The sequence below is a fragment of the Pseudomonas campi genome (genome assembly GCF_013200955.2).
GTDB classification, from domain to species: Bacteria; Pseudomonadota; Gammaproteobacteria; order Pseudomonadales; family Pseudomonadaceae; genus Aquipseudomonas; species Aquipseudomonas campi.
In genome coordinates this window covers 3,009,762-3,064,180 of record NZ_CP053697.2, presented here as the reverse complement: position 1 = coordinate 3,064,180, position 54,419 = coordinate 3,009,762, and the positions used below count along the sequence as shown (strand labels likewise).

General features: G+C 62.9%; 54 protein-coding genes, 2 tRNA genes and 1 pseudogene (1 of these 57 only partly in view). 33 read left to right on the top strand and 24 right to left on the bottom strand.

The window, feature by feature from the left end; all coding sequences use genetic code 11:
* From queE to nadA, 4 genes are all read left to right on the top strand, one after another.
* Window positions 1–77, top strand: the 3' end of a protein-coding gene (queE, locus tag HNE05_RS14200; RefSeq protein WP_173211682.1) for a 7-carboxy-7-deazaguanine synthase QueE. It extends 571 nt beyond the left edge of the window; the window shows 77 of its 648 coding nt (coding positions 572–648); its start codon lies off the left edge, out of view; it ends in the stop codon at window positions 75–77.
* A 15-nt stretch (window positions 78–92) separates the two neighbouring features.
* Window positions 93–767 (top strand): 7-cyano-7-deazaguanine synthase QueC, encoded by a 675-nt coding sequence (gene queC, locus HNE05_RS14195; RefSeq protein ID WP_173208541.1) that lies wholly within the window; start codon window positions 93–95, stop codon window positions 765–767.
* A 58-nt stretch (window positions 768–825) separates the two neighbouring features.
* Window positions 826–901, top strand: a tRNA-Lys gene (locus tag HNE05_RS14190).
* Between the two features lie 158 nt (window positions 902–1,059).
* Entirely contained in the window at window positions 1,060–2,118 is a 1,059-nt protein-coding gene (gene nadA / locus HNE05_RS14185; protein ID WP_173208539.1) for a quinolinate synthase NadA, read from the top strand.
* 56 nt (window positions 2,119–2,174) lie between these two features.
* On the opposite strand, the gene HNE05_RS14180 is transcribed toward nadA, so the two are convergent.
* The gene (locus HNE05_RS14180; RefSeq protein WP_173208537.1) at window positions 2,175–3,608 is read right to left on the bottom strand and encodes a M48 family metalloprotease; all 1,434 of its coding nucleotides are present in this window, start codon (window positions 3,606–3,608) and stop codon (window positions 2,175–2,177) included.
* Between the two features lie 106 nt (window positions 3,609–3,714).
* Here HNE05_RS14180 and HNE05_RS14175 point away from each other — a divergent pair, with 106 nt between their 5' ends.
* On the top strand, window positions 3,715–3,954 hold the full coding sequence (locus tag HNE05_RS14175) for a sulfurtransferase TusA family protein (RefSeq protein ID WP_173208535.1): 240 nt from the start codon (window positions 3,715–3,717) through the stop codon (window positions 3,952–3,954).
* 72 nt (window positions 3,955–4,026) lie between these two features.
* Here HNE05_RS14175 and HNE05_RS14170 read toward each other — a convergent pair whose 3' ends face one another.
* Together HNE05_RS14170 and HNE05_RS14165 are read right to left on the bottom strand one after the other, a co-directional pair.
* The gene (locus HNE05_RS14170; protein WP_173208533.1) at window positions 4,027–4,500 is read right to left on the bottom strand and encodes a peroxiredoxin; all 474 of its coding nucleotides are present in this window, start codon (window positions 4,498–4,500) and stop codon (window positions 4,027–4,029) included.
* 278 nt (window positions 4,501–4,778) lie between these two features.
* Window positions 4,779–5,336, bottom strand: coding sequence for a glycine cleavage system transcriptional repressor (locus tag HNE05_RS14165; protein WP_173208531.1), 558 nt, complete (start codon window positions 5,334–5,336; stop codon window positions 4,779–4,781).
* A 213-nt stretch (window positions 5,337–5,549) separates the two neighbouring features.
* Between HNE05_RS14165 and dapA the strand changes: the two genes are divergently transcribed.
* The 5 genes from dapA to HNE05_RS14140 all read left to right on the top strand — a co-directional run bounded on the left by dapA (window position 5,550) and on the right by HNE05_RS14140 (window position 10,407).
* Window positions 5,550–6,428, top strand: a complete 879-nt coding sequence (dapA, locus tag HNE05_RS14160; RefSeq protein ID WP_173208529.1) for a 4-hydroxy-tetrahydrodipicolinate synthase — start codon at window positions 5,550–5,552, stop codon at window positions 6,426–6,428.
* A gap of 17 nt (window positions 6,429–6,445) precedes the next feature.
* Window positions 6,446–7,558, top strand: a complete 1,113-nt coding sequence (bamC, locus tag HNE05_RS14155; RefSeq protein ID WP_173208527.1) for an outer membrane protein assembly factor BamC — start codon at window positions 6,446–6,448, stop codon at window positions 7,556–7,558.
* A gap of 102 nt (window positions 7,559–7,660) precedes the next feature.
* Window positions 7,661–8,530, top strand: a complete 870-nt coding sequence (locus tag HNE05_RS14150; protein ID WP_173208525.1) for a phosphoribosylaminoimidazolesuccinocarboxamide synthase — start codon at window positions 7,661–7,663, stop codon at window positions 8,528–8,530.
* A 166-nt stretch (window positions 8,531–8,696) separates the two neighbouring features.
* Window positions 8,697–8,786 (top strand) — tRNA-Ser (locus tag HNE05_RS14145).
* An 820-nt stretch (window positions 8,787–9,606) separates the two neighbouring features.
* Window positions 9,607–10,407, top strand: coding sequence for a substrate-binding periplasmic protein (locus tag HNE05_RS14140; protein ID WP_240008761.1), 801 nt, complete (start codon window positions 9,607–9,609; stop codon window positions 10,405–10,407).
* Window positions 10,408–10,427: 20 nt separating this feature from the next.
* Here the strand turns inward: HNE05_RS14140 and HNE05_RS14135 are convergent, their stop codons facing one another.
* Window positions 10,428–10,826, bottom strand: coding sequence for a hypothetical protein (locus HNE05_RS14135; RefSeq protein ID WP_173208523.1), 399 nt, complete (start codon window positions 10,824–10,826; stop codon window positions 10,428–10,430).
* Between the two features lie 289 nt (window positions 10,827–11,115).
* Here HNE05_RS14135 and HNE05_RS14130 point away from each other — a divergent pair, with 289 nt between their 5' ends.
* Window positions 11,116–11,967 (top strand): CAP domain-containing protein, encoded by an 852-nt coding sequence (locus HNE05_RS14130; RefSeq protein ID WP_173208522.1) that lies wholly within the window; start codon window positions 11,116–11,118, stop codon window positions 11,965–11,967.
* A 78-nt stretch (window positions 11,968–12,045) separates the two neighbouring features.
* On the opposite strand, the gene HNE05_RS14125 is transcribed toward HNE05_RS14130, so the two are convergent.
* Together HNE05_RS14125 and HNE05_RS14120 are read right to left on the bottom strand one after the other, a co-directional pair.
* The gene (locus HNE05_RS14125) at window positions 12,046–12,309 is read right to left on the bottom strand and encodes a hypothetical protein (RefSeq protein WP_173208520.1); all 264 of its coding nucleotides are present in this window, start codon (window positions 12,307–12,309) and stop codon (window positions 12,046–12,048) included.
* Between the two features lie 325 nt (window positions 12,310–12,634).
* Complete coding sequence (locus HNE05_RS14120) at window positions 12,635–13,315, bottom strand: GNAT family N-acetyltransferase (RefSeq protein WP_173208518.1); 681 nt, start codon at window positions 13,313–13,315, stop codon at window positions 12,635–12,637.
* Between the two features lie 248 nt (window positions 13,316–13,563).
* Here HNE05_RS14120 and HNE05_RS14115 point away from each other — a divergent pair, with 248 nt between their 5' ends.
* From HNE05_RS14115 to HNE05_RS14105, 3 genes are all read left to right on the top strand, one after another.
* Window positions 13,564–13,743, top strand: coding sequence for a lmo0937 family membrane protein (locus HNE05_RS14115; protein WP_338053192.1), 180 nt, complete (start codon window positions 13,564–13,566; stop codon window positions 13,741–13,743).
* 101 nt (window positions 13,744–13,844) lie between these two features.
* The gene (locus HNE05_RS14110; protein WP_173208514.1) at window positions 13,845–14,141 is read left to right on the top strand and encodes a hypothetical protein; all 297 of its coding nucleotides are present in this window, start codon (window positions 13,845–13,847) and stop codon (window positions 14,139–14,141) included.
* 210 nt (window positions 14,142–14,351) lie between these two features.
* Window positions 14,352–14,852 (top strand): MgtC/SapB family protein, encoded by a 501-nt coding sequence (locus tag HNE05_RS14105; RefSeq protein ID WP_173208512.1) that lies wholly within the window; start codon window positions 14,352–14,354, stop codon window positions 14,850–14,852.
* Between the two features lie 142 nt (window positions 14,853–14,994).
* On the opposite strand, the gene HNE05_RS14100 is transcribed toward HNE05_RS14105, so the two are convergent.
* Window positions 14,995–15,450, bottom strand: coding sequence for a hypothetical protein (locus HNE05_RS14100; protein ID WP_173208510.1), 456 nt, complete (start codon window positions 15,448–15,450; stop codon window positions 14,995–14,997).
* Window positions 15,451–15,775: 325 nt separating this feature from the next.
* Between HNE05_RS14100 and HNE05_RS14095 the strand changes: the two genes are divergently transcribed.
* On the top strand, window positions 15,776–15,967 hold the full coding sequence (locus HNE05_RS14095) for a CsbD family protein (RefSeq protein WP_173208508.1): 192 nt from the start codon (window positions 15,776–15,778) through the stop codon (window positions 15,965–15,967).
* A gap of 126 nt (window positions 15,968–16,093) precedes the next feature.
* Here the strand turns inward: HNE05_RS14095 and HNE05_RS20500 are convergent.
* The 8 genes and pseudogenes from HNE05_RS20500 to HNE05_RS14060 form a co-directional block, all read right to left on the bottom strand.
* Window positions 16,094–16,447, bottom strand: a pseudogene (locus HNE05_RS20500) (transposase); the annotation flags it as partial.
* A 40-nt stretch (window positions 16,448–16,487) separates the two neighbouring features.
* Complete coding sequence (locus HNE05_RS14090; RefSeq protein ID WP_173208506.1) at window positions 16,488–17,018, bottom strand: REP-associated tyrosine transposase; 531 nt, start codon at window positions 17,016–17,018, stop codon at window positions 16,488–16,490.
* Between the two features lie 220 nt (window positions 17,019–17,238).
* Window positions 17,239–17,400: a hypothetical protein gene (locus tag HNE05_RS14085; RefSeq protein ID WP_173208503.1), complete on the bottom strand. Its 162-nt coding sequence runs from the start codon at window positions 17,398–17,400 to the stop codon at window positions 17,239–17,241.
* A 579-nt stretch (window positions 17,401–17,979) separates the two neighbouring features.
* On the bottom strand, window positions 17,980–18,567 hold the full coding sequence (locus tag HNE05_RS14080) for a hypothetical protein (protein ID WP_173208501.1): 588 nt from the start codon (window positions 18,565–18,567) through the stop codon (window positions 17,980–17,982).
* Window positions 18,564–19,190, bottom strand: a complete 627-nt coding sequence (locus HNE05_RS14075) for a hypothetical protein (RefSeq protein ID WP_173208499.1) — start codon at window positions 19,188–19,190, stop codon at window positions 18,564–18,566. The genes HNE05_RS14080 and HNE05_RS14075 overlap by 4 nt, the downstream gene beginning before the upstream one ends.
* 1,018 nt (window positions 19,191–20,208) lie before the next feature.
* Window positions 20,209–20,985 carry a DUF2971 domain-containing protein gene (locus HNE05_RS14070; protein WP_173208497.1) on the bottom strand — a complete coding sequence of 259 codons (777 nt, stop codon included), beginning with the start codon at window positions 20,983–20,985 and terminating at the stop codon, window positions 20,209–20,211.
* A 123-nt stretch (window positions 20,986–21,108) separates the two neighbouring features.
* The gene (locus tag HNE05_RS14065; protein WP_173211680.1) at window positions 21,109–22,353 is read right to left on the bottom strand and encodes a ribonucleotide-diphosphate reductase subunit beta; all 1,245 of its coding nucleotides are present in this window, start codon (window positions 22,351–22,353) and stop codon (window positions 21,109–21,111) included.
* Between the two features lie 372 nt (window positions 22,354–22,725).
* Complete coding sequence (locus HNE05_RS14060; protein ID WP_173208495.1) at window positions 22,726–25,608, bottom strand: ribonucleoside-diphosphate reductase subunit alpha; 2,883 nt, start codon at window positions 25,606–25,608, stop codon at window positions 22,726–22,728.
* A gap of 789 nt (window positions 25,609–26,397) precedes the next feature.
* Here HNE05_RS14060 and HNE05_RS14055 point away from each other — a divergent pair.
* The 3 genes from HNE05_RS14055 (at window position 26,398) to HNE05_RS14045 (ending at window position 30,226) form a co-directional block, all read left to right on the top strand.
* The gene (locus HNE05_RS14055; RefSeq protein WP_173208493.1) at window positions 26,398–27,120 is read left to right on the top strand and encodes a response regulator; all 723 of its coding nucleotides are present in this window, start codon (window positions 26,398–26,400) and stop codon (window positions 27,118–27,120) included.
* A 145-nt stretch (window positions 27,121–27,265) separates the two neighbouring features.
* Window positions 27,266–28,885: an ATP-binding protein gene (locus HNE05_RS14050; protein ID WP_173208491.1), complete on the top strand. Its 1,620-nt coding sequence runs from the start codon at window positions 27,266–27,268 to the stop codon at window positions 28,883–28,885.
* A 324-nt stretch (window positions 28,886–29,209) separates the two neighbouring features.
* Window positions 29,210–30,226, top strand: coding sequence for an alpha/beta fold hydrolase (locus tag HNE05_RS14045; RefSeq protein WP_173208489.1), 1,017 nt, complete (start codon window positions 29,210–29,212; stop codon window positions 30,224–30,226).
* A gap of 378 nt (window positions 30,227–30,604) precedes the next feature.
* Here the strand turns inward: HNE05_RS14045 and glpD are convergent, their stop codons facing one another.
* Together glpD and HNE05_RS14035 are read right to left on the bottom strand one after the other, a co-directional pair.
* Window positions 30,605–32,140 carry a glycerol-3-phosphate dehydrogenase gene (gene glpD / locus HNE05_RS14040; RefSeq protein WP_173208487.1) on the bottom strand — a complete coding sequence of 512 codons (1,536 nt, stop codon included), beginning with the start codon at window positions 32,138–32,140 and terminating at the stop codon, window positions 30,605–30,607.
* 268 nt (window positions 32,141–32,408) lie between these two features.
* Window positions 32,409–33,167: a DeoR/GlpR family DNA-binding transcription regulator gene (locus HNE05_RS14035; protein ID WP_173208485.1), complete on the bottom strand. Its 759-nt coding sequence runs from the start codon at window positions 33,165–33,167 to the stop codon at window positions 32,409–32,411.
* Window positions 33,168–33,272: 105 nt separating this feature from the next.
* Here HNE05_RS14035 and ybaK point away from each other — a divergent pair, with 105 nt between their 5' ends.
* The 3 genes from ybaK (at window position 33,273) to HNE05_RS14020 (ending at window position 36,169) form a co-directional block, all read left to right on the top strand.
* On the top strand, window positions 33,273–33,743 hold the full coding sequence (gene ybaK, locus HNE05_RS14030; RefSeq protein WP_173208483.1) for a Cys-tRNA(Pro) deacylase: 471 nt from the start codon (window positions 33,273–33,275) through the stop codon (window positions 33,741–33,743).
* A gap of 117 nt (window positions 33,744–33,860) precedes the next feature.
* Window positions 33,861–35,348, top strand: a complete 1,488-nt coding sequence (glpK, locus tag HNE05_RS14025) for a glycerol kinase GlpK (RefSeq protein ID WP_173208481.1) — start codon at window positions 33,861–33,863, stop codon at window positions 35,346–35,348.
* A gap of 41 nt (window positions 35,349–35,389) precedes the next feature.
* Complete coding sequence (locus tag HNE05_RS14020) at window positions 35,390–36,169, top strand: substrate-binding periplasmic protein (protein ID WP_173208479.1); 780 nt, start codon at window positions 35,390–35,392, stop codon at window positions 36,167–36,169.
* A gap of 124 nt (window positions 36,170–36,293) precedes the next feature.
* Here HNE05_RS14020 and HNE05_RS14015 read toward each other — a convergent pair whose 3' ends face one another.
* A complete protein-coding gene (locus HNE05_RS14015; protein WP_173208477.1) occupies window positions 36,294–37,076 on the bottom strand; it encodes a type IV pili methyl-accepting chemotaxis transducer N-terminal domain-containing protein in 783 nt (260 codons plus the stop codon).
* Between the two features lie 75 nt (window positions 37,077–37,151).
* Window positions 37,152–38,381 carry a hypothetical protein gene (locus HNE05_RS14010; protein ID WP_173208475.1) on the bottom strand — a complete coding sequence of 410 codons (1,230 nt, stop codon included), beginning with the start codon at window positions 38,379–38,381 and terminating at the stop codon, window positions 37,152–37,154.
* A 348-nt stretch (window positions 38,382–38,729) separates the two neighbouring features.
* On the opposite strand from HNE05_RS14010, the gene HNE05_RS14005 reads away from it, so the two are divergent.
* The gene (locus HNE05_RS14005; protein ID WP_173208473.1) at window positions 38,730–39,509 is read left to right on the top strand and encodes a PhzF family phenazine biosynthesis protein; all 780 of its coding nucleotides are present in this window, start codon (window positions 38,730–38,732) and stop codon (window positions 39,507–39,509) included.
* A gap of 192 nt (window positions 39,510–39,701) precedes the next feature.
* On the opposite strand, the gene HNE05_RS14000 is transcribed toward HNE05_RS14005, so the two are convergent.
* Together HNE05_RS14000 and argF are read right to left on the bottom strand one after the other, a co-directional pair.
* Window positions 39,702–40,808 carry an ABC transporter ATP-binding protein gene (locus HNE05_RS14000; protein ID WP_173208471.1) on the bottom strand — a complete coding sequence of 369 codons (1,107 nt, stop codon included), beginning with the start codon at window positions 40,806–40,808 and terminating at the stop codon, window positions 39,702–39,704.
* Window positions 40,805–41,716, bottom strand: a complete 912-nt coding sequence (gene argF, locus HNE05_RS13995) for an ornithine carbamoyltransferase (protein WP_173208469.1) — start codon at window positions 41,714–41,716, stop codon at window positions 40,805–40,807. Before argF ends, HNE05_RS14000 begins: the two co-directional genes overlap by 4 nt.
* A 323-nt stretch (window positions 41,717–42,039) precedes the next feature.
* Here argF and HNE05_RS13990 point away from each other — a divergent pair, with 323 nt between their 5' ends.
* The 3 genes from HNE05_RS13990 (at window position 42,040) to grxD (ending at window position 45,273) form a co-directional block, all read left to right on the top strand.
* A complete protein-coding gene (locus tag HNE05_RS13990) occupies window positions 42,040–42,471 on the top strand; it encodes a hypothetical protein (protein WP_173208467.1) in 432 nt (143 codons plus the stop codon).
* Window positions 42,472–42,655: 184 nt separating this feature from the next.
* Window positions 42,656–44,764 carry a molybdopterin oxidoreductase family protein gene (locus HNE05_RS13985; RefSeq protein ID WP_173208465.1) on the top strand — a complete coding sequence of 703 codons (2,109 nt, stop codon included), beginning with the start codon at window positions 42,656–42,658 and terminating at the stop codon, window positions 44,762–44,764.
* Between the two features lie 179 nt (window positions 44,765–44,943).
* Window positions 44,944–45,273 (top strand): Grx4 family monothiol glutaredoxin, encoded by a 330-nt coding sequence (gene grxD / locus HNE05_RS13980; RefSeq protein WP_173208462.1) that lies wholly within the window; start codon window positions 44,944–44,946, stop codon window positions 45,271–45,273.
* 58 nt (window positions 45,274–45,331) lie between these two features.
* Here the strand turns inward: grxD and bfr are convergent, their stop codons facing one another.
* Window positions 45,332–45,802, bottom strand: coding sequence for a bacterioferritin (gene bfr, locus HNE05_RS13975; RefSeq protein ID WP_173208460.1), 471 nt, complete (start codon window positions 45,800–45,802; stop codon window positions 45,332–45,334).
* Between the two features lie 299 nt (window positions 45,803–46,101).
* On the opposite strand from bfr, the gene HNE05_RS13970 reads away from it, so the two are divergent.
* The 3 genes from HNE05_RS13970 to HNE05_RS13960 all read left to right on the top strand — a co-directional run bounded on the left by HNE05_RS13970 (window position 46,102) and on the right by HNE05_RS13960 (window position 48,347).
* On the top strand, window positions 46,102–46,467 hold the full coding sequence (locus HNE05_RS13970; RefSeq protein ID WP_173208458.1) for a DUF2784 domain-containing protein: 366 nt from the start codon (window positions 46,102–46,104) through the stop codon (window positions 46,465–46,467).
* A 173-nt stretch (window positions 46,468–46,640) separates the two neighbouring features.
* Window positions 46,641–47,438 carry a CBS domain-containing protein gene (locus HNE05_RS13965; protein ID WP_173208456.1) on the top strand — a complete coding sequence of 266 codons (798 nt, stop codon included), beginning with the start codon at window positions 46,641–46,643 and terminating at the stop codon, window positions 47,436–47,438.
* A 99-nt stretch (window positions 47,439–47,537) separates the two neighbouring features.
* Entirely contained in the window at window positions 47,538–48,347 is an 810-nt protein-coding gene (locus tag HNE05_RS13960) for an SDR family oxidoreductase (protein ID WP_173208454.1), read from the top strand.
* A gap of 128 nt (window positions 48,348–48,475) precedes the next feature.
* Here HNE05_RS13960 and rapA read toward each other — a convergent pair whose 3' ends face one another.
* Window positions 48,476–51,337 carry an RNA polymerase-associated protein RapA gene (gene rapA, locus HNE05_RS13955; RefSeq protein ID WP_173208452.1) on the bottom strand — a complete coding sequence of 954 codons (2,862 nt, stop codon included), beginning with the start codon at window positions 51,335–51,337 and terminating at the stop codon, window positions 48,476–48,478.
* Window positions 51,338–51,513: 176 nt separating this feature from the next.
* On the opposite strand from rapA, the gene HNE05_RS13950 reads away from it, so the two are divergent.
* From HNE05_RS13950 to HNE05_RS20590, 5 genes are all read left to right on the top strand, one after another.
* Entirely contained in the window at window positions 51,514–51,810 is a 297-nt protein-coding gene (locus HNE05_RS13950) for an aspartate-semialdehyde dehydrogenase (RefSeq protein WP_173208450.1), read from the top strand.
* A gap of 39 nt (window positions 51,811–51,849) precedes the next feature.
* The gene (locus HNE05_RS13945; protein ID WP_173208447.1) at window positions 51,850–52,446 is read left to right on the top strand and encodes an alpha-ketoglutarate-dependent dioxygenase AlkB family protein; all 597 of its coding nucleotides are present in this window, start codon (window positions 51,850–51,852) and stop codon (window positions 52,444–52,446) included.
* Window positions 52,447–52,766: 320 nt separating this feature from the next.
* Window positions 52,767–52,928 carry a hypothetical protein gene (locus tag HNE05_RS13940; protein WP_173208445.1) on the top strand — a complete coding sequence of 54 codons (162 nt, stop codon included), beginning with the start codon at window positions 52,767–52,769 and terminating at the stop codon, window positions 52,926–52,928.
* A gap of 242 nt (window positions 52,929–53,170) precedes the next feature.
* Window positions 53,171–53,287, top strand: a complete 117-nt coding sequence (gene ccoM, locus HNE05_RS20625; RefSeq protein WP_312026969.1) for a cytochrome c oxidase subunit CcoM — start codon at window positions 53,171–53,173, stop codon at window positions 53,285–53,287.
* 240 nt (window positions 53,288–53,527) lie between these two features.
* Entirely contained in the window at window positions 53,528–53,662 is a 135-nt protein-coding gene (locus HNE05_RS20590; protein ID WP_275679068.1) for a hypothetical protein, read from the top strand.
* On the opposite strand, the gene HNE05_RS13935 is transcribed toward HNE05_RS20590, so the two are convergent.
* Window positions 53,656–54,411: a substrate-binding periplasmic protein gene (locus HNE05_RS13935; RefSeq protein WP_173208442.1), complete on the bottom strand. Its 756-nt coding sequence runs from the start codon at window positions 54,409–54,411 to the stop codon at window positions 53,656–53,658. The genes HNE05_RS20590 and HNE05_RS13935 overlap by 7 nt on opposite strands.
* Window positions 54,412–54,419: the final 8 nt, after the last annotated feature.

Sequence of the window (54,419 nt, the reverse complement as noted above, 5' to 3'; positions counted from 1 at the left end):
TCATCGCCGACAATCTGCCCGTGCGCTTCCAGATGCAGCTGCACAAGCTGCTGTGGAACGATGAGCCCGGCCACTGATTCGAGAGTATTGAGATGACAGACAAGAAAGCCGTGGTGCTGCTTTCCGGTGGCCTCGATTCCGCCACCATCCTGGCCCAGGCCAAGGCGGCGGGCTTCGCTTGCTACAGCATGAGTTTCGATTACGGCCAGCGCCATCGCGTCGAGTTGCAGGCGGCTGAACGAGTGGCGGCGCAGCTGGGTGTGATCGAGCACAAGGTGGTCGGCCTCAATCTCAACGGTATCGGTGGCTCGGCCCTGACCGACAGTTCGATTGCCGTGCCGGAGAGTCCGACCGAAGGCATTCCGGTGACCTATGTACCGGCACGCAACACGGTATTCCTTGCGCTGGCACTGGGCTGGGCGGAAGTGCTCGGTGCCCACGACATCTTTATCGGGGTCAATGCCGTGGACTATTCCGGTTATCCGGATTGCCGTCCCGATTTCATCGCCGCGTTCGAGCGGGTGGCCAATCTGGCGACCCGCGAAGGCGTGGAAGGCGAGGGCTTCCGCATCCAGGCGCCGCTGCAGAACCTGAGCAAGGCGCAGATCGTCGAGATCGGCATGCAGCATGGCGTGGACTACGGCCTGACGGTGTCCTGTTACCAGGCCGATGATCAAGGGCGTGCCTGCGGTAAGTGTGACAGCTGTCGCCTGCGTGCGGCGGGCTTCAGGGCTGCCGGCGTGCAGGATCCGACTCGCTATCGCTAAAACTTTCTCGAGAGGGTGTTGATTTTCTGAATTAAATCAGTATTATACGCCTCGCTTTGGGTCGTTAGCTCAGTTGGTAGAGCAGTTGGCTTTTAACCAATTGGTCGTAGGTTCGAATCCCACACGACCCACCAAATCGCAAAAGCCAGTCGCAAGACTGGCTTTTTTTATGCCTCGAATAAAGTCGGGCGCTGCGCGTCTGGCCTTGCCGCCTTACCTCTGCCGCCCTGAGGCGGCAGGGCCCGATGGTATACTCGCCACTTGCCAACCCGCGCCTGCAGGTCTGATCAACATGACGCATATTTCCGAACGCCTCCTGGTCCAAGCCCATCTCGATGCCAAGCAGCCCGTACCGCTGACGCCCGAGCAGGAGGCCTTCTACCGCAGTGAAATCGCCGCCGAGCTGAAGAAGCAGAATGCCGTGCTGGTCGCTCACTACTACTGCGATCCGGTGATCCAGGCATTGGCCGAGGAAACCGGCGGCTGCGTGTCCGACTCCCTGGAAATGGCCCGCTTCGGCAATCAGCACGCAGCGCAGACCGTGGTGGTGGCCGGGGTCAAGTTCATGGGCGAGACGGCGAAGATCCTCAACCCGGAAAAGCGCGTGCTGATGCCGACCCTGGAAGCCACCTGCTCGCTCGACCTGGGTTGCCCGGTTGACGAGTTTTCGGCCTTCTGCGACCAGCATCCGGAGCGTACCGTGGTGGTGTATGCCAACACTTCGGCGGCGGTGAAGGCGCGGGCCGACTGGGTGGTGACCTCCAGTTGCGCGCTGGAAATCGTCGAGAGCCTGATGGACAACGGCGAAACCATTCTCTGGGCACCGGACCAGCACCTGGGCCGTTATATCCAGCGTCAGACCGGCGCCGACATGCTGCTGTGGGATGGCGCCTGCATCGTCCACGAAGAATTCAAGGCCAAGCAGCTGCAGGACATGAAAGCGCTGTATCCGGACGCGGCCGTGCTGGTCCACCCGGAGTCGCCGGAAGCGGTGATCGAGCTGGCCGATGCGGTGGGTTCCACCAGCCAGCTGATCAAGGCGGCGCAGACCCTGCCGAACCAGACCTTCATCGTCGCTACCGACCGCGGCATCTTCTACAAGATGCAGCAGCTATGCCCGGACAAGGTCTTCATCGAGGCACCGACCGCCGGCAATGGCGCCGCCTGCCGCAGTTGCGCGCATTGCCCGTGGATGGCCATGAACACCCTGCAGCGCACCCTGCAGTGCCTGCGCGAGGGTAGCAACGAGATCCTGGTCGAGCCGGCGCTGATCCCGCGGGCAATCAAGCCGCTCAAGCGCATGCTGGATTTCACCCAGGCAGCCCGGCTGAAGTTGAGCGGCAACGCCTGAGGTGAGTGCATAAAGAAAAAAGCCCGGCAATGCCGGGCTTTTTTATGTCTGCCTGATCAGCGCAGCATCTTGTCGATCGCGCGTTTTTCTTCCATCAGCTCCTGTTGGCGTGCATCGATACGCGAAGCCAGAGGGAAGTTGCTGCTGGCGCGGCGCTTGGCCAGGTCCAGTTGCGACAGGGCCTGGTCGTAGTCGCCGACCAGGGCGAAGAACTCGGCGCGGGCCTGGTGCAGGCCGATGATATTGCCGGCCAGGCCGCGGGCCTCGGCCACCTGATACCAGACATCCGGATCATGCGGGCGGTTCTTGAGCAGTTCGTTGAGCGCTACCTCGGCTTCCTTGCCCTGGTTCTGTTTGAACATCAGGTCGATGCGCGCCTGGTCCAGTGGGTAGTTGTTCGGATACAGGTTGCGCAGGCGCTCGACGCGCTGACGGGCATCGTTCAGGCGATTGCTGGTGATGTCCAGGTCGACCATGGCCAGGTTGTAGGTGATGTCCTCGGGTGCCTTGGCCAGCAGCTCCTGCAGCAACGAACGGGCTTCGTTGAGCTGGCCGCCCTTGATCTTGGCGATGGCCAGGCCATAACGCGCCGCGTCCAGCTTGGGGTTTTCCTCCAGCATGGCGCGAAAGCGCTTGGCGGCGATTCCTGGCGTCTCCTCGAAGGTCAGCTGCAGGCGGGCGCGCATCAGTTGGTAGCGCAGGCTGTCTTCGATGCCTCCGGGCTGATATTGCTCGGCGCGGTTGCGGGTGTCGGCGATACGCGACTCGGATACCGGGTGGGTGAGGAGGAATTCCGGCGGCTTGCGGTCGTAGCGATACTGGCGCAACAGGCGCTCGAACATGCTCGGCATGGCGCGTGGGTCATAGCCGGCCTTTTCCAGGTTGAGCAGGCCGATGCGGTCGGCTTCCTGTTCGTTCTGCCGCGAGAAGCGCCGCTGTTCCTGGATGGCTGCGGCCTGGGCGCCCATGATGGTGGCGATGCCGGCATCACCGGCGCCAGCAGCTGCGGCGACGATACCGGCGAGCATGGCGGCCATCACCGGCACCTGCATGCGCTGCTGGGCCTCGATACCGCGGGCGAAGTGGCGTTGCGACAAGTGCGCCAGTTCGTGGGCCATCACTGAGGCATATTCGGCTTCGGTCTGCGCCGAAAGGAGCAGGCCGCCGTTGACCCCGATGATCCCGCCTGGCGCGGCGAAGGCGTTGAGCTGCGGGCTGTTGAGCAGGACGAACTCCAGGCGTCGGTCCTGTACCTGGCTGGTTTCGGCCAGGCGATAGACGCTGCTTTCCACATAGTCCTTGAGCTGCGGGTCGGACAGCTGGTCGACCTGACCGCGCAGAATGCTCAGCCAGGCGCGGCCGAGCTGATGTTCCTGTTCCGGCGAGACGATCGATGAGCTGGCATCGCCCAGTGACGGCAGGTCATCGGCAGTGACGGGATAGGCGAGCAGGCAGGCGAGGGCGAGCAGGGAAGGGCGCAGAAGCTTCATGCACGGGGCTCATGGCAAACAAAGGCTGTACTGTAGCCGCCTGGGCGGTCGGCTGGCCAGGGTTGTGCGGCCTTGGGTATGCTTGCCGCCCCTGTGGAGAGCCCCGATGACCGATCCTGTTGCCTGCGATGCCGAGCTGGATGCCAGCGGCCTGAACTGCCCGTTGCCGCTGCTCAAGGCCAAGCTGGAGCTGAACCGCTTGCCCAGCGGCGCAGTGCTCAAGGTGATCGCCACCGATGCCGGCTCGCAGCGCGATTTCCGTGCCTTTGCTCGCCTGGCCGGGCATGAGTTGCTGCGCGAGGAGGAAGCGGGTGGGGTGTTTCGCTATTGGCTGCGCAAGGCCTGATGCTCAGACAGTAACCTGGGAAATGAGCAATAAAAAGGGCCGCGCTTGCGGCCCTTTTTCATGTTCGGCGGTTTAGCGCTTGCTCAGCGCCTGGGCGGCGGCCAGTACGGCCTCGACATGCCCCGGCACCTTCACCCCACGCCATTCCTGGCGCAGCACGCCGTTCTGGTCGATGAGGAAGGTGCTGCGGTCGACGCCCAGGTATTCCTTGCCGTAAAGCTTCTTCAGCTTGATCACGTCGAACAGCTGGCAGAGCGCTTCGTCCTTGTCCGAGATCAGCTCGAAGGGGAACTCCTGCTTGCACTTGAAGTTCTCGTGGGACTTCATGCCGTCGCGCGATACGCCGAACACCAGGGTATTGGCCGCCCGGAAGGCCGGGTAGTGGTCGCGAAAGCCCTGGCCTTCGGTGGTGCAGCCCGGGGTGCTGTCCTTCGGGTAGAAGTAGATCACCACTTGCTGGCCCTTGAGGGCGCTCAGGGATACCTGCACGCCGCTGGTGGCGGCGGCGCTGAAGTCGGCGACCAGCTGGTCGAGGGTCACTGCCATGTTCTGCTCCTAAGGGTCTGTTCCCGTTTCGTTCGCGAGTCGCGTTGCTGCGCAAAATCGCGCCAGGCTAGGCGCGGGACGCAGGCAATGGTCATTCCCTTGGCAAGTCCCGCAACGACGCATGGCGCGATTTTACGCGCAACCCGCAGGGACGGGCTCGTTTTTGCGCGGAGCGTCGTTACTCGACGGCTCATTTGGGCGACCAAACCTCGCGTCTCGTGCCTAGTTCCGCGCAAAAACGGGCTCCGTCGCGGCCGTGAACGAAACGGGAACAGACCCTAAGGATTCTGCGGGCGCCAGGGTTCGATCAGCGCATCGAGGTTGAGCGAGTCGGCGAAGTCGAGGAACTGGTCGCGCAGCCAGCTGATCTGCGTGCCTGCTGGCAGGGTCACGGTCAGCGTGGCATTCAGCAGGGTGCCGCCGGTCTGCGGCGCCTGGTAGGTGTCGCAGGTGATGTTTTCCAGCTCGACGCGGTGATCACTGAAGAACTGGCACAGCTCGTTGAGGATGTCCGGGCGGTACACGCAGCTGACGTAGGCCACGTAAGGCAGGGCCTGGGGGCGACTTTCCTGGGCGCCGCTGCGGGTCATGTTGACGCTGAAGCTGTGCTTCTTGGCCAGTACCGGCAGGGCCGCCTCCAGGCGCGCCAGGGCATCCCAGCTGCCGCTGACCTGCAGGATCAGCGCGCTGAACTCGCCGTGGCGGGTCAGGCGAGTGCTGACGATGGCGCAGCGGTTCTCCTGGCTGGTCCGGCACAGCACGCTGGTCAGCTCCATGGGGTTGGCGCCGAGGGCGCTGATAACGAGGAATTGTTCGCGAACCTGGGGGGTGGACATGCAGCATTCCTAAAACGAAGAGTGATCGGCACATGACGTGGCGAACAAAGCAGGAAGGGTAGCGAAAAGCACCGCTCAGGGGAATGCCGGTGCGGCGTACGGCGTGGCTGACAGCACATTCTGTTTAACGGTCGGCTGGTGCAGTCCTTTGCTTGTACAACCCTGGTGGCGTCAGTACCATTACGGCTCTCTTTTTCCGGCAGGAGCGGTTGCATGATTTCGGGCAGTATGGTGGCACTGGTCACGCCCATGGACGCACAGGGTGGTCTGGATTGGGACAGCCTGAGCAAGCTGGTGGACTTCCACCTGCAAGAGGGCACCAACGCCATCGTTGCCGTCGGCACCACGGGTGAGTCCGCCACCCTGGATGTCCACGAGCACGTCGAGGTCATCCGCCGCGTAGTCGATCAGGTCAACGGGCGCATCCCGGTGATCGCCGGTACCGGCGCCAACAGCACCCGCGAAGCGGTCGAGCTGACCCAGAACGCCAAGAGCGTCGGCGCCGATGCCTGCCTGCTGGTAACCCCCTACTACAACAAGCCGACCCAGGAAGGCCTGTACCAGCACTTCCGCCATATCGCCGAAGCTGTGGCGATTCCACAGATTCTCTACAACGTGCCGGGTCGTACTGTTTGCGACATGCTGCCGGAGACCGTCGAGCGCCTGTCCAAGATCGCCAACATCATCGGCATCAAGGAAGCCACCGGCGACCTGCAGCGTGGCCAGGAAGTACTGGACCGGGTGAGCAAGGATTTCCTGGTGTATTCCGGTGACGACGCCACTGCCGTCGAACTGATGCTGATGGGCGGCAAGGGCAACATCTCGGTGACCGCCAACGTCGCGCCGCGCGCCATGGCCGAACTGTGCGCCGCCGCGATGGCTGGCGATGCCGCCACTGCCCGGGCCATCAACGAACGCCTGATGCCGCTGCACAAAACCCTGTTCATCGAATCCAACCCGATTCCGGTGAAGTGGGCCCTGCATGAAATGGGCATGATGCCGGATGGCATCCGCCTGCCCCTGACCTGGCTCAGCCCGCGTTGTCACGAACCGCTGCGTCAGGCCCTGCGCCAGTCCGGCGTACTGGTTTAACCGAGGAAGCATTACGCATGAAGCGATTGGCCGGACTTTCCGCCCTTGCCGTGATTATCTCCAGCACCAGCGGTTGCGGGTGGCTGTGGGGTGACGAAGGCTATTTCCGTGACCGCGGCACCGATTACCTGGACGCGCGCCAGACCGCGCCGATGCAGATGCCGGCGAACGTCGATGCCAAGCGCATCGACCCCCTGCTGCCGGTGCCGATGAACGTGGCCACCAGCACCGATACTCCGGAAAAATTCGAAGTGCCGCGTCCGCAGGCCATGGCGGTCGGCGAGACCAGCGAGTTCAGCCTGCAGAAGAGCGGTGACTCGCGCTGGCTGGTGGCTCAGCGCAGCCCGGCGGAAGTCTGGCCGGTGGCCCGCCAGTATTTCGAGAACAACGGTTTCCGTATTGCCGAAGAGCGTCCGCAGACCGGCGAGTTCAGCAGCGCCTGGCAGCCGGCTGCAGAGCTGGCACCGTCCATGGCGCGTCGCTTGGGCGACCTGATGACTGACAGTGACAATGAAGTGCGCGTACGCGTGCGCATCGAGCCGGGCGTGGTGCGTAACACCAGCGAAGTATTCGTGGTCAGCGCCGAGCGCGACGAGGGTAGCACTGCCGACGTCGCCTTCCCGGCGCGCACCGGCAATGCCCCGCTGGAGGCCTCGCTGCTCGACGGCATGCTGGCTGACCTGAGCAGCACCGCCGAGCACGGCTCGGTGTCCCTGCTGGCCGCCCGCGACTACGATGCACCGAGCCGCGTCAGCCTGACCCAGGACGGCAACGGCAACCCGGTACTCAACCTCAGCACCGACTTCGATCGTGCCTGGTCCAGCGTCGGTCGTTCCCTGGAACTGGGCAACGTGCGCATCGACGACATCAACCGCAGCCTGGGCGTGTACTACGTCAACCTGGCTGAAGGCGCGAAGAAGCCGGAAGAAGAGAAAGGCTTCATCAGCGGCCTGTTCGGCAGCGAGCCGAGCCAGGAAGAAATCGACGCCCGCGCCGAGCGCTTTCAGGTCCGCCTGACCCGCTCAGCCGATGGCGACGTACAGGTTTCCGTGGAGAAGGACCTCAACACCGTAGCGCCGGAAGACGTGGCGCGCCGTGTGTTGCAGCTGATCCAGGAAAACCTCGGCTAAGTTGCAACGTGCCGGCACCTCGGGTGCCGGCCGAGCAGTAACTCGATAGGCGAAACCCGGTGGGTTTCGCCTGTTTCGTTTGATCAAGGCGGAAATTCCGACATGACCACTCCCAGCACCCTGAGCCTGAAGAAAATCTATTCGGGCAAAGTCCGCGACCTCTACGAAATCGACGCCAAGCGCATGCTGATGGTCGCCACCGATCGCCTGTCGGCCTTCGACGTGATCCTCAACGAGCCGATCCCGGACAAGGGCAAGATCCTCACCGCCATCTCCAACTTCTGGTTCGACAAGCTCAAGGATGTGGTGCCCAACCACTTCACCGGCGACAAGGTCGAAGACGTGGTGCCGGCTGCCGAGCTGCCGCTGGTGGAAGGTCGTGCCGTAGTGGCCAAGCGTCTGCAGCCGGTGGCGGTGGAAGCCATCGTGCGCGGCTACATCGTCGGCTCCGGCTGGAAGGAATATCAGAAGAGCGGCACCGTCTGCGGCATCCAGCTGCCAGCCGGGCTGAAAGAGGCAGCCAAGCTGCCGCAACCGATCTTCACCCCCTCGACCAAGGCCGCCGTCGGCGACCATGACGAGAACATCAGCTTCGCCCAGTGCGAGGCGATCATCGGCGCCGAACTGGCGGCCAAGGTGCGCGACACCGCCATCGCCCTGTACAGCGCAGCGGTGGAATACGCGGCCACCCGCGGCATCATCATCGCCGACACCAAGTTCGAATTCGGCCTGGACGAAGACGGCACCCTGACCCTGATGGACGAGGCGCTGACCCCCGACTCCAGCCGCTTCTGGCCGGCCGACAGCTACGCCGAAGGCAGCAACCCGCCGAGCTTCGACAAGCAGTTTGTGCGTGACTGGCTGGAATCCACCGGCTGGAACAAGGAGCCGCCAGCTCCCGCCGTACCGGCCGACGTGGCGCAAAAGACTGCGGACAAGTACCGCGAAGCACTGACCCGTCTGACCAACTGACCGGCGTTTGCATGGGCGCTAGTAAAGAGGAGCCTAGGCTCCTCTTTTTTCTGCCCGGGAAAAGCCCGCATTGCACTGCGAGTGCGCAAGCACCTGAATCCATGCGAAAAAAACGCCGAACGGGGTTCGCCAAAACGCCTTGAGCTGATATCATGCGCGCCGCCGTGGGAAGATGCCGGAGTGGCCGAACGGGACGGATTCGAAATCCGTTGTGTACGCAAGTGCACCTAGGGTTCGAATCCCTATCTTCCCGCCATACATGAAAGCCTAAGCCCCCGAAATTCCTAGAGTTTCGGGGGCTTTTGCTTTCTAGGGACTGTGGCTGTCGATTAAGTGTCGAAGATGCTCAATCGTAATTGAACAATACGTTCACAAGCTGCTGGTCATCTGCAGTCAGCAAGCAGTTCAACACCTGCTGACCTGATTCCGCGTCAAGACTCAACCAGCCGCACTGCAGATGAAGCTGAAGTCCTTGCTCCTCTACTCGAGCACCCTCAAGAGTCTGCGGAATAGGTAAGGGCCCGGTTACCTGAGAGTGGCCAAGAAATACGCGAATTGCGGGATCGCCATTCCTTAGCAGGCCCTCAGCTGCTGAGCTGCACACCATGCCGGAAATGTATTCTCCATTGATGGTGTTGTACTCGCGGTGACATTGACTTGGATCGGTTGCCCACTTTGAAACGTCGACTATTACGGGCTCAATTCGCGCTTTTGGGGCAGGGGGCGGTCCTGCTTGGCAGGCTGTTAGTAAGGGCAGAAGTACAACTAAAAAGGTTAGTGCTCTAGCTGATGAAGTCACTGGCGAATCCCTAGCCATGGTTAATCAGTAGCTAGCGAACAGCTAGCCGATCCGATCTTACGTGGTAATTCCACGTGGGGAAAAGCTGGAGAAGCCTGCTGCTGAGCCCTGATTGTCTCGGTCGTCTACCGCTAGGTTCTTGCGTGTAAGCCATGCCCAGTGGCTCTGCTGCAGGTGGGGCCATGGCCGAGTCTGGGCAGCCGCAGGAAATCGTGGCCGCCGCCCGCGCGCTTCTCTAGACTCAAACCCATCGGACGAGTCCCTGCGAGCGCTGATCTTGGATAGAGTTGTCGTCGACGCTTCGAGCCCGCTACGCCGTTTCTATACATGCACGGTGCTGCTTCTGCTTATCAGCCTCCCGGGGGTGGTGCAGGCCTGCCAGAAGACCCTGCGCTGGGACGATGACCCGCCCTTCAGCATGCTGCGCGCGAATGGCGAGGTCGGCGGTATCGACATTGACCTTAACCGAGCGGCGCTGGAGCGTCTGGGCTGTACGGTGAAGCTGGTCAAAATGCCCTGGGCGCGGGCGCTCCGGGAGCTAGAGCTGGGGCGGTTGGATATTCTCCCTGGCGCCTTTCGCAAGCCCGAGCGCGAGGTGTATGCGCACTTCTCCGGCGCGGTGCTGAAACCCTCGCGCAATATCCTTTTCATGCACCAGGACGCCCTGGCCCGCTGGCCCGTCAGCGATCTGCTCGAGCTGCAGAACACCACGTTCCGCCTGGGCGCGCAGATCGATGTTTCCTACGGGCCGGTCTATCAGCAGTTGATGGCCGATGCCGACTTCGCCTCGCGCGTGTCGTTCACCACCAGTCGCGCCAACCTGTGGCAGATGGTCAAGAAGAGGCGCATCGACGGCGTGATTGCCGATGAGAGCACGGGCCTCTATGAGACCCAGCAGCTGGGCCTCGACGACAGCATCCAGCCGACGGCCGTGGTGGTTTCCGCCGAGGCTGCCGAAGTAGCGTTCAGCAAGAAGAGCAACACGGCGGAGTTCGTGCAGAGCTATGCGCAGGTGTTGCGGCAACTGGTCGAGGACGGCAGCTACGACCGCATCGTGCAGAGCTATCTGAGCGACTGATAGACCCTAGTGGCTCAGGCTCAAACCGCGGCGGCTTCGCGGCGAGCGCGCGGCAGGCAGATGGCGTAGAGGATCACGGCCAGGCTATCGACCACGATCGGCGTGAGGGTCTGCGGCAGGTACTGGCCGCCCAGCAGTATCAGCAGGCCAACAAACACCAGCTTGCTCAGGCCGGCGAGGGTCAGCACCAGTGGGCGCACGGCCGGGTTGAAGGCGCCGTAGATCAGCGCCGCGCCGAGCAGGGTGATCAGCATGCCCCAGCTGCGCACCACGATGTGCATCAGCGGGCTGTCCGGCAGGGCTTCACCAAACATCGACAGCAGCGCGGCCTGCGGCGCGACAAGGGCGTAGGCCATGGTGCAGGTGAGGGCGCCGGTGATCAGCATGATGAGTTTCAGCTGGGCGGTGATCAGGTGCATGACAAGCTTCCTTGGCGGGTTGGGTGGCCGGACGGCGGGTAGGTCATGCCTGTCCGGGACGTCGACACCTTAGTCGGTTGGCGAGTAAATCGCTAAGCAGCTGTTGAGGATCTTTTGAGCGTCGGTCTGATCAGGATGCCTTTGCCAGGGTGCCCTCATGGGGTTTGTGGTGCACACGACGCACCCTACGCAGCCTCCCGACCCGCTCGCGCACGATCTGCGCCCGTATGGGGTTCGCAAATGCGCGTAATCGCGCATCATGTGCGCAGTCATGTCGAGGGAGCTGTTCATGCGCGTCACGTCATTCATTCCGTATCTCGTCGCCCTGTCGCTGGACCTGCTGTTGGCTGCCACGGCGGGAGCGGCCGAAGAGGCGCAACTGGTCGATTCGATCAACGCCTACCGCAGCCAGGTGCAGCGCTGTGCCGGCCAGGCTTCGGCCGAGCTGCCACCCCTGGCCGCCGATCCGCGCTTGGTGCTGCCGGCCACCGGTAGCGCCGACCTGCAGGGCTCGCTGGCCCGCGCCAGCTATCCGATGGTCAACGTGCAGGCCATCAGCCTGTCCGGCCCGCGCGATGCGCAATCGGCCATGCAGGCCCTGCGCGAGAGCTTCTGCCAGGTGGTGCTCGATCCGCAGTTCGTCGATATCGGCGTGAGCCGTCTGGACCGCGACTGGCGCATCGTGCTGGCGCGGCCACTGCTCGGCGGTCGCCTGGGCGATTGGCAGGCCGAAGGGCAGAAGCTGCTGGAGCAGATCAACGCCGCCCGCGCCCAGGCGCGCCAATGTGGCGGACAACCCTTCGCGGCTGCCGCTCCACTGGCCTGGAACGCCACGCTGGCGAGTACGGCCGAGAGCCATAGCCGGGCGATGGCCAATGGCAACTTCTTCGACCACCGTGACCGCGACGGCCGCACCCCCGGTGACCGCGCCGAGCTGGCCGGCTACAGCGGCCAGCAGGTCGGCGAGAACATCGCCGCCGGGCTGGATGGCGCGCGCAAGGTGGTCGACGGCTGGCTGGCCAGCCCCGGTCACTGCGCCAACCTGATGGCTGCGCAGTTCAGCGAGCTGGGCGCCGCCTATGCGGTCGACCCGAAGAGTGATGCGGGGATCTACTGGACGGCGCTGTTCGGTGCGCCTTGAGCACTGGAAAGTATCGGTTTGTTGTGGGGTGGGAACCGCGAGCAGGTTGCCCACCCTGAATACCCAGGCTGCTGGCTATCAGTACTTGATGTCGCGGGCGGTGTCGCGCGTATCCTGCTTGGTGTCGCGCTTGTCCTGACGGCATTCTGCGCGGCTCGACTCATCGCCCTCCTTGCATTCTTCCTTGGTTTCTCTGGCCGCGTCGCGTCCTTCCTGCTTGGTGTCGCGTGACTCCTGCCGCTCATCGGCCTGCTCTGTTGCATAGCTGGGCATCGCTAGCCACGGCGCGCCGCCGACGATGACCAGCGTCGCGAGGGCTGTTAAGAGGTTCTTGGCAATCATGATTTTTCTCCACTCAAGAGTACGAAATGGCTTCGTTGCTCAATCATGAACCGCACGCGGCCCCGGACCGCTCCCTAACCGGGGATGCTCCAGCAATACTTAGCCCAGGGCTTTCGCTCACAACCCACAAAGACACACCGAAGGACAGCGACTTTAACGGTAGGTCTACATGGATGGCCCGGCAAAGTCTGAATAGACCTAGATAAGGCTGCCGATAGAGCCAAACCATATCGAACTTGCAAACTTCGCGAGCCCGACCCCGAGTCGACGCGGGAGTCTCTGGGGCAGCATTACCTCGCGGACGGCGTGAGGGAGCGTTCAGGCGCTAGGCGCGGCGCTCGTCGACCAGCGCCTGCGCCTGGCGGGCCATCTGGTCGAGCTGGCGGTCGCGCTTTTTCTCTGCGTCGCTCATGGCTTTCTTGCCGTGCTGCTGCACCAGGTAGGCGTGGATCTGTCGGACTTCCTTGGACTGGAAGATCGGCGCCAGGTCCTGCACGGCGATCATGCCATCCGAGCTGTGCGCCCAGGTGTTCATCAGCACCTGCGGGCCACGCGCCGCCAGCACCTGAAAACCCATGGCCTCGAAGACCGGCACCTTGCTCGCCACGCAGGCCAGTTCGGCGTGCGGGTGGCGGGTGATCATCTGCTGCAGCATGGCGCGGGCCATACCGTGGCGGCGGTGGCTGGCCTGCACGGCCAGGTAGGCCAGGGTGCAAGCCTCGGGGTCGTCCTTGACCGGCAGGTACAGGGCGAAACCCAGCACCTGGGAAGGGTCCTGATCATCCAGGGCCAGGATCAGCCGCGCGCTGGTATCCAGGGCTGCGTCCATGCCCTGCAGATACAGGTGCACCTCGTAGCCGATCACGTACTGGTACAGCTGGTAGAGGGGATTGCTGGGTGTCAGCGACACCGGGCTGATGTCGCTGAAGTAGTCCACCACCATTTGCAGCACCTGGCTTTTCAGGGATTCGGGCGGTGGGGTGTCCAGCTGTACAAGGGTGAACATCGAGAGTCTGGCTCCGGGGCATCGGTAATGGCGGCATTGTAACGCCCGCGTGGTGGATCGTTCGGCAATGCAGGTAATGAGGCTCGGTGTCACGCATCCCGGCGCCGACCTCAATCAACCACGCGTAGGGTGGAAAACCGCGAAGGGTTTTCCGCCAAAGATATCCAGGCTACTGCTGCGTGGCAGCGGGCGTTCGCTAGCGAACAGACCAGAGGCCACTGCTGCGCCCAATCTGGCTTCAGGCAGATATGAGCCGCACACTGACTGGAGATACCGACATGCTTATGACGATCGCAATTATCTTGTTAATCCTCTGGGCGCTGGGACTGGTTTCGTCTTACACCTTGGGTGGGCTTATCCACATCCTTCTGGTCGTGGCGGTCGTGGTGTTTCTCGTCCAGTTCCTGCAAGGGCGCCGAGTACGTTGAACTGCCGGCTGGCCTTATGCGGGCAGCGCATGCTGCTCGCGACTATCCCCGCGGCCCAAGCGCTTGCCCTGTACCGCATTCACTGCGCAGGAGATTCATAGATGGCTACTCAGGTTACTCACTACATGGCCGACGGGCATCTGGCCTGCGGTCGCCACGGCGACGCACTGGCCACCACCACGGAAGTGGCGCAGGTGAAATGTCGCAACTGCCGCGGTAGCGACGTCTTCCAGGAGGCTCGCAGAGTCGAACGGAACACGGCGCGCAGAGCGGCGCGGCACGTCGCCAAGGCCTTTCACGAAGCCTGCAAATGGCGCACAGCCTGGCTGCAAAAGCTCACCGACATGCCGGGGCTGCAGCGCCTGCCCCGAGGGTTCAAGGGTCAATCTTACGTCTAGCACGGCTGATCGCTCGCGCGCTCCAGCCTGGGAGCAAGGTCGCGCAGCTTTTGCTCAGCACCTAGGGGGCGCCGTGCGCACCTGGGGCGTTGGCGCGGTGACGGCGCAGGCGAAGCGCTCCTGAGCACTGAAGGTTTTGTGTGGCGCCGACATGCACGTTGTCCGCTGTGGCTAGGCGAGGAGTTAAGGGGCACGACGCAGGAGAGGCAGATGGACTTCACCGAGCGAGTGCTGACGACCCTGTTGGACGAGTTTTCCGACCTCGGCCAAGTCGAGGACCTGACCCGCGCCACCCTGCGTCTGCTCCTGGCCGTATTGCTGGGCGGGGGGCTTGGCTATGAGCGTGAGGCTAAGGGCAAGGCCGCGGGTGTGCGTACGCACATGCTGGTGTGCCTGGGGGCCAGTGTCTTCGTCATGCTCCTGGAGCTGCAAGGCGCGGGTCACGATGCCCTGAGCCGAGTGATTCAGGGCGTAGCCGCCGGGATCGGTTTTCTGTGCGCAGGCACCATCCTCAAAGGCCAGGACATCGCCGATGTGCAAGGCCTGACCACTGCCGCCGGGTTATGGGCCACTGCGGCCATCGGCGTGGCCGTGGGGCTGGGTCATGAAGCGACTGCGGTGCTTGGCACCCTGATGGCGCTGCTGATTCTGCATGTCGTGCCGCTGTTGCTGGCCCCTAAGCCCGACGGCAATGAGGACAAGCAGGCGTAGCGTGGCCCTGGAGGGCACAACGGCAGGTCGGGGCGCTGTGTGTTGGGCTCGGGGAGCGGCTCATCCTTGAGCGTCTAGTGCCAGCAGGGGTGGTGGACAGGCTTCGCGTTGTCCGCCGTGGAGGTCCGAACTACTGGCTGGCTCAGATGAACTGCTTCGCTGAGCTGGCAATCCGTTGGTACTTGCGCAGCTCCCGGTTACTGCTGCGCAGATCCAGAAAGAATATCTCTCCGCTGCGCCAGAGCAGCATCCACGCGGTGACGGTCACGACACCCACAGGGAGGGTGCCCTCAATGCCCAGCGCCGTGGCTGCCAGCACCAGGGCGAGTGCCAACCCCAATAACACCAGGGCCACCAGCCGCTGGGTGCGGATATCCCCTCTGAGCTGTTCGCTCTTTTCGCTAAAGGTATTGCTGATGGCTTGCTGCAGGCGGTCGCGCTCATCTTCCGGGCAGCGGATCTGCAGGCTCAGCTCGGGGTGGTACCAGGCACTGTCCGACAGGTAGTCCACCAGCTCGGGGCTGAGCCTGGGGGTGTCTGGTGAGGCAAATGGGTTGAGGTAGTCGTGGTTGATCGTCAGATCGATCTTTTTAGTCATAACGAACCTTCGCCTGTTGGGGGTGTGACCGGGGGCTTTAGTGTCCAAGTAAACCTAGTCGCAAGACAGTTGTTCTGCGTGGTTGGAATGCTGGGCGATGGGTGTTGCCTGGCGATGCGTGCAATGGGTGGACAAGTTTCGTGTTGCCCACCCTACAAAAGCCAACCTGCGTAGGGTGGAAAACCGCGAAGCGCTTTCCGCCGTGGACATCCGGGCTACCTGCTGGCTCGATTTTGCCTCCCCAACCATTCATTCGTCAGAAATACGAAACCATTGCGGCCGAGCGCACTCCACTCTCCGTAACCCATTAAATAGGAGGTGTCACATGAGCAGCACGACAGACAAAATCAAAGGCCATGCCAACGAAGCCATCGGTAAAGTCAAAGAGGCTGTCGGTAAGGTCACCGATAATCCACGTCTTGAAGGCGAAGGCGATGCTCAGCAAATAAAGGGCAAAGCCCAACAACTCAAGGGCGACGCCAAGGAGGCGATCAAAAAAACCGTCGACAAGGTCTGATAGCGTCCCTGCTGACGCTAAACCCGGCTCTTTTCGCAAAGGGCCGGGTTTTTTATGCGTAGGCGAAAATTGGTCGACTGATCGTTCCCGCGCTCTGCGTGGGAATGCAGCCAGTGACGCTCTGCGTCACGAATCCCACCGGTCAACCTCAATCAATCCCGCTTGCCCCGTGTAACTCCTAGCACTGGAGTAACGCCAGTGCTCTGCCTGGTCTACATAGCCGCGCTTGAGTGGGTTGTGATGGATGTAGTCGAGCTTCTCTTTCATCACTGCAGGGCTGTAAACCAGTTCAACATGTGAACCCTCTTGCCAGAGCTGGTACACCCGGTCGTCCTTGTGCGCACGTTTGGCGAAGCGCAGTCGAGCCAGTAAACGCTCCGCTCCTCGTTCTTGTAGATGGTCGATGATCTGCCGTGCAGTGAAAGACTTGAAGCCGCTGACACATTTACCCAGGTCAGGTGCTTGGGCGACGAAGTGCAGTGCGTAGGGTGGAAAACCGCGAAGCGTTTTCCACCGCCACCTATTCCCCGAAGTCCTCATCTTCTGACAGCACGCCGCCACACCAGTCCTGAGGATAAAGGTCCATGGCAACCGCCCGGTGGAAGCTCGAATAGGGCCAGTCCACCAGCCGTTGCACATGCCCGTGTTTCAGTGGGTTGAAGTGGACGTAGTCGAAATGGCGCTGGTAGTCCTGCTCGTCGCGGATCAGGTGTTCCCAGTAGCGGCGTTGCCAGATACCGCGTTCGCCGCGCCGGTCTTGCGTGCTGGTGCGTGCCTCGGTAGCCGGCAGGCGTCGAACGAAGCCGAATTTGATGACCTTCCAGCGCAGTGAAAAGTCGGCGTCACCAGGCGGCAGTGTCCACAGGCAATGCATGTGTTCAGGCAGCACCACCCAGGCATCGATATGAAAGGGGTGACGGGCCTTGGTGGCGCGTACCGTGCTGCGTAGCAAGTCGATCTCGCGGATCAGCAGATCGCTGCTGCGGTCACGCAGGTTCACCGTGAAAAAGTAGGTGGCCCCAGGAACACGGGCGCGGCGGTAGTCGGGCATGGCGGCTCATCCTTGAGCGGTTGGTGCCGGAAACCATGGTGGACAAGCTGCGCGTTGTCCACCCTACAAAAGCCAACCTGCGTACGGTGGAAAACCGCGAAGCGTTTTCCACCGTGGATATCCCGGCTACCTGCTGAAATGAAAAAAAGCCCCTGAGCGGCTATGCCGTCAGGGGCTTTCGAATTCGAGCGGTGCAGCTGCTCGCGTGCTGTGCTTTGGGCTATGCCGCGGCCGAGTAGCCAATCAGCATGCCATGCTGAGCCCGCAGCAGGTGTCCATTGACGCGAAGGGTGAACGGATAGCGCCCGACTACCTCGGCTCCGTTCTTGAGAAGATCGTCAATGTGGGCACGTAACGCGACAAATTTCCGTTGTTCCTTCATCGGAAAACTCCTTGGTTAGTTGCACCGCAAGCCTAGCAAGGAATGTGACGGCGTCGACACCTTGGCTGGTGGATTAGCGTGACTTGCATCACATTAGATAATGGCTATTTGCCTGTAATTGCGTTTTTAGCCAGGCCATTGGCCAGGTAGGAGACGTTTCGCGTAGCGAAGTCCGGATGTTGGGTGCGTTTTCTCTTTGGTTACTTTCTGCGTGGGCAAAGAGATACGGAGCGCAGCGGAGTAACAGCCGCAGGCTGGCCCGCAGGGCGAGCGAAGCGAGTCAAGTGGCTTGCCGTAAGGGCGAAAAATGTGGATTCAGGCGAGTCGAATGTTTCGCGTGGGATGGTGGACAAGCTTCGCGTTGTCCACCCTACAAAAACTGACCTGGGCGTAGGGTGGAAAACCGCGAAGCGTTTTCCACCGTGGACATCCGGGCTACCTGCTGCAGCACCTGGCATTTCAGGGATTCGGGCGGTGGGGTGGTCAGGTGGGTGAGGGTGAACATCGAAGAGATGGCTCCGGAAGGCCAATCGGCGGCATGGCATTGTAAGACCATGCCCACCGAATGAGCGCCCGGAGTTATTGAGCGGTGAGCAGACCTTGCTGCACGGCGTCTTCCAGGCTGCTACGCGCCAGTTGTGTCAGCACGTTGTCCAGCGACTCGTTGAAGGGCAGGGCGAAGATCAGCAGCAGTTGCATCCAGGTGGTCGTGGTTTCTTCCTTTTCGACGCGGCCCAGTACCTTGCCCTGACCATCCTTGAACACGGTTTCCATGGTCAGCGTGTTGTCGTACTTGCCGGGGATGACGAACAGGGTGAAGCCGGTGATGAAAGCGCCGACCATGCTGCCGCGTTCGTGGTTGGTGATTTGTACGGTGGCGTAGATATCGGAGGTCTGCTGCTCGAGAGTGACGCGCTCGAATTGCTGGCTGCTCTGGTACTCCTTGAGCACGAACGCCGCCAACTTGGCCTGATCCAGGTTGGCACCGGTGGGGTTGCCATTGAACAGGTGTTGGCCTTCCACTTTCAGGTAGAGGCTGGGCTTGGCGTCGCTGGTGGCGACCGGCGGCCACTGTTTGACCGGGGTCAGATCGTCATGCGAGTAAGTGGCACAGCCGGTGAGATTGAGCAGCAGTGCGGTCAGCAGCAGGGTAAAAATCCGATTCATTGGGCGCTTCCTTGTGGGGTAGTGGGCAGTTGTTGGAGGCTGTCTTGCAGCAGCTCTTCGACCAGTTGGTTGAGCTGGGTGGAGCCGAGGGCGAGGTTGAAGTAGTCGTCGTCCCACAGGCCGGTGTTCTGGTTGAGGCGCAGGGTCTTCTGGCTGCTGGCGAGTGTTTTGCCCTGTGCGTCCTCGAAGGACAGCGTGCCGGTCAGGTCGTACTTGTCGACATAGATCGGGCCGTTGAACCAGATCCAGCCGGTCAGAGTGAGGATGGCGCCTGGGAAATAGCCCGGATGCGGTGTGCGCTTGCCTTTCAGCGAGCTGAACTCCAGCTTGAGCAGGGCATCTTGCTCGCCGAGCGTAGCTGGGAAGCTGATCACTTCACGGAAGTACTCGCCGCGCTCGATGCGCTTGTTCAGCTGGGCGGTGAACTGGCTGCTCAGGTTCTTGCGGACTTCGGCGTTGATGCTGCTGTCCGAGACCACCACGTTATCGACCATGACGGCCTGTTGGCGGGGTGCGCTGGCTTTCTGCGTGGGTTCGCTGATGGGGCCGGCGGGGTTGAAGGAGACGCAGCCAGTAAGGCTTAGGCTGAGCAGGGCTGCAGCCATGTAATGCAGGGTTTTCATTGAGCGTCCTTGTTCATGGAGGCGATGTGCCACTGTTTTTTGGCGGGCGACATTCTAGCGATTGTGAGCGGTAAGGGAAGATGTGTTTTGGGGGCGTCTTGGCACATGGTCGGGGCAGTGCGTCAGGTGGAGAAGCCGTGCGATGCTCTCGCCTTTGGTTTCGTGCCGCTGCTTGTTGTTGGGTGTGATGAGGCAGTGGTTCCGACCTGTTGGGTGGGTTCATCTTGGCCGTCGCAAACGCCCCAAAAGGTCTACGCCCCTGCATCCGGGGCTGGCTGCGCCAGATTTCCTTCACTCCATCATTGCTCCAGGTGCCCGCGCCGAAGGGCCATCCCTGGCCATCGGTGCTCTCGCGACATCCATGTCGCTCACCCCCTTGACTCGCTGCGCTCGCCCTTCGGGCCAGCCTTCGGCTGTTACTCCGCTGCGCTCCGTTTCACAACGATTCCGCTCGGCCTCCTGAAAGGGGCGATTGGAGCTGCCTGGTGATATGTGCAGTTGGTGGACAAGCTTCGCGTTGTCCACCCTACAAAAGCCGACCTGCGTAGGGTGGAAAACCGCGAAGCGTTTTCCGCCGTGGATATCCGGGCTACTTGCTTGCTCACCGAGAGAACCACCAAGCAACTCGGAGCCGGAATCCCGTCAGGAGGCCGAGCGTAGGTGTTGCGTAGGGGGACGAGCCGCATGGATGCGGCGAGAGGCTTAAAGGGCCAGGGATGGCCCTTGTAAGCCGGCCCCCGGAGCGGCACCGGAGGGAGGGGAGTTTCGCGCAGCGAAACCCGGATGTCGGGCGCGCTTTCTCTTTGGTTACTTTCTCTTTCGCGCGAGCAAAGAGAAAGTGACTCGCCGTGCGAGGCGAAATCTGTAGCTGGAAGCCGAGGAAAGTGTGGCGATACCCAGCCGGTGGTTTGGCCGAGATAAGGGGGATGGAAAATCAATCTGTCCCCTTTTTTCTTTCATAGGGACAGCACCGTACCGAAATGGTCGGGTGTTGCACTCAGTTTTCGCGGCCGCCAGGCTATTTAAGCCTTTTTTTATTGAGCCAGAAATAGTTGTTATCTAACTCAACTTGGAAGAATTTTGCTTGTGGGGCTATAGATGAAGCTGTCTGAATTATAGAGTCTCGGTTTTTTGGTGTGATTCTTGCTCCGAAAAATATGCTCCGAATTGCGTGTGTTTCAAATATGTATGTGCCAGGTCCTCCGTTCTGTTCGATTGCCTCTGCTATTTCGTCTAATTTTTCTGGATTGTTTTTGAATGTATTATGGTAAAAGCTTAGTTCGTCTGTTTCTATCGTTCTTTTTAGAACTCTCCATTCTTTTTCGTACTTCCAGTGTTGTGACTTTGTAAGTAATACATGCTCAATTAGAGCGTCAGAGTCAAATTCAGCTTTTGGCCTTTCTTCGCGATAGTTTATCTGCATAGCGCTACTGAAGGGCAGTTCTCCTGTGTCAAATCCTATGCATATACCTGTGTGATTTTGCGCATAGTGCGACCACATGAGGATATTTAGTGGATCCTCTGTTAGGCAAAGAATGCCGATTTTTTCTCTCCACTCTTCGGATACGGCATCAGGAGTCCTGAGTCGGAATACTCGCTGTACTTCTTCTTTTTCTCGTGTGTTTAGGTGCGTAAGAAGTGGTGATGAGAATATGTTCACCTTTGCAGATAGCTCAAAGGGGTCATTGAACTTTGATGGTGTGGGGAAGTATATTTTTCCGCTAAGCGTGTCTAGAGCTCTAGAGAGTTGTGTCTCTGTTGAGATTGAGCAGTACTTGTAGAGTGTTTGCTTCAATTTTTATTTTCCATTAATAAAAAGCCCCGCACTAGGCGGGGCTTTTTAGTTTCTCTCGCTACCCCGAACATCCATTCTCAGGTAAAGCGTTTCTAATTTGTCTTAGCGGTCTAGACCCAGGAATCAATCCCAGCTCAACGCCCCACCAGTCTGATACTCAATAACCCGCGTCTCGAAGAAGTTCTTCTCTTTCTTCAGGTCCATGATCTCCGACATCCACGGGAAGGGGTTGCTGGTGCCCGGGTACTCTTCCTTCAGGCCGATCTGGGTCAGACGACGGTTGGCGATGAACTTGAGGTAGTCCTCCATCATCGCCGCGTTCATGCCCAGTACGCCGCGCGGCATAGTGTCGCGTGCGTATTCGATTTCCAGTTGGGTGCCCTGGAGGATCATCTGGGTCGCTTCGTCCTTCATCGCGGCGTCCCACAGGTGCGGGTTCTCGATCTTGATCTGGTTGATCACGTCGATGCCGAAGTTCAGGTGCATGGATTCGTCGCGCAGGATGTATTGGAACTGCTCGGCGGTGCCGGTCATCTTGTTGCGGCGGCCCATGGAGAGGATCTGGGTGAAGCCGCAGTAGAAGAAGATGCCTTCCAGAACGCAGTAGTAGGCGATCAGGTTACGCAGGAACTGGCGGTCGGTGTCCGGGGTGCCGGTTTCGAACTTCGGATCGGAGATCGAACGGGTGTACTTCAGGCCCCAGGAGGCCTTCTTCGCCACGCTCGGGATCTCGTGGTACATGTTGAAGATCTCGCCTTCATCCATGCCCAGCGATTCGATGCAGTACTGGTAGGCGTGGGTATGGATCGCCTCTTCGAAGGCCTGGCGCAGGATGTACTGGCGGCACTCGGGGTTGGTGATCAGGCGGTACACGGCCAGCACCAGGTTGTTGGCCACCAGGCTGTCGGCGGTGGAGAAGAAACCGAGGTTGCGCATGACGATGCGGCGCTCGTCTTCGCTGAGGCCGTCTTTGCTCTTCCACAGAGCGATGTCGGCGTTCATGTTCACTTCCTGCGGCATCCAGTGGTTGGCGCAACCATCCAGATACTTCTGCCAGGCCCAGTCGTACTTGAAGGGTACGAGCTGGTTGAGGTCGGCGCGGGCGTTGATCATCTGCTTGTCGCCGACGTGTACGCGGGCGCTGGTGCCGGCGAGGTCGTCGAGGCCTTCCTGGATGTCCAGGTCGTTCAGGGCCTTCTTGGCGCGGGCGATGGCGTCCGAGTCGTTGGCGTCTACGGCGCGGGCTTCCTGTACGGAACCGGCGGCTTCGTCGTCGAGCTTGTCGATGGCCGCGCCAACTACGGCGGCGGCGGGTGCGGCAGCGGCTTCTGCGCCGTCTTCCTTATCGAATTCGTCCCAGCTGAGCATGGTGGTCTCCTGCTTGGTCATCGGGCCGGACTTTGCGCGGCCTGTATGAATGTCCAGTGATTCTGATTATGTTCCGTTGCGGTGTGCGCGCAAGGCTAAAACAGTGCCGCCTGTCTGGGCGGCGTCCCGCGCCGGTGGGCTGGCGCGGGGCGGTTATTCGTGGGGGAGGGCTCGTTCGGTGTTGCCGGGCCCCCTCTCCCTGGCCCTCTCCCCGAGGGGAGAGGGAAAACTGCAAAAGCAGCGCGGAGTAAGCGCGAAGCTGAGCGAGTGAGCGCTAGGCGCCTGGCAGGTTGGAGCCCCTGAGCGTACAGCTGTACGTGATGGGGTCCGACCTGTCAGGCAACGACGCGGGCGCCGCTCAGATTCGTGCGCTTATTGGCACGCTTCGCAGTCGGGTTGGTCGATGGCGCACGCCTTTGGCACTGGCGCCGGACCGGCCGGTGCCGCGGAGAAGCCGTCATCACCACCGCTGGATACAGCGTTGAGCTTGCCGGTGTTGATGGTCGACTTCTCGGTGCTGGTCGCGGCCAGGGCACGGAGGTAGTAGGTGGTTTTCAGGCCACGATACCAGGCCATGCGGTAGGTCACGTCGAGCTTCTTGCCGGAAGCGCTGGCGATGTACAGGTTCAGCGACTGGGCCTGGTCGATCCACTTCTGGCGGCGGCTGGCGGCGTCGACGATCCACTTGGTATCGACTTCGAAGGCAGTGGCGTACAGGTCTTTGAGTTCCTGCGGGATGCGCTCGATCTGCTGTACGGAACCGTCGTAGTACTTCAGGTCGTTGATCATGACCGAGTCCCACAGGCCGCGGGCTTTGAGGTCGCGTACCAGGTAGGGGTTGATCACGGTGAATTCGCCGGAGAGGTTCGATTTCACGTAGAGGTTCTGGTAGGTCGGTTCGATCGACTGCGATACGCCAGTGATGTTGGCGATGGTGGCGGTCGGTGCGATGGCCATGATGTTCGAGTTACGGATGCCTTTCTGCACACGGGCACGTACCGGGGCCCAGTCCAGGGACTCGGTCAGGTCGACGTCGATGTACTTCTGGCCACGGGACTCGATCAGGATCTGCTGCGAGTCCAGCGGCAGGATGCCCTTGCTCCACAGCGAACCGTCGAAGGTGGAGTAGGCGCCGCGCTCGTCGGCCAGGTCACAGGAGGCCTGGATGGCGTAGTAGCTGATGGCTTCCATGGACTTGTCGGCGAAGTCGACGGCGGCATCGGAACCGTACGGGATGTGCTGCAGGTACAGCGCGTCCTGGAAACCCATGATGCCCAGACCGACCGGACGGTGCTTGAAGTTGGAGTTCTTCGCCTGCGGCACGCTGTAGTAGTTGATGTCGATAACGTTATCGAGCATGCGTACTGCGGTGTTGACGGTGCGTTGCAGCTTGGCGGTGTCCAGCTTGCCGTCGACGATGTGGTTCGGCAGGTTCACCGAACCCAGGTTGCACACGGCGATTTCGTCGGCGTTGGTGTTCAGGGTGATCTCGGTGCACAGGTTCGAGCTGTGTACCACGCCCACGTGCTGCTGCGGGCTGCGCAGGTTGCACGGGTCTTTGAAAGTCAGCCATGGGTGGCCGGTTTCGAACAGCATGGAGAGCATCTTGCGCCACAGGTCTTTGGCGGCGATGGTCTTGTGCAGTTTGATCTTGCCGTAGCCGGCCATGGCTTCGTAGTACTCGTAGCGCTCTTCGAAGGCCTTGCCGGTGAGGTCGTGCAGGTCCGGCACTTCGGACGGGCTGAACAGGGTCCATGGGCCGTCGTCGAACACGCGCTTCATGAACAGGTCCGGAATCCAGTTGGCGGTGTTCATGTCGTGGGTGCGGCGACGGTCGTCACCGGTGTTCTTGCGCAGCTCGATGAACTCTTCGATGTCCATGTGCCAGGTTTCCAGGTAGGCGCAGACCGCGCCCTTGCGCTTGCCGCCCTGGTTAACTGCAACAGCGGTGTCGTTGACCACTTTGAGGAACGGCACGACGCCTTGCGACTTGCCGTTGGTGCCTTTGATGTAGGCGCCGAGTGCGCGCACCGGAGTCCAGTCGTTGCCCAGGCCGCCAGCGAATTTCGACAGCATGGCGTTGTCGTGGATGGCGTTGTAGATGCCCGACAGGTCGTCCGGCACGGTGGTCAGGTAGCACGAGGACAGCTGCGGACGCAGGGTGCCGGCGTTGAACAGGGTCGGCGTGGAGGCCATGTAGTCGAAGGACGACAGCAGGTTGTAGAACTCGATGGCGCGTTCTTCTTTCTGCTTCTCTTCGATGGCCAGGCCCATGGCCACGCGCATGAAGAACACTTGCGGCAGTTCGAAGCGGATGCCGTCCTTGTGGATGAAGTAGCGGTCGTACAGGGTCTGCAGGCCCAGGTAGGTGAACTGCTGGTCGCGCTCGTGGTTGATCGCCTTGCCCAGTTTTTCCAGGTCGAAGGTGGCCAGTACCGGGTTCAGCAGTTCGAACTCGATACCCTTGGCGATGTAGGCCGGCAGGGCCTTGGCGTACAGGTCGGCCATCTCGTGGTGAGTGGCGCTGTCGGCCACTTGCAGGAAGCCCAGGCCTTCGGCGCGCAGGGTGTCCATCAGCAGGCGAGCGGTAACGTAGGAGTAGTTCGGCTCACGCTCGACCAGGGTACGGGCGGTCATCACCAGGGCGGTGTTGACGTCTTTCTCGGCCACGCCGTCGTACAGGTTCTTCAGGGTCTCGCTCTGGATCAGCTCGCCATCGACTTCGGCCAGGCCTTCGCAGGCTTCGCGGATGATGGTCTGCAGGCGGCCCATGTCCAGCGGCTGCACAGTGCCGTCGGCGCGGGTCACGCGGATGCTCGGGTGCGGCACGGCGACGTCGCTGGCAGCGCTGGCGTTCTTGCGCTTGGTGGCCTGGGATTCGCGGTAGATCACGTAGTCGCGGGCGACTTTCTGCTCGCCGGCGCGCATCAGGGCCAGTTCGACCTGGTCCTGGATTTCTTCGATGTGGATGGTGCCGCCGGACGGCATGCGACGCTTGAAGGTGGCGCTGACCTGTTCGGTCAGGCGCGCGACGGTCTCATGGATACGCGACGAAGCGGCAGCGGTGCCGCCTTCTACTGCGAGGAACGCCTTGGTGATGGCGACGGTGATCTTGTCATCGGTATACGGCACGACGGTGCCGTTACGCTTGATCACGCGCAGCTGGCCGGGAGCGGTGGCAGCCAGATCCGGGTTGGCATCTGCAGCCTGCGGCGCCACGGCCTGCGGGTTCTCGCGAGTAGTGTCGGTGTGCATGGAGGTCTCCGTGTTTTTCTTAATTGTTAGTTGGGCGCTTAGCAATAGATTGCTACGCCGTACCGCCGTTCATTCCATTTCAACAACGCCGCGCGGACGGCAGTGAGGCCGGGCGCGCGGGACTTGCAAAACTGACAGGAAGGTACGACCAAGCGCCTTCCTGGCTCTTCAAGTCTTGTGCCAGCGATCAGGCTGGCACCACTAGATGTTGTGTCACGCTGCCTGGGGCTGCGTGCGCCGATCAGGACACCCTCGCTCTGCTGGCGGTACAGGGTCCTGCTCTGAATCGATGGAGCTAAAGCGTTTAACTGAGCGGTCATCTGCACTTTTTCAGTTCCGGGTGTGGACTGTTTCGGGGCAAATGTGCTTGTGTCGTTTTCGGTACAAAAACCCAACATGTAGGTGTTTGTCGCGCTGGGGATACAAGATAGTGCGGTACTCAGACGAAGGCAAGTCGAGAAAACTTGGCTGCCTGTGGATAAATCTGTGGGTTACTTTGGGGTAAGTTTCGCCAGGCCCCGCGCTTGCTGGGGTCACCCCCTGCACACCGTTCGTCGAGCCTGACTGAGCTTTTTTGCCGTTCCTCAACGTGACTTTTTAGTCAATAACACAAACACAATATGTAGGTTTTTTCTCGCGGCGGCTGGCGCGCGCTGTGCGGGTGCGCCGGCGCCTGTGGCGGGTGCTGTGACGGTGATGGACAGAGGTGCTGGCGATAGCGCCTTTGTCCGGGTGGCGTTGCTACAATGCCGGCCTATCGTAGGCACCTGAGCAGTTCTGGGGGGATGTGTGGAGCAAGAAGCCTGGCAAATCCTGATCGTCGAGGACGACCAGCGCCTGGCCGAGTTGACCCGGGAATACCTGGAGAGCAACGGCCTGAAGGTGGCGATCGAATCCGATGGAGCCAAGGCGGCGGCGCGCATCCTCAAGGAGCAGCCGGACCTGGTGGTGCTCGACCTGATGCTGCCCGGCGAGGATGGCTTGTCCATCTGTCGCAAGGTGCGTGGCCAGTACGGCGGACCGATCCTGATGCTCACCGCGCGCACCGACGACATGGATGAAGTGCTCGGCCTGGAAATGGGCGCCGACGACTATGTGTGCAAGCCGGTGCGCCCGCGCGTGCTGCTGGCGCGCATCCGTGCGTTGCTGCGGCGCCGCGAGGGCCATGCCGAGGTCGGGGTGGAAAGCCAGCGGCGTCTGCAGTTTGGTCAGTTGGTGATCGACAGCGCCATGCGCGAGGCCTGGTTGCGCGAGCAGAGCATCGAGCTGACCAGCGCCGAGTTTGACCTGCTCTGGCTGCTGGCGGCCAACGCCGGGCGCATTCTCTCGCGCGAGGAAATCTTCACCGCCCTGCGTGGCATCGAGTACGACGGCCAGGATCGCTCCATCGATGTGCGCATCTCGCGCATCCGTCCGAAGATCGGTGACGACCCCATGCACCCGCGGCTGATCAAGACCGTGCGCAGCAAGGGCTATCTGTTCGTCGCCGAGGCCGCTGAGGGCCTGTCTTGAGGCGTGCCGTCGGTGGCCATGCCGCAGGGCTTGCAGGCACTGTGGTTCTGCGTAGGGCGGGTGAAACCCGCGGCGTTGGAAAACGCGGGTTTCACCCGCCCTACGCCTTGAGTCGCGCCGCGCGGCTGGCCGGGGTATTGGCGCAATGAACTCGATCTTCCTGCGCATCTATGGCGGCATCATCGCCGCCCTGGTGCTGGTGGCGCTGCTCGGCGTGGGTGTGCTGCAGCTGACCAACGAGGTGCGCAGCGATCAGTACCGCGAGCAACTGGCGCGCGGCACCTTCCGTTTGATGGCCGATAACCTCGAGCGCATGGAGTCGGTCGACCGGCGCCGTGCGCTGGTGACCTGGAGTCGCCTGCTCGGGGTGCCGCTGACCCTAGAGTCGCTAAAGGCCGAGCCGCTGGATGGCCGCGCGCGTGGCATGCTGCTGCGCGGTGAGGTCCTGGTGGAGCAGACCGGGCCGCATGCCGCGCGGGTCTACAGCCTGGTCAGCGAGAAGCAGCAGCTGGTGTTGACCACCGAGGTGGAGCAGATCAGCGAGCAGCTGGCGCGGGCCACCGTCTACCTGCTGATGGATGAACTTGTGCGTTATCCGATCGTCGAGCAGCCCAAGCGCCTGGCCGCGTTGAAGGCGGAGAAGAACTTCGGTTTCGACCTGCGCCTGGTCACCCTGGAAAAGGTCGACCTCGACGATGACCAGCAGCGCCGGGTGGATGAGGGCGACACGGTACTGGCGCTGGGCAAGGGTGGCGATTCGATCCGCGTGATCGCTGGCATGGTCGGTACGCCCTGGGTGCTGGAGGTCGGCCCGCTGTACCAGATGAATCCTTACCCGACCGAGCTGCTGGTGCTGGTCGGGGTGTTCGGCCTGAGCCTGACCGGCTTGATCCTCTATTTATTGGTGCGCCGCCTGGAGCGCCGCCTGCTCGGCCTGGAAAGCGCCGCTGCGCGGATTGCCAGCGGCCATCTGGATGCCCGCGTGCCGACCCGCAGCGCCGACTCGGTGGGGCGGCTGGCGGCGACCTTCAACACCATGGCCGAGCAGTTGCAGCGCCTGCTGGGCATCCAGCGCGAGATGGTCCGTGCGGTGTCCCACGAGCTGCGCACGCCGGTGGCACGCCTGCGCTTCGGCCTGGAAATGATCGGCGACGCGCAGACCGACCAGGCCCGGCGCAAGTACATGGACGGCATGGACGGCGATATCCAGGAACTCGACAAGCTGGTCGACGAGATGCTGGTCTATGCGCGTCTGGAGCAGGGGTCGCCGGAGCTGCACTACCAGCAGGTCGACCTGCAGGCGCTGCTCGAACAGGTGATCGACGAACTGGCGCCGCTGCGCGCCAGCGTGCGGGTCGAACTGGGCCAGTCGCAGGATGCCGCGGATGGCCGCGGGGCGCGTGTCGAGGCCGAGCCGCGCTACCTGCACCGCGCCCTGCAGAACCTGGTGAGCAATGCCATGCGCCACGCCGATTCGCGGGTGCGGCTGTCCTACCGCATCGGCCCGCAGCGTTGTCGGATCGATGTCGAGGACGATGGCCCGGGGGTTCCGGAAGAGGCCTGGGAGCGCATCTTCACCCCCTTCCTGCGCCTGGACGACAGCCGCACCCGCGCCTCCGGCGGGCACGGCCTGGGCCTGTCCATCGTGCGGCGGATCATCTACTGGCACACCGGCCGCGCCCATGTCGGACGCAGCGCCGGGCTAGGTGGCGCGCAGTTCAGCCTGGTCTGGCCAAGGCAGCAGGAGGGTGCCGAGCGGGCATAAGACTGTTTAGGGTCGTTTGCAATAACTAGAGCCGGCACGGAGCGCTTGTGCTCCCTCTCCCGTTTACGGGAGAGGGTTGGGGAGAGGGGGCTTGGCCTTTGATCATTCCCAGGCTCCGTGTGGTAACGCAGCTCTCAATGCTCCAGCGTCCATCTACCGGCAGCCCCGTTCCGCAAGTCACTCCCAGCACCGCTGACGGTTCCCTGGCTCCGAGTCACTACCGTTCGGCGCCCTTCATCAAACTGTCATGCTTCTGTGGCAGCGCGCTGCAACAAACGTCCGCACACTCGCGCTTCACTGGGGTTCTGCGTGTTGGTGTTGGCTATGCGTGCGTTGCTTTTCCTTGTCGCGCTGTTGTGCAGCGTGCCGTCTGTGGCGGCGTCTCGTTGCGATGTTCAGGTGCCGCTGGCCATGGCCAGCGTCGGCGAGGTACGCCTGGCTTATCAGAGCATCGGCCGCGACAGCGATCCGGCCCTGCTGCTGTTGATGGGCCTGGGTGGCCAGCTGATCCACTGGCCGGACGAGGTGGTGGCGCGTCTGTGTGGCCAGGGCTTCCGGGTGATTCGTTTCGACAACCGCGATGTCGGCCTGTCCACCTGGCAGGGCCAGCCGCCGAGCGCCAATCTGGCCTATGGCGTGCTGAGTTATCGCCTCGGCCTGGGCGTCAGCGCGCCCTACAGCCTGCGTGACATGGCCGGCGACAGCCTGGGCCTGATGGATGCCCTGGGCATCCAGCGTTTCCATATCCTGGGTGCCAGCATGGGTGGGATGATCGCCCAGCACATGGCCGATCTGGCGCCGCAGCGGGTGGAGAGCCTGACCCTGCTGATGACCAGTTCCGGCGCGCCGGGCCTGCCGGCGCCGCAGGCGGCTCTGCTGGAGTTGCTGGCCCAGCGCGAGGCGCCGAACCGTGAAGCGGCCATCGCCCAGCAGGCGACTTTGCTTGCCGCCCTTGGCAGTCCGCAACTCGACAGTAACCTGGCGGGCCTGCGCCGTGAAGCGGCGCGTTCCTATGACCGTGCGTTCAACCCGCAAGGAGTGCAGCGGCAGATCCTGGCGATTCTCGCCGAACCGAGCCGGGTCGAGCTGCTCAATCGCCTGCGCGTGCCGACTCTGGTGGTGCATGGCACGGCCGACCCGCTGCTGCCGGTGATGCATGGTGTACACGTGGCGGCACATATAAAGGACAGCCAGCTGAAGCTGATCCCCGGCCTGGCCCATCGCTTCCAGAGTGCCTTCAAGGAACCCTTGCTGGCGGCGGTGTTGCCGCACTTGCGGGCTCATCGTCTGGACGGACAGCAGTTGGCGCAATGGCAGGGGGCAGAGGGTTCACCTCTGTAGGAGCGAGCTCTGCTCGCGAAGCCGTGGTGCGGCCAATATTCGCGAGCAGAGCTCGCTCCTACAAGAGACTGTCAGGTCTGTAGGGTAAATAACGCCCTGCTTATCCGCCATTACGCGGCGTGAACAGTGCGTAGCCCGGATGCAATCCGGGAGCGCTTGGTGTGGGTTTTCCCGGATTGCATCCGGGCTACGGTTTGCTCAGGCGATATGCAGCGAGCTTTGGGTGGATAGCGCTCACTATTGCGGCGGCCCGGTGCGCTTTGCCCCCTCTCCCGTTTACGGGAGAGGGTTGGGGATAGGGTTGGTAGGATCATTCCCTCTCCCCCAGCCCCTATCCCACAAGTGGGAGAGGGGAGCCTCCGAGAATCAGGGCAGGTATCAGACCGCCTTGGCATCTACCTGCTGGGAGGTTTGCGCGCCGCTCAGATAGCTCTTCAGCTTGGCCTGCTGGCCCGGGGTCAGGAACAGGCCGAGCTTGGTGCGGCGCCAGAGGATGTCCTCGGCTTCCGTCGCCCATTCCTCGTGGCGCAGGTAGTCCACTTCGCGGGCATACAGGCCGGCGCCGAAGTGTTCGCCCAGTTCGCTCTGCTGCTTGAGACCATCGACGATGCGCCAGCTGCGGCTGCCGTAGGTGCTGGCCCAGCGCTGGGCCAACTGCTGGTCGAGCCAGCCGAAGCGGGCTTGCAGCTGTTCCACCAGGGCCTCGCGGCTGTCCATGTTCTCGCCGCCGGGCAATGGCGCCTTGGCCGTCCAGGCCGGGCACAGGCGTGGGAAGTACGGCGCGAGCTGGCTCATGGCGGATTCGGCCAGCTTGCGGTAGGTGGTCAGTTTGCCGCCGAACACTGACAGCAGCGGCGCCTCGCCCGGTGCGCCGGACAGCGACAGGGTGTAGTCGCGGGTCACCGCCGAGGGCTCGTCAGATTCGTCGTCGCACAGTGGGCGCACGCCGGAGAAGCTGTGCAGGATATCGCTGCGCTGCAGCTGCTGCTTGAAGTGGGCGTTGACCACCTTGAGCAGGTAGTTGGTCTCTTCCTCGCTGATCTTCACCTTGGCCGGGTCGCCCTGGTATTCGCGGTCGGTGGTGCCGATCAGGCTGAAGCGCTCCAGCCAGGGGATCACGAAGACGATGCGCTGGTCCTCGTTCTGCAGGATGTAGGCCTGCTCGCCATCGTGGATGCGCGGTACGACGATGTGGCTGCCCTGGATCAGGCGGATGCCGTAGGGTGAGGGCTGCTTGAGGTCGTCCTTGATGAAGCGCGCCACCCAGGGCCCGGCGGCATTCACCAGCACGCGGGAGCGGATGGAGAACAGGCTGCCGTCGTTGCGCTCCAGGTGCAGATGCCACAGACCCTTGCTGCGCCGCGCGCTGACGCAGCGGGTGCGGGTATGGATGTGCGCGTGGTGTTCGCGCGCGGCCATGGCGTTGAGCACCACCAGGCGGGCGTCGTCGACCCAGCAATCGGAGTATTCGAAGCCGCGCGCCATCTCTGCCTTGAGCGGGCTGCCGGCGCCGAAGCGCACGCCGTTGGAGCCCGGCAGCTTCTCGCGCTTGCCCAGGTGGTCGTAGAGGAACAGGCCGGCGCGGATCATCCAGGCGGGGCGCAGGTGCGGGCGGTGCGGGAGGATGAAGCGCATCGGTTTGACGATGTGCGGCGCCTTGGCCAGCAGCACTTCACGCTCGGCCAGGGCCTCGCGTACCAGACGGAATTCGTAATGTTCGAGGTAGCGCAGGCCGCCGTGGATCAGTTTGCTGCTGGCCGAGGAGGTGTGGCTGGCCAGGTCGTCGCGTTCGCAGAGAAATACCGAGAGGCCGCGCCCCGCCGCGTCGGCGGCGATGCCGGTGCCATTGATGCCACCGCCGACCACGGCCAGGTCATAGATTTCGGCGAGGGGATGGGTCTGGCTATTGGGCATGGTGAAAGCACCGGAAAGTTGTAAAGTGAACGACTTAATGTTCGTTTCCGAAAATATGCTAGTCGAAGAATGCCGCGGGCGCCAGCCTGGCGTGGCGCCGAATGTCCGATTGGCTGGTGGGGGCGATGGCAGGGGAGGTAGGGCGGGTGAAACCCGCGTTGCCGCGACCGCGGGTTTCCCGCCCTATCGGTACGTAGCCCGGATGCAATCCGGGAGGGTTTTGCGCCAGGTTTTCCCGGATTGCATCCGGGCTACGGTTTGGGCACGTTTACACGATATGCAGCTGGATCTTCTGCTCATGCAGCAGGCGGGCGATGGTGGCGGGGGGCGGGGCGTCGGTGAACACCTGGTCGACCAGGTTCAGCGAGCCCAGGCGCACCACGGCGTTGCGCCCGAACTTGCTGGAGTCGGCGGCCAGCAGCACCTGGCGGGCGTTGTCGATGATGGCCTGAGATACGCGCACTTCCTGGTAGTCGAAGTCGAGCAGGCTGCCGTCCTCGTCGATACCGCTGATGCCGACCAGGGCGAAGTCGACCTTGAACTGCTGGATGAAATCCACCGCCGCCTGGCCGACCACGCCGCCATCGGCGCGCACCGTGCCGCCGGCCACCAGCACTTCGAAGTCGGCCTTGCTGCTGAGCTGGGCGGCGACGTGCAGGTTGTTGGTGATCACCTTGAGGTGCTTGTGGCCGAGCAGGGCGCGGGCAATGGCTTCGGTGGTGGTGCCGATGTTGATGAACAGCGAGGCGTGGTCGGGGATCTGTGCGGCGATGGCTTCGGCGATGCGCTGCTTCTCGTCGCGCATCTGTCCGGCACGCATGGCGTAGGCGGTGTTCTGGATGCTCGAGGCTTCGGTTGCCGCGCCGCCGTGGGTGCGTCGCAGCAGACCCTGTTCGGCCAGCTGGTTGATATCGCGGCGAATGGTCTGCGGCGTGACGGCGAAGGCCTGGGCCAGTTCGTCGATACTCACGTAGCCACGCTCGCGGGCGCGATCCAATATGCTTTGCTGGCGGGGAGGGAGACTCATGGGTGATCCTTTCTGGGCGACGGCGCAGTATAACGGGGAGCTGCCAGTCGACAGTTTTTTCGGCTATGGTACGCGCAAATCGTCATTCTCTTTTCACATTCGAACATGACTCCAGCCATCGATCTGCTGAAAAAGGCCAAGGCCGAGCACCAGGTACACAGTTACAGCCACGACCCCAAGGCGCCGTCCTACGGCCTGGAGGCGGCGGAAAAGCTCGGCCTGGATCCGGCGCGGGTGTTCAAGACCCTGCTCGCCGCTAGCGAGAAGGGCGAGCTGCTGGTGGCGGTGGTGCCGGTGGCCGGCAGCCTCGACCTCAAGGCCCTGGCCCACGCCGCGGGGGTGAAGAAGGCTGACATGGCCGACCCGCAGGCCGCACAGCGCGCCACCGGTTACCTGCTCGGTGGCATCAGCCCGCTGGGGCAGAAGAAGCGCCTGCGTACCTTTATCGACGAATCGGCCAGGCGGCACGCCACTATCTATGTCAGCGCCGGGCGGCGTGGCCTGGAAGTGCAGCTGAGTGCCGAGTTGCTGGCTCTGCATACCCAGGGGCAGTTTGCCGCCATCGGGCGCGAGTGAGCCTGTAGGAGCGAGCTCTGCTCGCGAAAATTGGATGCTGGAACCGTTCGCGAGCAGAGCTCGCTCCCACGAGACCGGCCTGCTTGAACGCAACCCATAACAACAAGGAAACCATCCATGTCCCACTACCTGCTGGCCATCGACCAGGGCACTACCAGCTCCCGCGCCATCGTTTTCAGTGCCCAGGGCCTGCCGCTGGCGCGTGCCCAGCAGGAGTTCAAGCAGTATTTCCCCAAGGATGGCTGGGTCGAGCACGATGCCGAGGAAATCTGGCTGACCACCCTCAAGGTCTGCCGCGAGGCGCTGGTGCAGAAGGGTCTGAAGGCCGAGGAAATCCGCGCCATCGGCATCACCAATCAGCGCGAGACCACCATTGTCTGGGACGCCGTCAGCGGCACGCCGATCCACCCGGCCATCGTCTGGCAGGACCGTCGTACCGCCGACTACTGTGCCGGGCTCAAGGCCGCCGGCCATGAGGCGCAGGTGGCGGCCAAGACCGGTCTGCTGATCGACCCGTATTTCTCCGCGACCAAGCTGCGCTGGATTCTCGATAACGTGCCGGGTGCCCGTGAGCGCGCCGAGCGGGGCGAGCTGCGCTTCGGCACGGTGGACTGCTTCCTGCTGTGGCGCCTGACCGGCGGCAAGTCGCACAAGACCGACGCCAGCAACGCCTCGCGCACCCTGCTGTTCAATATCCACAGTCAGCAGTGGGACGAGGAGCTGCTGCAGCTGTTCGGCATCCCGCGCAGCCTGTTGCCGGAAGTGCTCGATTGCGCCGCCGATTTCGGCATCTGCGATCCTGAGCTGCTCGGCGCGCCGATCCCGGTGCTGGGTATGGCCGGCGACCAGCAGGCCGCGCTGATCGGCCAGGCCTGCTTCCAGCCGGGCATGGTCAAGAGCACCTACGGCACCGGCTGCTTCATGATCCAGAACACCGGCAGCACCCCGGTGGTGTCGAAGAATCGCCTGCTGACCACCGTCGGCTACCGCCTCAATGGCAAGGTCACCTATGCCGTGGAAGGCAGCATCTTCGTTGCCGGTGCGGCCGTGCAGTGGCTGCGCGACGGCATCAAGCTGATCAGCGATGCGCGCGACAGCGAGGCGATGGCCGAGCAGACCGGCGATGCCTGCGGCGTGTACCTGGTGCCGGCGTTCACCGGCCTCGGTGCGCCGTACTGGGACCCGAAAGCGCGCGGCGCGATCTTCGGCCTGACCCGCGACACCGGGATCAAGGAGATCGTCACCGCCGGCCTGCAGTCGGTGTGCTACCAGACCCGCGATCTGCTCGAGGCGATGCGCCAGGACGGCGCCGCCGAACCCAGCGCGCTGCGCGTGGACGGCGGCATGGTGGTCAATAACTGGGTCATGCAGTTCCTCGCCGATATCCTCGGCGTGCCGGTGGAGCGCCCGGAAGTCACCGAAACCACGGCCCTCGGCGTGGCCTACCTGGCCGGTTTGCAGGCCGGGCTGTACCGTGACCTCGACGAGGTCTCCAGTCACTGGCATCGCCAGCGCCGCTTCGAACCGCGGATGGCCGACGAGCACCGCGGCACGCTGTACCACGGCTGGCTGGATGCGGTGAAAAGGGTGCGCAGCGAAGGGTGAGAATGGTACAAATGTGCCAACTCCCTGTCTGAGGTCGCTGCATGCAGTTGCGTCGAAAGCTATTGGTCCGTGGTGCTTCTTTCCTGCTGGCTTTTCTGGCCGGCAGCGCACACGGGGAAACCCTGACCATTGCTGGCGATATCTGGTGCCCGATCAACTGCGAGCCGGGCTCCGCCAAACCGGGCATCTTCGTCGAACTGGCGCGCGATATCTTCGCCGAGTCCGGGATTCAGGTGCACTACCAGGCGCGTAACTGGGCCCGGGTGCTGCAGGAAGTGCGCCGTGGCGAGATCAATGCCGCCGTGGGGGCAGGCCATGACGATGCGCCGGATTTTCTGTTCACCCGGGAGCCGGTGGCGCTGTCGCGCAACTGCTTCTACACCAGCCAGGATTCGGCCTGGCGCTATGCGGGCGTCGAGTCGCTGCCGGCGGTACGCCTGGGGGTGATCAACGATTACAGCTATGGCCCGCAGATCAACGCTTACATCGACGCGCGCCATGGTCATGGTGATCGGGTGCAGAAGGCTGCCGGCGACCAGGCCTTGAACCTCAACCTGAGCAAGCTGATGCATGGCCGCCTGGATGCCCTGATCGAGAACAGCTGGGTGATCCAGGCCCGACTTGCCGCGCTCGGGCATAACCGCAACGAGCTGCGCGAGGCCGGCTGCCGCGAGACGGATGCGCCGATCTACCTGGCATTCTCCCCGGCGCTGCCGTCCAGTGCGCGTTATGTCGAACTGTTCGAGCAGGGCCTGCAGCGCTACCGCGCCGATGGTCGCATGCAGGTGCTGCTCGAATCCTATGGAGTGGGTCAGCCGTAGGGCGCTGGGCGCACCGGGAAGCTCGCATGGACTCTGGTGCGCCGTGCGCACCGGCAACTGCGTATGGGGCTCGGTGCGCACGGCGCACCTTACGGATGGTCTGGGTGGTCCTTCCCCCGAGGGTTCAGGAGTCCTGTTGCATGACCTGCTCGTAGGCGCTGGTCAGCTCGTTCATCTGCCAGAGCAGGGTTTCCGTGGTGGTGGTGATCACCGTCGGCACATAGCGCGAGTCGGCGGACAGGCGGAAGCCGGCGCGAGCGAAACGCCACTGCGCCTCGACTTTCTGCAGGGCCTGGCTGATCTGCGCGGTGTTCTGCTGGGCGGCGAGCAGTTCCTGTTGCGCCGTTTCGAACTCTTCGGTGGCTTTCTGCAGTTCCACTTCCAGGCCGTCGATCGGCAGGCGCCAGCTGACGGCCAGATAAAGTTTGGCGATGCGCTGGCTGAGCATGCGCTGGCGACCGCTGCGGTTGACCAGGCGGGCGTTCTGGCTGCCGGTGTGTTGCTCGATCAGCCGCACCACCTGTTCGCTTTGCGCCAGGAGCTGGTCGCTGAGCTGCAGCAGCTGCACCGACTGTTCGCGGCTGGGGCGTGACAGGGCCAGTTCGCGATAGACCTGCCAGGTGTTGCCGGCCTGTTCCAGGGCGGCGCGGATATCGGCGTTGGGTGCGTATTCGCTGAGGGCGAGGAAGTTGCTCTCGAAGCGCGCCACGCTCTGGTCGAGCTGTTGGATCGCCACTTCGCTGCGCACTTCGGCGCCGATCATCAGGTAGGTCTTGGCAATGCGCTGGCTGAGCATGCGCTGCATGCCGGACAGGTTCATCGCTTCGGCATCGCTGATCGCCGCCGAGGCGGGCGGGCAGAGCAGGGCGAGAATCAGTAAAAAGGGTGTAAGCAGACGACTGAACATATGGACCTCCAGAGGGGCGCGGCGGCAGGCCGCCACGCGCCAGTCGGGCAGGGCCCCGTTGCGGGGCCGGGACGATCAGTAGGTGTATTGCAGTTGCAGCCAGGCCTTGTCGGTGTCGACAGCGAAATCGTCGGCATCGTAGCTGGCGTATTTGACCAGGCCGACCAGGCCCTTCACGCCCGGAATCGGATGGGCGTAGGACAGGTTGATCTCCTCGCCATACTGGCTGCTGCCTTCCTCTGCGCGGAAGTCGTGGTACCAGGCCTGCAGGCTGCCGCCCAGCAGCGGCACGGTGGCGCCGACATAGGCGTCCTTGACACCCTCGGCCGGGGTGATGAGGAACTGGTCAGCCCAGCCCTGGAAGGCGTGCTTGGTTGCCAGCGGGGTCTGGAAGGCGCGGTTGCCCGGGCCTTCGTCGCCGCCCAGCACTTCGTAGCCGGCCTTCAGGGCCACGCCCTTGATGGTGTAACCCAGCTCGGCCAGGTAGTAGTCGCTGTCCAGTTCCAGCGGGTTGTCCGCGTAGTCCTTCTGCTGGGCGTATTCCACGGCGTAGCTGACGCCCTGAATCGCGCCGTTCAGGCGCAGGCCGGTGGTCTGGCTGGACTGGGTATTGCCTAGCAGGTTGTCGAGGCCGAGCAGGTAGCTGTAGGCGGTGACGGTCAGTTCCGGCATGGCCACGTACTGGGCGTTGATCAGGTGGCTGTGGCCTTCGATGTTGGCCGGGTTGCCGGCGGTGTCGTACTGGCCGTTGCTCGGGCCGAAGATGGTGTTGATGTTGTCGATGTAGGCGTAGGTCAGGGTCAGCCCGTCGAGGGGCTTGAGCTGGGCCAGGGCGCCGTCGTAGGTCTGCTCGTTCTGGCGCCAGGCCACGCCGCCGACATAGCGCTGGTTGTCCAGGTTGATGCGCTGGCGACCGAGCACGGCAGCGCCGTACTGGTGGTCGTAACGCAGCAGGGCCTGGTTGACTTCGCTGCCGTCCGGGTCGGCAACCACCGAGTATTCGCTCTGGCCGTTACGGGTTTCGTTGTAGGCGGCATCGCCGATGCGGCTGACGTTGTCCGCTTCGATCAGCGCCGACAGGCCGTACCACTTGCCGCTCTGGAAGCCGACGCGGGTGCGCAGGGTCTGGGCATTGGCGTGCTTGAGGGCGTTGTCCTGGTCGACGTGCTCAAAGCGATAGCGCGCGTCGAGAATCGGCTTGCCTTCGGTAAACAGGTTGCTGAAGGCCTCTTCGGCAAAAGCGGCGTGACTGAAGGTGGTGCCGGCAATGGCCAGCGACAGCAGGGACAGTTTCATCATGCGCATAGCGGTCTTCCTGTAAGCCAAAAAACACAAAAAAAAACGCCACAGCGCCCACTGCTCCAAAAAGGGAGGGGATGCCATGACGTCGTTGTCGGTTGAGTGGCAGACACGCCGTTGTGCTGACCGGGGTGGGTCATAGCAGGGGGCGTGCCAAGATTTTTAAGTCTATGATTTATTACGATTTAATGAATTTTTAAGAACTTTTTGCGATTTATACATGCACTGCACTCGCTCGCCGTGCATTGATACAGTGCAGCTGTAGTGCAGGAAAAAAGGGCGACTGTACCGGGCGCCAGGCAGGCTGAAACGGCATGCTGCGGGCTCGTTCAAGGACCGCCACGGAACCGCGCCATGCACCTGCCATTCCACCAGATCGACGCCTTCACCAGTCGCCCCTTCAGCGGCAATCCGGCCATGGTCTATCGCCTGGACGCCTGGCTGGCCGACAGCCTGATGCAGCAGATCGCCGCCGAACACAACCTGGCCGAGACCGCCTTCGTGGTGCGCGAAGGCGATGTCTGGCATATCCGCTGGTTCACCCCAACCACCGAAGTGCCGCTCTGTGGCCATGCCACCCTGGCGACCGCCCATGTGCTGTTCGAGTTGTATCAGGAGCCGGGCGAGCGCCTGGATTTCACCTGCCAGTCCGGGGCGCTCAGCGTGGCCCGCGAGGCGGGCCGTCTGGTGCTGGACTTTCCGGCGCTGCCTGCCGCCGAGGTGGCGGTCAGTGTCGAGCTGGAACAGGCCCTGGGCATGCCGGTACTGGCGGCGCGGCAGGGCAATGAGCTGCTTGCGGTTCTGGAATCGGAGCAGGCGGTGCGGGCCTGCCAACCGGACATGCAAGCCCTGGCCAAGCTGCCGGGGCTGGGCGTGATCGTCACCGCAGCGGGGCTCAAGCACGACTTCGTTTCGCGCTACTTCGCGCCGGCTATCGGCATCGACGAAGACCCGGTGACCGGCTCCACCCACTGCCTGCTGATCCCCTACTGGGCCGAGCGCCTGGGCAAGACCGAGCTCAGCGCTTTCCAGTGTTCGGCGCGCGGGGGCGAGCTGCACTGCCGCCTGGACGGCGAGCGAGTGAAGATCGCCGGCCAGGCCGTGCTGGTCAGCAAGGGCACGTTGTTTTTGTAAGTGAGGGGTTGGGCGGCACAACCTACAAGGGCACGGTTACGTTTGTAGGAGCCAGCTTGCTGGCGATCCAGGCGGCAAGCATCGCCAGCAAGCTGGCTCCTACGGTAATCGACGCACACGAGTAGGGCGGGTGAAACCCACGCAGGTGATTTGCGCGGGTTGCACCCGCCCTACAGGTTCATAACTCGCTATTCAGTTGCTGGTGACGCGGCGTACGCCGGACTCCGCCAGGTTGACCTGGGCGGCCACGCTGCCCTGCACCGGGAACACCACCAGGTGGTCGGCGGCGACGCGAATGCCGACCTGCTGGCCGGGCAAATGGTCGGCGTGGCTGGGGAAGATGGCTTCCAACTGGGTGCCGGTGGGCAGTTGCAGGCGGTACAGGGTGGCGGCACCGAGGAAGGTCTTGCCGACGATCTGTGCCTTCTGCTCGCTGTCCGGGGCGTAGACGATATCGTCCGGGCGCAGCAGCACGTCCACCGAGCTACCCGGTGCCCAGGTGTAGGCGCGGTTGCCGTGGATGATGCCCAGCTCGGTCTGCACCGTGTCCGGGCTCTGTAGCAGGCCGCGGATGAAGTAGCCCTGGCCGACGAAGCTGGCGACGAAGGGCGTCAGCGGCTCGTGGTAGAGGTTGTAGGGCGTGTCCCACTGCTCCAGCCGACCATCCTTGAACACGCCCACATGGTCGCTGACGGCGAAGGCTTCTTCCTGGTCATGGGTAACCAGGATGGCACTGGTGCCGCGTGCCTTGAGGATGTCACGCACCTCGTGGCTGAGGCGGCGACGCAGCTCGCCGTCGAGGTTGGAGAAAGGTTCGTCGAGCAACAGCAGCTGCGGCTCCGGCGCCAGGGCGCGGGCCAGCGAGACGCGCTGCTGCTGGCCGCCGGACAACTCATGGGGATAGCGCTTGCTCAGGTGACCGAGCTTGACCAGCTCCAGCAGCTCGGCGGTGATCAGCTCGCGGCGCGGATGCTTGCGGATGCCGAAGGCGACGTTCTCTGCCACGGACAGGTGGGGGAACAGGGCGTAGTCCTGGAACACCATGCCGATCCGGCGTTTCTCCGGGGCCAGGGTGTAACCAGCGCGGGAAATCACTTCGCCGGCCAGCTGGATCTCGCCTTCCAGCAGCGGCTCGAAGCCGGCAATGGCGCGCAGGGTGGTGGTCTTGCCGCAGCCGGAAGGGCCGAGCAGGCAGCCGATGTCGCCGGCATTCAGGTGCAGGTTGAGCTGCTGCACCACGGGGTGTTCCTGATAGCCGCAGGCCAGGCCGCGCAGGCTGAGCAGCAGGGACTGGCTCATGCCTGGGGGGCGACGAGGAATTCGAGCAGGGCCTTTTGCGCATGCAGGCGGTTTTCCGCCTGGTCCCAGGCAAAGGCGCGCGGGTCGTCGAGCAGGTCCTGGCTGATTTCTTCGCCGCGGTGGGCCGGCAGGCAGTGCAGGAAGATCACCGCAGGATCGGCGGCATCCAGCAGGGCGCGGTTGACCTGGTAGGGGGCGAACAGCTTGAGGCGCTTGGCGCTTTCCTCTTCCTGGCCCATGGAGGTCCACACGTCGGTGCTCACCAGATGGGCACCGGCCACGGCGGCATACGGGTCGCGCACGATCTGCACGCGCTCACCGGCCGCGGCGAGGAATTCGGCCTTCGGCTCGTAACCCTCAGGGCAGGCCACGCGTAGCTGGAAGTCGAACTGCTGCGCCGCTTCGATATAGGTGTTGCACATGTTGTTGCCGTCGCCGATCCAGGCCACGGTCTTGCCCTGGATGCTGCCGCGCTGCTCGACGAAGGTCTGCATGTCGGCCAGCAACTGACAGGGGTGCAGATCGTCGGACAGGCCGTTGATCAGCGGCACCCGCGAATGGGCGGCGAATTCGGTCAGGTTGCTGTGGGCGAAGGTACGAATCATCACCGCATCGAGCATGCGCGACATGACGATGGCCGTGTCGCCGATCGGCTCGCCGCGGCCCAGCTGGGTGTCACGCGGGGAGAGGAAGATGGCCTGGCCGCCGAGCTGGATCATGCCGGCTTCGAACGACAGGCGGGTGCGGGTCGAGGCCTTCTCGAAGATCATCCCCAGCACGCGGTTCTTCAGCGGCTCATGCAGCACGCCACGCTGGCGCAGGTCCTTCAGCTCGATGGCGCGACGGATCAGCCCACTCAGTTCCTGAGGGGTGCAATCCATCAACGAGAGAAAGTGCCTGGTGCTCATCATTCACTACCTTAGTTTTTACGATTGTCGCGGCGGCGGTTTTTCCGGGGAAAAGCACGCCGTACAGCGGCTGGAGCCGCGTGGGGGCGACAAATGGGGAGGGCGTGATCTTATAAGCAAATGCCGCGCTGGGGCAAATGAGCCCCCGTCGCACGCTTGGCAATGCGTTGAAAACAGAGATGTTTCCAGCTGTGGGCGATGTCACAAAAGTGACATGCCGGCTTGCTGGGGGCTCTCTGGCTTCCTACCATGCGCCCCGCCTGACCAGGCACCCCGAGCCCTGCAACAGGGCACATGGATAGATCAATGCAAAGGAGTCTTGCATGAAACACGTAGCCTATGCCGCCGCTTTTTCCGCCCTCGCCCTGCTGACTGGCTGTGCCAGCCAGAACTACAGCCAGCCGAGCGCACCGCTGAACGGTGAAGTACAAACCAACCTGAAAGCGGACGTGAAAGTCGGCGAGTCCATCACTGGCGAGTCCTCGGTGAACATTCTCTTCGGTCTGTTCAAGCTGGGTGGCGATACCCAGTTCGCCGACGGCGTGACCTATGGTGGTGGCGAAGGTGGTTTCGCCCTGGGTCTGGACCCGGTGGCTGCTGCCAAATCCGCGGCTGCTTTCAAGGCAGTCAAATCCTCCGGTGCCGACCTGATCGTCGCGCCGCGCTACGAAGTGAGCGTGCAGGATTACATGGTGTACAAGGCCGTTAACGTCAAAGTGACCGGCAACAAAGGCACCATCAGCGCCATTCGTTGATCTGCAGGGCCTCTCGGCTGCCTGCAGTCGAGCCCGGCCTGATCGATGGATACGCTGTTGAATCGGTGGGCATGATGCCCACCGATTCATGAAACTGAGGCCACTGGCCAAGCATTCCTTCTGCCGCCATAGTCTTGTTTCCACGACCTGACCGGTCGTCTCGAACAAGAAGATGAGGCCAGCCATGAGCAAGACCCTCCACCACCGTGCCTGCCACCTGTGCGAGGCGATCTGCGGTCTGACCATCGAAACCGAACGCCTGGCCGACGGCAGCCAGCAGATCCTGTCGATCAAGGGCGATGCCCAGGACAGCTTCAGTCGTGGCCATATCTGCCCCAAGGCCGTGGCCCTGCAAGACATCCAGCACGACCCCGACCGCCTGCGCCAGCCCATGCGCCGCCACGGCAGCGAGTGGCAGCCGATTGGCTGGGACGAGGCCTTTGCCTTGGTCGCCGAGCGCCTCGCGGCCATCCAGGAGCAGCACGGCAAGAACGCCGTGGCCATCTACCAGGGCAACCCCAGCGTGCACAACTATGGGCTGATGACCCACAGCAACTACTTCCTCGGCCAGCTGAAGACGCGCAACCGCTATTCCGCCACCTCGGTGGACCAGTTGCCGCACCACCTGACCAGCTACCTGATGTACGGCCACGGTTTCCTGCTGCCGATCCCGGATATCGATCACACCCAGTTCATGCTGATCCTCGGCGGCAACCCGCTGGCGTCCAACGGCAGCATCATGACCGTGCCGGACGTGGAGAAACGCCTCAAGGCGCTCAAGGCCCGGGGCGGCAAGCTGGTGGTGGTCGACCCGCGCCGCAGCGAGACGGCGGCCATGGCCGACCAGCATGTGTTCGTCCGCCCCGGCAACGATGCGGCCTTGCTCCTGGGTCTGCTCAATACCCTGTTCGACGAGGGCCTGACGCGCGCCAGCCACCTGCCGGTCAATGGCCTGGAGCAGGTGCGGGCGGCGATTGCCGATTTCACTGCCGAGGCCATGAGCGGCCGCTGCGGCGTACCGGCGGCGACCATCCGCCAATTGGCGCGGGACTTCGCCGCTGCCGACTCGGCGGTGTGCTACGGCCGCATGGGCGTTTCGACCCAGGCCTTCGGCAGCCTGTGCCACTGGCTGATCCAACTGATCAACCTGGTCACCGGCAACCTCGATCAGCCGGGCGGGGCGCTGTGCACCACGCCGGCGCTGGACCTGGTGGCGACTACCTCCGGCGGCCATTTCAATGTCTGGCAGAGCCGGGTTTCCGGCCTGCCGGAATACGGCGGCGAGCTGCCGGTGGCGGCGCTGGCCGAGGAAATGCTCACCCCTGGCGAAGGCCAGGTGCGCGCGCTGATCACCGTGGCCGGCAACCCGGTGCTGTCCACCCCCAACGGTCGCCAGCTGGAGCAGGCGCTGGAGGGGCTGGAGTTCATGCTCAGCATCGACCTCTATATAAATGAAACCACCCGCTACGCCGACCTGATCCTGCCGCCGACTGCGCCGCTGGAGCATGAGCACTACGACAGCACCTTCAATGCCTTCGCCGTGCGCAACGTCACCCGCTTCAACGAAGCGGTGCTGGACAAGCCGGCCGGGGCGCTGGACGACTGGGAAATCTTCGTCGGCCTGGCCCAGGCCTTCGCCGCCAAGGTCGGCAACGAATTGAAACCGACCAAGGCGCCGGAGCAGATGATCGATATGGGCGTGCGCTTCGGCCCCTACGGCGACCAGTCGCCCCACAAGCTCAGCCTGGCGGCCATCCGCGAGCAGCCCCATGGCATCGACCTGGGGCCGCTGCAGCCGAACCTGGGCGGACGCCTGAAGACTGAATCCAAGGCCGTCGAGGCCGCCCCGGCGCTGCTGGTCGCCGACCTCGCACGTTTCGCCGCGCAACCGCAGGCGGGCGAGGGTGAGCTGATGCTGATCGGCCGCCGTCATGTGCGCAGCAACAATTCCTGGATGCATAACTACCAGCGCCTGGTGAAGGGCAAGCCGCGCCACCAGTTGCTGATGAATCCGCAGGACATGGCCGGACGCAGCCTCAGCGATGGCCAGCGCGTGCGCATCGAGTCGCGCGTGGGCGCCATCGAGGTCGAAGTGCTCGGCAGCGAGGACATGATGCCCGGTGTGGTCAGCTTGCCGCACGGCTGGGGCCATGCCCGTCCCGGTGTGCAGATGGCGATTGCCAGCGCCCAGCCCGGCGCCAGCGCCAACGACCTGACCGACGAACGCCATCTCGATGCGGTATCCGGTAACGCGGCGCTGAACGGGGTGCCGGTGCGTATCCAGGCGGCCTGAGGCTTTTCCCCTCTCCCGTTCACTGGCGAGGGTGTCTGTAATAAGCCCTCTCCCCCGGCCCCTCTCCCACAAGTGGGAGAGGGGAGCCAGCGCAAGCCCGAGCCCATTACTGGGATTTTCGGTTACAATCGCGCCCATCCTGTCCGGTGCAGTCCGGGAAAGTTCAGACGAGGTGAGTCGTGGATATTATCGATACCATCAAAGAGCAAATCGCCAACAACACCATCCTGCTGTACATGAAAGGCTCGCCGAATGCGCCGCAGTGCGGTTTTTCGTCGAAAGCCGCGCAGGTGGTGATGGCCTGTGGCGAGAAGTTCGCCTATGTGGACATCCTGCAGAACCCGGAAATCCGCGCCAACCTGCCGAAGTACGCCAACTGGCCGACCTTCCCGCAGCTGTGGGTCGGTGGTGAGCTGGTCGGTGGCAGCGACATCATGACCGAGATGTTCGAGAAGGGTGAGTTGCAGACCCTGATCAAGGAAGCCGCACAAAAGGCCAGCGCCGAGTAATTCGGCGCTGCAATAAAAAAGCCCCGCACTTGGCGGGGCTTTTTTATGCGCGTCTGGCTTATTCGTCCATCTGCGACTGCAGGTAGTTCTCCAGGCCGACCTTGTCGATCAGGCCGAGCTGGGTTTCCAGCCAGTCGATGTGCTCTTCCTCGGATTCGAGGATGTCTTCCAGCAGCTCGCGGGTGCCGTAGTCGCCGACGCTTTCGCAGTAGGCGATGGCGGCTTTCAGGTCGGGAATTGCCTGCTGTTCCAGCTTGAGGTCGCTGCCGAGCATTTCCTTGGTGTTCTCGCCGATCATCAGCTTGCCGAGATCCTGCAGGTTGGGCAGGCCTTCGAGGAAGAGGATGCGCTTGATCAGCTTGTCTGCATGCTTCATCTCGTCGATGGACTCGTGATACTCGTGCTCACCGAGTTTCTTCAGGCCCCAGTCTTCGTACATGCGGGCATGCAGGAAGTATTGGTTGATGGCCACCAGCTCGTTGCCGAGGATCTTGTTCAAATGTTGGATGACTTTCTTGTCGCCTTTCATGACGCGCCTCGCGTGGCTGGTGTGAGTAACACAGAAGTTTGCGCCCGCTATTGCCGGTCGTCAAACATAAGCAATTGAAAAATATATGAAAATTAATATAAATAAGAATGCTTAAGTTCTGCGTCTTGGCGCTAAATCATTGAAATAAGGCAATAAAAATTATTCACGGGCTAGTGTTTTCATGCAGAAGTGCCGTGGTCCCGTTATGCGCAATATCCAGCGGTTTGGCGAGGTAGTGGAATGAACGAGTCCGGCAGCCGAGCAACCAGCAGGCGTGTGCAGGGGCAGGGTGCGCCGCGATGATCCTGCGCATCGCTGCCGATGGCGTGGTGCTCCTGCACCTGGGCTTCATCCTTTTCGTGCTGTTTGGCGCCCTGCTGGTGTGGCGTTGGCCGCGCTTGGCCTGGGTTCACCTGCCGGCGGTGGCCTGGGGCGCTGCGGTGGAGTTGTTGCACCTCTACTGCCCGCTGACACCGCTGGAAAACCTGTTGCGCCAGGCTGCCGGGCAGCAGGGCTATAGCGGTGGATTCGTCGAGCAGTACCTGATTCCACTGATCTACCCGGCCGGGCTGACGCCGCAACTCCAGCTGTGGCTGGGTGCCCTGGTGCTGCTGGTAAACCTGCCTGTCTACCTCTGGCTGCTACTGCGCGGGTTGCGTCGCTGAGTCATTACAATCGCTGGCGGTATGCATATCGCGAAACCCTCTAGCGTCTGCTGCGGTGCGACCTAGGTTTAGTTACAGCAGTACCCGCTTTGCCTGTGTCTGGCTGGTGCCTGGCGCGGGCCGTGGGGTGATGGGAGCGCAAGCCGTGCGAGTCACCGACAAGGAGTCTGATCATGCATGCCTCGACCATTCTGTTGTTGTTGCTAGTTGGCGCCGCCCTGGTGGCCGGCTCGCTTCTGCTGCGGGTGCTTTCCGCTGGTAAGTATGAGATCAAGACCATCGATCTGGTGTTCCTGGTCATCCCGCTGCTGCTGGTGGCGCTGGCCACCGGCAAGCTCAAGGGCATCGACATGTTCGGGGTCAAGGCCGACCTCAGCGAGCTGTGGAATGATGCCGCACAGAGCAAGATCAAGGATCAGGTCGCACCGGCCCAGCAACTGACTGTGCAGGATGCTGTGCAAGTGGTGCAGATGGCTGGCAAGGGGGGCATCGACGAGCTGCGCGTGCTGATCGAGCGCAAGATCGAGGCGCTGGAGTTCCGCCTTGGCCATGGTGGCTACTACGGTCCGGCGATCAAGACCTATTTCGAGGCGCTGTCTGGCAGCTCCTACCTGCGCGTAGTGGTGGTCAATCAACCGGATGGCCGGCTGTTCGGCATGTTCAATGCGGCCAACCTGATCGGTTATCTGCGTGTGGCCGGGGATTCCGGTTATGAGCAGTTCCAGCAGTTGCTCAACAGCAACAACGCCGCCAGTTGGGCCGAGTTGAGCAAATTGCCGGGCTTCGTTGGTGTAGATGTGGCGGTCAGCAGCACCATGACGCGGCGCGATGCCCTGGCATTGATGGAGAAGCTACGCACCGACAGCCTGCCGGTGATCAATGCCGACAAGTACTTCATGGGCACGGTGGAGCGCAGCAAGCTCACCGCCAGCCTGATCCTGGCCGTCACCGAGAAGCTGGAGAAACAATGAAGCGCCACTGGCGTCATTCAGCAGTCTGATGCTGCAAGGTGCTCGCGCAGAGCTTGGTTACACTCCTTGCATCTTCACCCGACAGCAAGGCTGTAAATAATGCAAAAGCGCATGATGATTACCGGAGCGGGCTCCGGTCTGGGACGCGAAATAGCCCTGCGTTGGGCGCGCGAGGGCTGGCAGCTGGCCCTGGCCGACGTCAACGAAGCCGGTCTGGCGGAAAGCCTCCAGCTGGTGCGCGAAGCCGGTGGTGATGGCTTCACCCTGCGTTGTGACGTGCGTGACTACAGCCAGCTGACCGCCGTGGCCCAGGCCTGCGAGGAGCGTTTCGGCGGCCTCGATGTGCTGGTCAACAACGCCGGGGTTTCGGCGGGTGGCTTCTTCGGCGATCTGAGCCTGGAAGACTGGGACTGGCAGCTGGCAATCAACCTGATGGGCGTGGTCAAGGGCTGCAAGGCGTTCCTGCCGCTGCTGCTGCAGAGCAAGGGGCGGATCATCAACATCGCTTCCATGGCCGCGCTGATGCAGGGCCCGGCGATGAGCAACTACAACGTGGCCAAGGCCGGCGTGGTGGCCTTGTCCGAGAGCCTGCTGCCCGAGCTCAAGCCGGAAGGCGTCAGTGTGCACGTGGTCTGCCCGTCGTTTTTCCAGACCAACCTGCTCGACTCCTTCCGTGGCCCGACCCCGGCGATGAAGCAGCAGGTCGGCAAGTTGCTGGAAGGCAGTCCGATCAGCGCCGCCGATATCGCCGACTACATCTACCAGGAAGTCGCCAAGGGCGAGTTCATGATCCTGCCGCACGAGCAGGGGCGCATGGCCTGGCAGGTCAAACGCCAGGACCCGCAGGTGATCTACGACGAGATGACCGTGATGTGCGAGAAGATGCGCAGCAAGCTGGGCGCCAGCTGATTCGCGCGGGTATGAAAAAGGGGCAGCCTAGGCTGCCCCTTTTTATTGGCAGTTCGTAGCCCGGATGCAATCCGGGGCCCGAACAACACCACTCCCGGATTTCATCCGGGCTACCAATGGCAGACGAATCAGCCGGCGACCAGTACGCGGATCGCCTCCAGGCGCATGGCGGCTTTCTCGAAGAAGCTCAAACCGCTGCTGCGCTGCTTGCGCAGGGCCTCGATCTCGCTGTCGCGCACGCTCGGGTTGACTGCTTGCAGGGCGGTCAGGCGGGCGATTTCCTCGTCCAGGCCGGCGCTGAAGCGCTGGCGCGCTTCATCCACGCGCTGGGTGTGGCGCGGCAGGATCTTCGCCTCGGCGGCGTTGATCTGCTTGCTCAGCACTTCGCGCTGGGCCTGCACGAACTTGTTGGCACTGGCCCGTGGCACGCTTTCCAGCTGGTCGTTGAGGGTTTCGAAGGCCACACGTGCGGCCAGGTCGTTACCGTTGCCGTCGAGCAGGCAGCGCAGCGCTACCGGCGGCAGGTAGCGGCTTAGCTGCAGCGAGCGCGGCGCCACCACTTCGCTGACGTAGAGCAGTTCGAGCAGCACGGTGCCGGGTTTCAGCGCCTTGTTCTTGATCAGCGCCACCGCGGTGTTGCCCATCGAACCGGACAGCACCAGGTCCATGCCGCCCTGCACCATGGGGTGTTCCCAGGTGAGGAACTGCATGTCTTCGCGGGCCAGGGCCTGGTTGCGGTCGTAGGTGACGGTGACCGCCTCGTCGTCGCCAAGCGGGAAGCTGGCGTCCAGCATCTTTTCGCTGGGGCGCAGCACCAGGGCATTTTCCGAATGGTCTTCGCTGTCGATGCCGTAGGCGTCGAACAGCTCTTCCATATAGATCGGCAGGGCGAACTGGTCGTCCTGTTCGAGAATGTCCTCGACCAGCTGCTGGCCTTCGCCGGAGCCACCGGAATTGAGTTCCAGCAGGCGGTCGCGGCCGCTGTGCAGCTCGCCCTCCAGGCGTTTGCGCTCGGCCGTGGCGTCGTCCAGCAGGCCTTGCCAGTCGCCGCCGTCGCTTTCTTCCAGCAGTGGCAGCAGGCGCGGGCCGAACTGGTGCTGCAGGGCGTTGCCGGTCGGGCAGGTATTGAGGAAGGCGTTCAGCGCCTGGTGATACCACTGGAACAGGCGCTCCTGCGGGCTGTTCTCCAGGTACGGCACGTGCAGCTGGATCACATGCTTCTGGCCGATCCGGTCGAGGCGGCCGATGCGCTGTTCGAGCAGGTCCGGGTGGGCCGGCAGGTCGAACAGCGCCAGGTGGTGGCTGAACTGGAAGTTGCGGCCTTCGGAACCGATCTCGGAACAGATCAGCACCTGGGCGCCGAATTCCTCGTCGGCGAAGTAGGCGGCGGCGCGGTCGCGCTCAAGGATGTTCATGCCCTCGTGGAACACCGTGGCCGGGATGCCGGAGCGCACGCGCAGGGCGTCTGCGAGATCCATAGCGGTCTCGGCGTGGGCGCAGATCACCAGCACCTTGAACTTCTTGAGCATCTTCAGGGTGTCGATCAGCCAGTCGACGCGCGGGTCGAACTTCCACCAGCGTTCGTCCTCGGCGCCTTCCTGCTGGGCCTGGTAGCTGACTTCCGGGTACAGGTCGGCATGCTCGCCGAGCGGCAGCTCCATGTACTCGACCGGATTGGCCAGCGGGTAGGCGTGCAGCTCGCGCTGGGGGAAACCCTGCACGGCGGCGCGGGTATTGCGGAACAGCAGGCGGCCGGTGCCGTGGCGGTCGAGCAGCTCGCGGATCAGCCGTGCCGCGGCCTCGGTATCGCCATCGCTGACCGCGGCCAGCAGCGCTTCGCCTTCGGCGCCGAGGAAGCCGTGGATGGTGGCGTGGGCCTTCTCCGACAGGCGGCCTTCGTCGAGCAGTTCCTGTACCGCTTCGGCGACCGGGCGGTAGTTGGCGCTTTCGGCGCGGAAGGCGGCGAGGTCATGGAAACGGTTGGGGTCGAGCAGGCGCAGGCGGGCGAAGTGGCTTTCCAGTCCCAGCTGTTCCGGGGTGGCAGTGAGTAGCAGCACGCCGGGAATCAGGCCGGCCAGTTGCTCGACCAGGCGGTATTCGTCGCTGGCCTTTTCCGGGTGCCAAACCAGGTGGTGGGCCTCGTCGACCACCAGCAGGTCCCAGCCGGCGGCGAACGCGGCGTCCTGGGCTTTCTCGCTGCGCTTCAGCCATTCCAGCGAGACCAGCGCCAGCTGGGTGTCCTCGAAGGGGTTGTCGGCATCGCTTTCGACGAAGCGTTCGGCGTCGAACAGCGCCACTTCCAGGTTGAAGCGCCGGCGCATTTCCACCAGCCACTGGTGCTGCAGGTTCTCCGGCACCAGGATCAGCACGCGGCTGGCACGGCCAGTGAGCAGCTGGCGGTGGATCACCAGGCCGGCTTCGATGGTCTTGCCCAGGCCCACTTCGTCGGCCAGCAGCACGCGCGGGGCGACCCGGTCGGCCACTTCGCGGGCGATATGCAGCTGGTGGGCGATCGGCTGCGCGCGCGCGCCACCCAGGCCCCACAGGTTGGACTGGAGCAGGCGGCTCTGGTGTTCGAGGCTGTGGTAGCGCAGGGAGAACCAGCTCAGCGGGTCGATCTGTCCGGCGAACAGGCGGTCGCTGGCCAGGCGGAACTGGATGAAGTTGGACAGCTGGGTTTCCGGCAGGGTGTAGGGCGCGTGCTGGGCATCGAAACCGTGGTAGACCAGCAGGCCGTCGACGTCTTCGACTTCCTGCACGGTCATCTTCCAGCCTTCGAAGTGGGTGATCTCGTCACCCGGGGCGAAGCGCACGCGGGTCAGCGGGGCGTTGCGCAGGGCGTACTGGCGGGTTTCGCCGGTCGCCGGATAGAGTACGGTCAGCAAGCGGCCGTCGGAGGTCAGGATGGTGCCGAGGCCCAGTTCCGCCTCGCTGTCGCTGATCCAGCGTTGCCCCGGTTCATACTGCTGCACAGTGCCACTACTTGCCATGAATTGCCCCAGCTGCGAAAAAAGCCGCGTATGGTAACGGAACGCCGCGCGCAGAGCGACGACACTTGTGGTTTTGCCCGGAATCAATCGACAGAGCCTGAGTCGAAAGTGTAGCGAGCGTCCGTTCAAGTTGATGGCCGTCCAGCCGACAGCAGTTTCAGCAGGGAGGAATTTTCATGCTGCCGCCCATTCCACACAGCCTTCAGCCGGTGACCGTCCAGCAGGACGTGCCCAAGCCGCGCCCGGATATTCCGCCGGTCACCCCGGCCAGCGAGAGCCAGAAAGAGAGCGCGGTGGAGCTGGACAAGCGCCATCCGCAGGAAGCCGAGATGCTCCTGCGCGAGGAGCAGCGTCGTCGTCAGCGCCGCGGTTACACTGCCGAGGCCATGGCCGAGGGCGAGGTGACGAAAGCCGATGAGAAACTGCTCGACGAGTTGCCGCGGCAAGGGCTGTGGGTCGATGTCGAAGTCTGACCCGGCTCCTTTGATTCAACCTGCCAGCTGACCGATACCGTGGACCTGTTTGCCGACCTGCCCCTGCAATTGCCCGATGCCCAGCTGGATTACCGTCCGCACTGGCTGGATGCGGCCTGCGCCGACCAGTGGCTGGCGCAACTGCTGGTCGAGACGCCCTGGGAGCAACCGCAGGTGTTCTTGCATGGCCGGCACTATCCGGTACCACGTATGGTCGCCTGGTATGGCGATGCCGAGGCCAGTTATCGCTATTCTGGCCTGCTGCACCAGCCGTTGCCCTGGACGCCGCTGCTGGCGCAGATTCGTGCGCAGGTCGAGGCGGTGGCGGGGCAGCCGCTGAACGGCGTGCTGCTCAATTATTACCGCGATGGCCAGGACTCCATGGGCTGGCACAGCGACGACGAACCCGAGCTGGGGCGCAATCCGCTGGTCGCTTCACTCAATCTCGGCGCTACCCGGCGCTTCGATCTGCGCCGCAAGGGCCACCCGGCTATCGAGCACTCGCTGCAGCTGGGGCATGGCGCACTGCTGGTCATGGCCGGCGCAACCCAGCATTATTGGCAGCATCAGGTGGCGAAAACCGCTAAACAGGTAGCGCTACGTATCAACCTCACTTTTCGCCTGATCCGGACTTAGGGTCTGTTCCCGTTTCGTTCGTGGCCGCGACGGAGCCAGTATTTGCGCGGAGCTAGGCAGCGCCCGCTCCCGGCGGGCATGCTGCATTCACCACATCCATGTGGATCGCGCGAGACGCGTGGTTTGGTCGTCCAAATGAGCCGTCTAGTAACGACGTTCCGCGCAAATACTGGCCCGTCCCATCGGGTTGCGTGCAAAATCGCGCCATGCGGCGTTGCGGGACTTGGCAAGGGGCCACCATTCCCTGCGTTCCGCGCCTTGCCTGGCGCGTTTTTGTCCAGCAACGCGGTTCGCGAACGAAACGGGAGCAGACCCTAACCATGAGCAACGACGACAAGCTGATCGACTTCAGCGCCGAGCGCGGCAAGCGCATCCACGACCTGCACGACAAGAAGCTCGACGAGGTGCGCCAGGCCTTCGAACAGGCGCTGCCGCTGCCCAAGGGTAAGAAGAAGGCCAAGGGCAAACCGAAGAAGCGCTGAGAAGCTGTCTACGAGCGTCTGACTGTCGGCAGCACACTGCGCCAGAAATGGCTCTAATTCAGAAGGCCGTAAAGCGGTTCTGCGTTCGCGCCAGCCAACCCCTCGGCAAAATTGACTCAGATCAACACCTGCAGCACCTCCCGCCTCCAGCTCGGGCGGATATTGACCCCGGTCAATTTTCGCAGCGCCCTCTGCCATTACCTTGAAGCCATCCAACACGGGCTTTGCACAAGGAGGCAGCCATGTTCATCGATACAGTGGTACTCGCCGGCATCGGTACGGTCGGTCTGATGATCGCCTTCTTCGCAGGCGTCGGTTATTTCATCTGGAAGGATTCGCACAAGCGCAAGCCAAGCTGATCCCTCCCGGCAACGAGCACGCAAGGCAAATTAGGGCGACTTCGGTCGCCCCTTTTTTGTCTGCGAGAAAGTCATGCAGCGCTCGGGTATCACTGCGTTTCTGCTGGATTCGCGGCAGCGAAGCAGAGAGGCATGGCGCCCAGTGCAGCGACGAGCCTGGCTGGCAGTGTGGTCATCAAGACCAGGGCGACGAAGCGCGGGGTGTGACGAAGGAGTTCGTGGCTGAAGTGGTCGCTCAGGGTGCTGCCGATCAGCCAGGTGGCGATTGTCGGCGAGATCTGCCGTGCCCATCTGGTGCAAATCAGCCTGGAGGAGGAGCGCAGTGGCGGCTTGCGGGTGAAGGTGGGTTTCCGCCGCAGCCGCTGTGATCAGTAGCTCAGGCTCAGTGGTTGCTGGATTTCCAATAGGTACTGAGTCACCTTGCCGCTGTCGCGCAGTTGCTGCAAACCCTGGTTGAAGCGTTGCAACATGGCCTCGTTGCCGGCCACCTTGCGGGACAGCAGCAGATGCAGGCTGTCGCTGCGCAACGGCAGCGGGTGAAAGCTCAGCTGGCGGCGTTCGGCGGTAGTGAACTTGCTGTGCAGCAGGTCGAAGGCCACCACCTTGTCCATCGGAAAGGCATCCAGGCGTCCAGCCAGCACCATGCGCAGGCCCTGTTCCTCGCTGCTCAGGCGCTTGACCTGCAGTTGGCCGCTGCTTTCCGCTTGCTGGAAGGCCTGACCGTAGTCGTAGTCGATGGCACCACCGAGGCGTTTGCCGTGCAGATCGCTGACCTGTTGCCAGTCGAAGACCTGATCTTTGCGGTGGAACAGATAGTAGCCGCTGTCCACCACCGGGTCGCTGATGAAAAAGGCCTGCTCGCGCTCCGGGCTGCGCAGCCATACCGCTGCACCATCGCTCTTGCCGTTTTCGGCGCTGCGCAGGGCGCGTGCCCAGGGATAGAACTCCCACTTCACCTCTATGCCCTGCAGGGCGAAGGCTTCTTCGACGATGCGCGAGGCGACGCCGTGATGGGGCAGTTTTTCACCCAGATAAGGGCTCCATTCGCCGTTGGTCAGGCGGATGGTTTCAGCCTGCAGGTGGCAGCCGAAAGCCAGGGTGAACAGCAGTAACAACAGACGCATCGGGTACT

Bases quoted from the DNA above. Each gene is read 5' to 3' on its own strand.
- queC (WP_173208541.1), top strand. From the start codon at position 93: ATGACAGACAAGAAAGCCGTGGTGCTGCTTTCCGGTGGCCTCGATTCC.
- nadA (WP_173208539.1), top strand. From the start codon at position 1,060: ATGACGCATATTTCCGAACGCCTCCTGGTCCAAGCCCATCTCGATGCC.
- HNE05_RS14180 (WP_173208537.1), bottom strand. From the start codon at position 3,608: ATGAAGCTTCTGCGCCCTTCCCTGCTCGCCCTCGCCTGCCTGCTCGCC.
- HNE05_RS14175 (WP_173208535.1), top strand. From the start codon at position 3,715: ATGACCGATCCTGTTGCCTGCGATGCCGAGCTGGATGCCAGCGGCCTG.
- HNE05_RS14170 (WP_173208533.1), bottom strand. From the start codon at position 4,500: ATGGCAGTGACCCTCGACCAGCTGGTCGCCGACTTCAGCGCCGCCGCC.
- HNE05_RS14165 (WP_173208531.1), bottom strand. From the start codon at position 5,336: ATGTCCACCCCCCAGGTTCGCGAACAATTCCTCGTTATCAGCGCCCTC.
- dapA (WP_173208529.1), top strand. From the start codon at position 5,550: ATGATTTCGGGCAGTATGGTGGCACTGGTCACGCCCATGGACGCACAG.
- bamC (WP_173208527.1), top strand. From the start codon at position 6,446: ATGAAGCGATTGGCCGGACTTTCCGCCCTTGCCGTGATTATCTCCAGC.
- HNE05_RS14150 (WP_173208525.1), top strand. From the start codon at position 7,661: ATGACCACTCCCAGCACCCTGAGCCTGAAGAAAATCTATTCGGGCAAA.
- HNE05_RS14135 (WP_173208523.1), bottom strand. From the start codon at position 10,826: ATGCACCTGATCACCGCCCAGCTGAAACTCATCATGCTGATCACCGGC.
- HNE05_RS14130 (WP_173208522.1), top strand. From the start codon at position 11,116: ATGCGCGTCACGTCATTCATTCCGTATCTCGTCGCCCTGTCGCTGGAC.
- HNE05_RS14125 (WP_173208520.1), bottom strand. From the start codon at position 12,309: ATGATTGCCAAGAACCTCTTAACAGCCCTCGCGACGCTGGTCATCGTC.
- HNE05_RS14120 (WP_173208518.1), bottom strand. From the start codon at position 13,315: ATGTTCACCCTTGTACAGCTGGACACCCCACCGCCCGAATCCCTGAAA.
- HNE05_RS14115 (WP_338053192.1), top strand. From the start codon at position 13,564: ATGAGCCGCACACTGACTGGAGATACCGACATGCTTATGACGATCGCA.
- HNE05_RS14110 (WP_173208514.1), top strand. From the start codon at position 13,845: ATGGCTACTCAGGTTACTCACTACATGGCCGACGGGCATCTGGCCTGC.
- HNE05_RS14105 (WP_173208512.1), top strand. From the start codon at position 14,352: ATGGACTTCACCGAGCGAGTGCTGACGACCCTGTTGGACGAGTTTTCC.
- HNE05_RS14100 (WP_173208510.1), bottom strand. From the start codon at position 15,450: ATGACTAAAAAGATCGATCTGACGATCAACCACGACTACCTCAACCCA.
- HNE05_RS14095 (WP_173208508.1), top strand. From the start codon at position 15,776: ATGAGCAGCACGACAGACAAAATCAAAGGCCATGCCAACGAAGCCATC.
- HNE05_RS14090 (WP_173208506.1), bottom strand. From the start codon at position 17,018: ATGCCCGACTACCGCCGCGCCCGTGTTCCTGGGGCCACCTACTTTTTC.
- HNE05_RS14085 (WP_173208503.1), bottom strand. From the start codon at position 17,400: ATGAAGGAACAACGGAAATTTGTCGCGTTACGTGCCCACATTGACGAT.
- HNE05_RS14080 (WP_173208501.1), bottom strand. From the start codon at position 18,567: ATGAATCGGATTTTTACCCTGCTGCTGACCGCACTGCTGCTCAATCTC.
- HNE05_RS14075 (WP_173208499.1), bottom strand. From the start codon at position 19,190: ATGAAAACCCTGCATTACATGGCTGCAGCCCTGCTCAGCCTAAGCCTT.
- HNE05_RS14065 (WP_173211680.1), bottom strand. From the start codon at position 22,353: ATGCTCAGCTGGGACGAATTCGATAAGGAAGACGGCGCAGAAGCCGCT.
- HNE05_RS14060 (WP_173208495.1), bottom strand. From the start codon at position 25,608: ATGCACACCGACACTACTCGCGAGAACCCGCAGGCCGTGGCGCCGCAG.
- HNE05_RS14050 (WP_173208491.1), top strand. From the start codon at position 27,266: ATGAACTCGATCTTCCTGCGCATCTATGGCGGCATCATCGCCGCCCTG.
- HNE05_RS14045 (WP_173208489.1), top strand. From the start codon at position 29,210: ATGCGTGCGTTGCTTTTCCTTGTCGCGCTGTTGTGCAGCGTGCCGTCT.
- glpD (WP_173208487.1), bottom strand. From the start codon at position 32,140: ATGCCCAATAGCCAGACCCATCCCCTCGCCGAAATCTATGACCTGGCC.
- HNE05_RS14035 (WP_173208485.1), bottom strand. From the start codon at position 33,167: ATGAGTCTCCCTCCCCGCCAGCAAAGCATATTGGATCGCGCCCGCGAG.
- ybaK (WP_173208483.1), top strand. From the start codon at position 33,273: ATGACTCCAGCCATCGATCTGCTGAAAAAGGCCAAGGCCGAGCACCAG.
- glpK (WP_173208481.1), top strand. From the start codon at position 33,861: ATGTCCCACTACCTGCTGGCCATCGACCAGGGCACTACCAGCTCCCGC.
- HNE05_RS14020 (WP_173208479.1), top strand. From the start codon at position 35,390: ATGCAGTTGCGTCGAAAGCTATTGGTCCGTGGTGCTTCTTTCCTGCTG.
- HNE05_RS14015 (WP_173208477.1), bottom strand. From the start codon at position 37,076: ATGTTCAGTCGTCTGCTTACACCCTTTTTACTGATTCTCGCCCTGCTC.
- HNE05_RS14010 (WP_173208475.1), bottom strand. From the start codon at position 38,381: ATGCGCATGATGAAACTGTCCCTGCTGTCGCTGGCCATTGCCGGCACC.
- HNE05_RS14005 (WP_173208473.1), top strand. From the start codon at position 38,730: ATGCACCTGCCATTCCACCAGATCGACGCCTTCACCAGTCGCCCCTTC.
- HNE05_RS14000 (WP_173208471.1), bottom strand. From the start codon at position 40,808: ATGAGCCAGTCCCTGCTGCTCAGCCTGCGCGGCCTGGCCTGCGGCTAT.
- argF (WP_173208469.1), bottom strand. From the start codon at position 41,716: ATGAGCACCAGGCACTTTCTCTCGTTGATGGATTGCACCCCTCAGGAA.
- HNE05_RS13990 (WP_173208467.1), top strand. From the start codon at position 42,040: ATGAAACACGTAGCCTATGCCGCCGCTTTTTCCGCCCTCGCCCTGCTG.
- HNE05_RS13985 (WP_173208465.1), top strand. From the start codon at position 42,656: ATGAGCAAGACCCTCCACCACCGTGCCTGCCACCTGTGCGAGGCGATC.
- bfr (WP_173208460.1), bottom strand. From the start codon at position 45,802: ATGAAAGGCGACAAGAAAGTCATCCAACATTTGAACAAGATCCTCGGC.
- HNE05_RS13970 (WP_173208458.1), top strand. From the start codon at position 46,102: ATGATCCTGCGCATCGCTGCCGATGGCGTGGTGCTCCTGCACCTGGGC.
- HNE05_RS13965 (WP_173208456.1), top strand. From the start codon at position 46,641: ATGCATGCCTCGACCATTCTGTTGTTGTTGCTAGTTGGCGCCGCCCTG.
- HNE05_RS13960 (WP_173208454.1), top strand. From the start codon at position 47,538: ATGCAAAAGCGCATGATGATTACCGGAGCGGGCTCCGGTCTGGGACGC.
- rapA (WP_173208452.1), bottom strand. From the start codon at position 51,337: ATGGCAAGTAGTGGCACTGTGCAGCAGTATGAACCGGGGCAACGCTGG.
- HNE05_RS13950 (WP_173208450.1), top strand. From the start codon at position 51,514: ATGCTGCCGCCCATTCCACACAGCCTTCAGCCGGTGACCGTCCAGCAG.
- HNE05_RS13940 (WP_173208445.1), top strand. From the start codon at position 52,767: ATGAGCAACGACGACAAGCTGATCGACTTCAGCGCCGAGCGCGGCAAG.
- ccoM (WP_312026969.1), top strand. From the start codon at position 53,171: ATGTTCATCGATACAGTGGTACTCGCCGGCATCGGTACGGTCGGTCTG.
- HNE05_RS13935 (WP_173208442.1), bottom strand. From the start codon at position 54,411: ATGCGTCTGTTGTTACTGCTGTTCACCCTGGCTTTCGGCTGCCACCTG.